Origin of the sequence: Rhizobium sp. 007, assembly GCF_015353075.1 — a bacterium.
GTDB lineage: Bacteria > Pseudomonadota > Alphaproteobacteria > Rhizobiales > Rhizobiaceae > Rhizobium.
Map to the genome: position 1 here is coordinate 1,396,972 of NZ_CP064187.1, position 55,326 is coordinate 1,452,297.

Below are 55,326 nucleotides of genomic sequence, written 5' to 3' on the forward strand. Positions count from 1 at the left end.
CTCGGCGCCGTCAATGCGCTCGATCTCGCACGGCGCAACGGGGCGACGATCGTGCAGTCCTCGACCTCCGAGGTCTACGGCGATCCGGAGCACAGCCCGCAGCGGGAGAGCTATTGCGGCAACGTCAACCCGGTCGGTCCGCGTGCCTGCTATGACGAAGGCAAGCGCAGTGCCGAGACGCTGTTCTTCGACTACCATCGAACCTACGGCGTCGATATCCGGGTCGGGCGGATATTCAACACCTACGGGCCGCGCATGCGTCCGGATGACGGCCGCGTGGTCTCGAATTTCATCGTCCAGGCGCTGCAGAACAAGAACATCACCATTTATGGCGATGGCTCGCAGACCCGTTCCTTCTGCTATGTCGACGATCTGATCGAAGGGTTCCTTCGTTTCTCGAACGCCGGGAAGAAATGCACCGGGCCGATCAATCTCGGCAATCCGGCCGAAATCCCGGTGCGCCAGCTCGCCGAGATGATCCGCGAGATGACGAACTCGCGCTCGCGTATCGTTCATCTGCCTCGGGTCACAGATGACCCGAGACAGCGGCGGCCGGATATCTCGCGGGCCCAGGCAAAACTCGGCTGGCAGCCGCGTGTCGCGCTGGAAACCGGCCTTGGAAAGACGATCGAATATTTCGAGGCACGTCTTTCCGCGGCAAAGGTAGCGGAGGCCGTATGAGATGTCTCCCTACATCATCGTCACGGGTGGTGCCGGCTTCATCGGCAGCCACATCTGCAAGGCGCTGGCCGGCGCGGGGTTCACGCCGGTCGCATATGACAATCTCTCGACCGGCCATCAGGATGCCGTTCGCTGGGGACCGTTGATCGATGCCGACATCGCCGATGTCGGCTCCCTGAAAAAGGCGCTCGGTAGGTTCGAGCCGGTATGCGTCATCCATTGCGCGGCGAATGCCTATGTCGGCGAGTCGGTCGCAGACCCGCGCAAGTACTATCGCAACAATGTTTCCGGCAGCCTTGCGCTTTTGGAAGCATGCCTGGACCAGCAAGTCGATCGCATCGTCTTTTCGAGCAGCTGCGCGACCTATGGCATTCCGGCGGCATTGCCGATCCGCGAGGAGATGGTTCAGCTGCCCGTCAATCCATACGGACGAACGAAACTGATCTTCGAAATGGCGCTGGAGGATTATGCCGCCGCCTATGGCCTTCGTTTCGTGTCGCTGCGTTATTTCAATGCCGCCGGCGCCGATCCGCAGGGCGATCTTGCCGAGCGTCATGAACCTGAAACGCATCTCATCCCGCGGGCGTTGCTGGCGGCTGCACACCGTCTGCCGTGCCTGGAGGTTTTCGGCAATGACTACGAGACCGAGGATGGCACCTGTGTTCGCGATTACATCCATGTCAGCGATCTCGCGCAGGCCCACCTTGCCGCCGTCGACTACCTTGCAAGCGGCGGCGAAACGCTGCGAGTCAATCTCGGCTCCGGCCATGGCACCTCCGTCGGCGAGATACTGAGCGCCATCCATCGCATCACCGGACACGAGGTTCCCGTTCACTACGATATCCGCCGTGCCGGCGACCCGCCGGTGCTTTTTGCCGATACCGCACGGGCGCGGGCGGTTCTCGGCTTCACGCCGCAGTTCTCCGACATCGACACGATCATCCGCACGGCGAGCCCGACCTTCGGTCTGGAGGTACGCGCATGAACGTGGCGCCATTCGTGACCAGACAGAGAAGGTCGACGGCGGCTCGTGCTGCTAGGCAGGACGCGCTCGAGCCCATCTTTGCAGGCTGGAGCTGCGCCGCCTACTGGTTCGGCGTCGCCTGCTGGCTCGCCGCGCTTGCCTATTTCTGGACATGGTGGCTGCAGCCCGCCCATGTGATCTCAACGCCGGCATTCATCATGACGACGGCGACCGTTGCCTGGGTCACGCTGATCCCGGCCTATTTCATCTTCATCTTCGTCAATGCGAAGCGGATGAAGCCTTCGGCAGCCGTCCCCCCGGGCCGCATCGCCATGGTGGTCACCAAGGTGCCGTCCGAGCCCTTCGAGGTGGTGCGGAAGACATTGCTCGCCATGCTGGATCAGAAAGGCGTCGAGTTCGACATCTGGCTCGCCGACGAGGATCCGGCGGAAGAGACGAAGCGCTGGTGCGCCCGGCACGGCATCTTCATTTCGACGCGCAAGGGCGTTGCCGCCTATCACCGGACTGAGTGGCCGCGCCGGACGCGTTGCAAGGAAGGCAACCTTGCTTATTTTTATGATCGCTACGGTTATGACCGCTATGATTTCGTGGCGCAGTTCGATGCCGACCACGTACCGGAGCCGACCTATCTGCAGGAAGTCATGAAGCCCTTCGCCGATCCATGCGTCGGCTATGTCTCGGCTCCCAGCATCTGCGATGCGAATGCCGCCGACAGTTGGGCCGCAAGAGGCAGGCTCTATGCCGAGGCAAGCCTCCATGGTTCGCTTCAGGCGGGTTACAATGGCGGCTGGGCGCCGCTCTGCATCGGCTCGCATTATGCCGTGCGCACCGCAGCGTTGCGTGAGATCGGCGGCCTCGGGCCGGAGCTTGCCGAAGATCACTCGACGACGCTGATGATGAATGCCGGCGGATGGCGCGGCGTGCATGCGCTCGATGCGATCGCCAATGGCGACGGCCCGGCGACGTTTGCCGATCTCGTCGTCCAGGAATTCCAGTGGTCGCGGAGCCTGGTGACGATCCTGCTGCAATATTCGCGCACTTACGTGCCGAAGCTGCCGCTGAAGCTGAAGTTCCAGTTCCTGTTTTCGCAGGTCTGGTATCCGCTGTTTTCGGCGTTCATGGCGCTAATGTTCGCCCTGCCGGTCTTGGCCTTGCTGACAGGTCACGTCTTCGTCGGCGTCACCTATCCGGACTTCCTGCTGCATTTCTCGCCGCTGTCTCTTGTGCTGATTGCGCTTGCTCTCTTCTGGAGGCGCAGCGCAACGTTCCGGCCATATGACGCCAAGCTTTTCGGCTGGGAAGGCATTGCCTTCGTTCTCCTACGCTGGCCGTGGTCGCTTGCCGGAAGCCTGGCTGCGCTGCGCGATCACGTCACCGGCTCCTTTGTCGATTTCCGCATCACGCCGAAGGGCACGCAAGCGCAGAGGACGCTGCCGCCGGTCGTTCTGCTTCCCTATGTGCTGCTGGCTGGTATTTCCCTTGCCGCGATGGTGCTGGCACCTGCCGAAGGCGCTGCCCGCGGCTTTTATATCTTCGCCGGCATCAACGCCGTGATCTATGCCGCGCTGACCATGCTGATCGTCGCGCACCACGCACGCGAGAACGGCTTGCCGTTTATGCCCCGCTCACGCGGTCTAAGGCTCGTGGCGGCCAGCGCGCTGACGCTTCTTGTCGCCGGCAGCGGCGAAATCCGCCTGCACGGCCTGAGCAGCCTCGAAGCGCTGTCGCATGGCCAGGGCATCGTCAGTTTCACGGAAGCAAAATTCGCAGTCGCAGGCGCCGGTCTCGGCGGCGGCAAGACGCGGATCGTCAAATTCCGCTTCAAGTGGAATGGGTTCCGGCAGCAGGCTGCCGCAGGATCAAAGAGAGTGGAGCCGAGCGCGTAGAGTCAAAGCCATGTCGGCGGGTGCGCTTCGGTTGAAGGAGGGTGCAATGAGAATAGGAACAAGAACATATGGCGCGGCGGCTGCCGTCCTTAGCCTGGTACTTTGCTTGCCGGGCTCGGCGGCGGGAGCCGAAGCGAAGAAAGCGCCGATGCCGCTCAGCGCCTACGAACTCTACCAGCTCTATCGCGACAAGACCTGGACCTGGGGCGCCGGCGGCGGCCGCTTCATGGACGAAGGCCGCCGCTTCGTCGCCTGGACGAACGACGGCGGAAAGCAATGGGTGGCCGAGGGCCGGTGGGCCGTCGACGATCTCGGACAGATGTGCATGCGCGCCACCTGGACGAACGAACAGGGCCCGGCCCGCGTCAGCACCTGCTTCGGTCACCGCAAGATCGGCAGGGTGATTTATCAGAAGCGCCAGCCCGACGGCAATTGGTACATCTTCCGCCACGCCTCAGCGCGCGCCGGCGATGAATATCTCAAGCTCGTGCCGGCCGACACCGTCAGCGCCAATGCGGATGCCTACAGGCAGAAGCTGATGGCTCGCAGGTAAGAGGAAAAAGCCATGAAGAAGTTAAGGGAAAGAATAGTCTCGGCCACCGCGATCGCGCTGCTGCTGTCGGTCGCAGCTGACCCAGTAACGCCGAGCCTGGCGCAGGAAGCAGCTGGAGTTCCAGCACCCTTGAACCAGACAATCGTTGACAAGCGTCCCGTTCTGCATGCGGACGGCATCAAGTTCGGCGCCTATGACCCGCACGGCGATTTCACGTCGCAGCAAGGTGTCGCGACCGAACACCTGTTCCTGCCGTGGGAAGACGTCGATCTCGAAACGCTGAAGGCGGCAGACGCCTATGCGCAGGCGAGGGGACGCAACCTGCTGATTTCCGTCGAACCCTGGTCATGGGATGTCGACTGGCGGCTGACCTCCGATGAGCTGCGCCAGAAGGTCCTACGCGGCGATTACGATGTCAACATGCGTGCGATCGCCCAGATGATCACAAAGCTCAAGAGCCCGGTCATCGTCCGCTGGGGGCAGGAAATGGAAGATCAGAACAGCCGGTTCTCCTGGGCTGGCTGGAACCCGCGCGACTATGTCAGCGCATACCGGCGGATGATGGATATCGTGCGTGCCGAGGCGCCTGGGGTGGAAGTGATGTGGTCGCCGAAGGGACTGGACGGACTCGATGCCTACTATCCGGGTGACGATTATGTCGATCTCGTTGGCCTCTCCGTCTTCGGCCTGGAGCCCTACGACACACTCGCTTATGGCGGTCCGCGTGACTTCCGCCAGGCGCTGACGGACGGCTACCGCCGAGTCTCGGGATACGGCAAGCCCATCTGGGTAGCCGAACTGGGCTATGAAGGGAGAGACGCCTACATGCGGCCGTGGATCGATACCGTCACGTTGAAGCACAGCGATTTTCCGAAACTGGAAGAAGTCGTCTATTTCAACGACCGCGACGTCCATGCCTGGCCCTTCAATCTCGGCCGTCCCAACTGGAGGGTCATCAAGGGCGACGAGACGAACTAGGCGTCATCGACCAAGAGCTGTGGATGGCTAGCCCGGTTTCTCACGACTGCACCGGGCTGGCGCAGGCCAGCAGAAGTGGATTATAAGCGAGCTATCGACCCCGATCTGCTGATAGGCACGCCCGACATGACACACTCTGGCTCGGTGATCGACTGGCTTCTCCACTCCGACCCATCGATCCGATGGCAGGTGATGCGCGACCTGATTGACGCCCCGGAGCCGGAGTGGGCGGCGGAGCGGACGAAGGTGGAGACCGAGGGCTGGGGCGCCAGGCTTCTTTCCTACCAGGACGAGGACGGGCAATGGGCGGGCGGCTCCTTCGTCCCAGCCGATTTTGATTCTCGCGAGTGGAAGAAGCACGGTCAGCCGTGGACGGCCACGACCTTTTCGTTGTCGCAGCTGCGGGAGTTTGGTCTCAATCCATCGTCGGATCGGGCCAAACGAACTGTCGAATTGATCGGCGCTAACGCACGTTGGGATGAGGGCGGCCAGCGCTACTGGGAGGGCGAAGTCGAGGAGTGCATCAACGGCCGGACCGTTGCCGATGGCGCCTATTTTGGGGTTGACGTCTCGTCCATTGTCGACAGGCTGGTAGGCGAACGCCTCGCTGACGGCGGCTGGAACTGTGAGAGGCTCAACGGCTCGGTCCGCTCGTCATTCGCCAGCACGATCAACGTGCTGGAAGGGCTCCTTGAGTACGAGAGAGCCACGGGGGGTACGCGTCAATCTCAAGAGGCTCGTAGGTCTGGCGAGGAGTATCTCCTGGAGCGCAACCTCTTCCGCCGTCTCGGCACGGGTGAGCCGGCAGACGAGCGGTTTCTGCGCTTCCTGCATCCGAACCGTTGGCGCCACGACGTCTTGCGTGCGCTCGACTATTTCCGCTTCTCTGCGATGTTGACCGGCGCCGATCCCGACCCGCGACTTGGCGAGGCTATCGGCCACGTCCGTTCCAGACGCCTGGAGAACGGCACCTGGCCGCTCGACTGGAGCCTGACGGGGCGGGTGTGGTTCGAGGTCGACGACGGGCAGGGCGAGCCCTCGCGATGGGTGACCCTCCGGGCGATGCGGGTGCTTAGGTGGTGGGAGGGTTAACCGATCGGGAAATACTCCCACCAGGCCCACGAACGTTTCGCCAACTGAGAGATCGAGGCTGCTCGTTTCGCTGGCGCACAGCGCCTGGGGCTGACAGGGCCTAAAACGAAAACGGCGCCAAAGCGGCGCCGTTTTTGGTGTATCACGCCTGCCGCGATTAGCGGAACGAGCGGGATGCGATGTTGCGGATCTCGTAGCGGCTGATGCCGATGTCGGAGAGCGTCTGGTTCGAAAGGTTGCCCAGCTCATTGAGCGTGCGGCGGTAGCTAATCCAGCTCTTAGCAATGCGGATCGGGTTCATTGTCATCTTCCTTAGAACGTTGCCTCGCGGGCGGCGCCATCGCCGTCTCTGCGGTTGACATTCATATAGTGGTTCCCGGTCATATTGTGCAGTGCAAAGAAAAGGCATCTGCTATGCATTTGTGCAATGTGGTGCACGATAAATACGCAGGAGCCATTTTTTGAGCGGTAAAGAGAAGGCGTTTTTCGCTGCAACTGTTGCGAAAGTTAAATTTGAACAAAAGAAAACGCCCGCTGCCGAAGGCACCGGGCGTTTTGAAGGAGGAGATCAGCTTGGGAGGACGCTGATCGCCTTGAATTAGCGGCCAGAAGCCTCGCGAGCAACGCGATGGATGTCCGAACGGTCGATGCCGAGGTCGTGCAATTCGCGGTTGGTCATGCGGCCGAGTTCGGTAACCGTCTGACGGTATTTGCGCCAGTTGTTGAACGAGCGTGTGAAGTTCATTTTAATCCCCTTTCCGAGGGCTTGCCATCTGCCAGCTGCTGCCCATCAGCGCTGGCTTGCGTTTGATGACCAGAATATATGTTGCGCCGCGAAGAACTAACAGAGACAAGATTTCATTCCACCTATGCATTCGACGCAAGTCTCTGGCGGGAAATTACGTGAATCCGGCGCCTTCTGGTCAACGAATAGGCAGAATGTTTTTTTGGCGGGCATGGCATTAAGTTCGATTGCTCAAATCGCCGTCAGCCGGCATCGCTGCCGCCATGGTCGCTCTCTCAAATTCGAATCAGCACCATCTCGCCCTTTGACACAGTTTTGGTATTGGCAAGAGACCGGCGCGTTTCCCAAACCGTCGGAGCCGGGCGTTTCACGACTTGGCGAGCATCTCGGCGAAATCCTTGCAAACTGGCAGGCTAATCGTTTTATGCCGCGCAACCAAAACGCCCACCGGGGGAGGATCCGGTGGGCGTCATGTTGGTGACTGACAACTGGGAGGAGGAGTGTTGTCAGTCTATCGGAGGGCGCTGGGAGGAGGAGTGCGCTGCTCCGAATTTCGTTGCGGACATCATATCCGCAGGCATCCGGCAAACCGGGCCGGGCTGCCATGCCCGCGCTTCTTGATCGTCAATATAGTATGACTAATGATTATTTTGCAGTGCAATATTTTCATGGTGGCCATGCGTTTCATGCATGCCTTATCTGCAACGACTCTATACTAGCTCGCTGCTGTTAATGCCCGGTAAATTCCGTACCAAGTTCGCACAGTGAAGTATCTTGAACGGCATAGGTTCGGGAGATTGCGAAAGACGCTGCTCCGTCTATAAGATTTGATGGGAAAGCCGCTGGAATCGGCACGGAGGCAGGCATGTATCGGGGACGGTTGGAGCGGGATCTGTCGCTCTGGGTGGAAAAGGGTCTGCTGCCCGAGGCGATGGCGGAATTGCTGCTTGTCGAATATGACAGCCGGCCTGCAAGTTTCAGTCTCGGCAATGTGCTGATGGTGCTTGCCGCGGTCTTGCTTGCGGCGGCAGTCCTGCTGCTCATCGCCTCCAACTGGGAGGCGATCCCGCGGCTGGTCCGCGTCGGCGCGATCCTCGCCCTGATCTGGGCTGTTTATCTCGGCGCCGCACTATTGTTTGCCCGAGGGGCTTCGGCGGTTGCGAGCGGCCTCCTCGTCGTCGGTGCCCTGAGCTTCGGCGGCGCGATCTCCCTCATCGGCCAGATGTATCATCTGTCGGGTGACGAGCAGACTGTCATGTATCTCTGGTTCGCGGTCGCGACCGTGTCTGCCGCGCTCTTCCGCTCAGGTGCCGTGACTGCCATAGCCGGCTTTCTGTCCTGGGCCTCATTCGCTGTCTATCTGACGGACTACGGCGCGCGTTGGGTGGGCTTCGATCCCTGGGCGCCGCCCGTCATGGCCGTGGTCATTGTCGCACTGGTGCGCTTTACCGGCGCCGATCGTGCACGGCATCTTGCCTATCTGCTTGCTGTGGGCTGGCTTGCATGGCTCTACACCTTGCATGAAGATATCCGGATGGCGTTCGCCTTCGTGCTTTGCGGCATGGCCGCGTTCGTGGCCGTCAGCCTGCCGCCGCTGCGTGGCCTTGCATTCATAAGGACTGCGGGTGCTGCGCCGGCCTTTTACGCATTCTTGGTGGCGGCAGTCGGATTGCTGTTGCTCAACATAGAGCACGATGAAAGCGGGCCGCTTGTTGTGGTCGGCATGGCAACGCTCGCAATGGCCGTGCTTGCGATCGCGCTGCAGGGCCGAGACAACGGCGCCGTGCGCTATCTTGCCTACGCCACCTTTGCCGCCGAGGTTTTCTATCTTGCTTCCGTCACAGTCGGTTCGATCCTCGGAACGTCGAGCCTCTTTCTTCTGTCCGGTCTGCTGGTGGCGATCGTCGCCTGGGTGGTGATCCGCCTTGAGAGACGTTTCGGTGCAAGGTCGACGGAGGTGACGGAATGAATGCGTTGTCTTCAAAACGTCAATCGGGCAGGGCTTACCTGATTGCGGCGGTCATTGCTGCCGCCCTCCAGACCATCATTCTGGGATACATAATCGAAAGCCGCGCGGCGATCCTGCGTAGCGGCACCGAAGTCCTGCTGAAGACGACACCTGTCGATCCACGTGATTTCCTGCGTGGCGACTACGTCGTGCTGAATTACGAGATTTCGTCGGTTCCGGCACAGACGGTGGTCGGCGAACTGCCCACCGTACCGGGCGAGCAGACGCTCTGGGTCCGCTTGAAAAAGCAGCCGGACGGCTTTTGGGCAATCGCCGAATCGTCGTTCCAGCCGCTCCCCGAGGCAGCGGAAAGCGCCGTGCTCAAGAGCCGTCCATTTTACAGCTACGGTGTGCGCACGGCCGACACGATCCGCGCCGAATACGGGATCGAACGCTATTATGTGCCGGAAGGCCAAGGCAAGCCGCTGGAGGAGGCCCGGCAGGACGGCAGCGTTTCGATTGCTGCGCGTATTTCAAGCGATGGCACGGCTCAGATCCGCAGCTTGCTCGTAGACGGCAAGCCCGCCTATGAGGAGCCGCTTTACTGACTTTGGCGAAATGCCAGGAGAGGGGCCTTGCAGCCCAAAAAATCCCTGTCATTTGGCCTTCATTTTTCCTTTGCCTCCACCAAATCGGGTGATATAGAGACGCCGCGCTCCGGAAGGCCTCATGTGCAGGCAAATGCATTGCGGTTTTGCGAACGCGGGTATGGTGAAATTGGTAGACACGCCAGATTTAGGTTCTGGTGCCGCAAGGCGTGGGAGTTCAAGTCTCTCTACCCGCACCAAAGCTGGCTTGCAGGTGGGAGGACCGGGATAGGTCGCCCCAATTACCCGGCAGGATGGCGCCGTCCCCCCTTGGGTGGGATGCATTGGAATCTGACAAAAGCCACGCGCGGCAATTTTCCGGCGTCGTGCTCATCGAAACGAACGGCGTCTGGGCACGGCCGCCACGAAATGAAGGTAGGAAGACATGCAGGTTATCGAAACGCTCGCTGAAGGGCTGAAGCGCGAAATCAAGGTCGTTATCCCGGCCAAGGACATGGAAAACAAGATGAACGAGCGCCTTGCCGACGTAAAGGACAAGGTGCGCATCAATGGTTTCCGTCCGGGCAAGGTCCCGGTCGCCCACCTCAAGAAGGTCTACGGCAAGTCGATCATGGCCGATCTCGTCAATGAGATCGTTCGCGAGCAGCCGACCCAGATCCTTTCCAGCCGTGGCGAGAAGTCCGCCACGCAGCCGGAAATCGCAATGACGGAAGACAAGGACGAAGCGGACAAGATCCTCGCCGCTGAGCAGGACTTCGAATTTACGCTCTCCTACGAAGTTCTGCCGCCGATTGAACTGAAGTCCGTCGAGGGCATCAAGATCACTCGCGAAGTCGTTGATATTTCTGACGAAGAAGTCAACGAGCAGGTTCTCAAGGTTGCCGAAAGCGCCCGTTCTTACGAAACCAAGAAGGGCAAGGCCGCCAATGACGACCGCGTCACGATGGATTACGTCGGCAAGGTCGACGGTGAAGCCTTCGAAGGCGGCACCGATCAGGGTGCTGAACTCGTCCTCGGCTCAGGCCGCTTCATCCCGGGTTTCGAAGACCAGCTCGTCGGCGTCAAGGCTGGCGACGAGAAGACCATCACTGTGACCTTCCCGGCCGACTATCCGGCAAAGAACCTCGCCGGCAAGGAAGCCACCTTCGACGTCACCGTCAAGGAAGTTGCCGCTCCGGCCGACGTGGAAATCAATGACGAGCTGGCAAAGAAGCTCGGCCTCGAATCCGCCGATCGCCTGAAGGAAATCGTCCGCGGCCAGATCGAGTCGCAGTATGGCTCGCTGACCCGCCAGAAGGTCAAGCGCCAGATCCTCGACCAGCTCGACGAGATGTACAAATTCGAGACCCCGAAGGCGCTCGTCGAAGCCGAATATAACGGCATCTGGAGCCAGGTGAACAACGATCTCGCTCAGTCCGGCAAGACGTTCGAAGACGAAGACACGACGGAAGAGAAGGCCAAGGAAGAATACAAGACACTCGCCGAACGCCGCGTCCGCCTCGGCCTCGTCCTCTCCGAAATCGGCGAAAAGGCCGGTGTCGAAGTGAGCGAAGACGAAATGCAGCGCGCGATCTACGAGCAGCTGCGCCAGTATCCGGGCCAGGAGAAGCAGATCCTCGAGTTCTTCCGCAGCCAGCCGGGCGCCGCCGCTTCGATCCGCGCGCCGATCTTTGAGGAAAAGGTCATCGATCATCTGCTGACCGAGATCGACGTCACGGACAAGAAGGTCACCAAGGAAGAGCTGCTCGCCGACGAAGATGGCGAAGGTTCAGCCAAGGAAACCAAGAAGGCCGCGCCGAAGAAAAAAGCAGCCGCAAAGGCTGAAGCTTCCGAAGGCGAAGAGGCCGCTGCTCCCAAAAAGAAGGCCGCTCCGAAGAAGAAGGCCTCCGAAGGCGACGCCGAGTAATCGGTTCTTTAAGGACTGAAATTTAAGGCCCTGCCGGGTTCGGCGGGGCCTTTTCTTTGGGCGGCAATGCGAGTGCTGTGCTGGGCAGCGCTTGCCGAATGAGGCGGGCGGCTCAGAGTTCCGACTTGATGTCGCCCATGCGGTTCCAGGCGTCGAGGCCGGCGATTTTGTAGGCTTCCGCAAGCGTCGGATAGTTGAAGGTATTCTCGACGAAATACTCGACGGTGCCCTTGAGGTTGAGCACCGCCTGGCCGATATGCACGAGTTCGGTCGCCCCTTCGCCGACAATGTGAACGCCGAGCAGACGGCGAGTCTTCAGTGAAAAGATCATCTTCAGGAGACCGGTTTCGAGGCCCATGATGTGACCGCGCGAGGTCTCGCGGAACCGGGCGATGCCGCATTCGTAGGGAATGCCGCGCTCCTTGACCTCTTCTTCCGAAAGGCCGCAGGTGGAAATCTCCGGCACGGCATAGATGCCGTAAGGAAAGTATTTCGGAGGCTCCTTGGCGATCGCGCCGATGGCGACGCGGGCGGCGATGCGGCCCTGCTCCATCGAGGTCGAGGCGAGGCTCGGAAAGCCGATGACGTCGCCGGCGGCATAGATGTTCGGCACCGAGGTCTGGAAGGTTTCCGGATTGACCTTCAGTCGGCCGCGGCTGTCTGCCTCGAGGCCTGCGGCGGCAAGGTTGAGCGCGTCCGTCGCCCCCATGCGTCCGGCGGCAAAAAGCACCATGTCTGTCGTCAGGTGGCGACCGTTGTCGAGCGTCAGCGCGACTTTGCCGTTGTCGAGCGTCTCCACCTTGTCCGCCTTCTGGCCGAGCAGCAATTTCATGTTGCGGTCGCGGAGCTGGTAGGTGAAATCCTCAACGATCTCCTTGTCAATGAAATCGAGCATGGTCGACTTGGGATCGAGCAGGGTCACGGCCGTATCGAGGGCGCTGAAGATTGTCGCATATTCGATGCCGATAACGCCTGCGCCGATGACGACCATCGAACGCGGCAGTTCCTTGATATCGAGCAGTTCGTCGCTGTCGATCACGCTCTTGCCGTCGAAGGGGATGTAGTCCGGGCGGAATGGCTTGGTGCCGACGGCAAGCAGGATGCTGGCGCAGCTGACCTGCATGGTCTCCCCGTCATCCTTGATCACCTGCAGCGTCGAGGGATCAACGAAGCTTGCCCTGCCGCGGATATGCTGGACGCGGTTGCGGGCGAACTGGTGCTCGAGCACTTCGACCTCGTGGTCGAGCGTGATCAAGAGGCGGCGGCGCAGATCCTCGGCGCTGATCTCTTCCTTGACGCGATAGGCACGGCCGTAGAAGCCGCGCTCGCGCCAGCCGGAGAGATTGAGAGCCGTCTCCCGCAGCGTCTTGGAAGGGATGGTGCCCGTATGAACCGAAACACCGCCGACACGCTTGCCCTGTTCGATGACCAGGACCTTCTTGCCGAGCTTCGCAGCCTGGATGGCGCCTCGGCGGCCCGCCGGACCGCTGCCCACAACAACAAGATCGTACTGAAACATGGCTCGGCCCCGGAATTGGAATTTGGAATCATATATTGCGACGCAAAATGTCGCTCATCCACGGGTAGCTGGTCAATGTTACAGATTGTCTTTCGGCTACTGTCAGGAATTGCCGAAAACGAAGGTCTCCAATTTCTCGAACGTGCGATCCATCGCGAAAGCGCGGCTGAACGGGAAGGGCAGGTGCCCGTAGAGAAGCGACAACTGGCCCTCGGCCGCCTCTTCGTCCTTGCCGGCGACGGCGGCCAGATAGAGAGCGGAGGCAAGCCCGGTGCGATCGGCACCGGCGCGGCAATGGATCAGCAGCGGTTTCGGCGCGTCCCGCATGATGGCGATGAGGTCCTTGGCCTGTTCCGGGCTCAGTTCCCTTCCGGCGGACATTTTGAAGTTGATATGGACGATGTTCAATGCTTTCGCCTGCTGAACCTCGTCGGCGTACCATTTGGAGCTGTCGGCTTCACCCCTGAGGTTGAGGATCGTCCTGATGCCATACTGTTTTTCAAGCTCTGTGATTGATTGGGCGGACGGCTGCGACGAACGGTAGACTTCGCCGGCAACGACCGTTGCGAAATTGTCCGTTGCCTGCAGATAAAGGAAATAGCCGCCTGCGGTGAGCAGGAATAGGCCGAAGAGCCTTAGCGCTGCCTTCCCGTAGCGTGGCAGGAATTTTATCGTCATCGAATGCCTCTGCCTCGGAACGCTACCTGCGAGGCAGCATGCGCTCATTGCGACCCGAAGCTGACAGACACCTGAATGGTGGCGCTTTTTAAGCGTCTGCCCCTCGATTGGCGGCAGGCCCGTCCTTGCCGATAATGATGTGGTCGTGGTTATTCAAGGGCTTCTGCTGGGATTGGCTTCTGTTCGGCAAAACTTTTTGACCTTGTCAAGGAGGGCAGCGACAACGTGCGCCCAGCTGTTCGCACGCTTTCGAGGCGAAGAAGCTCGGGTCCCGCGCTGCCGCGCTCTTCAGTCTTCAATCAGTTCCCTCGCACCAAAAGGGTGTGGGACGATGGGACCTGCTGAGATGGCGTACGACAACTCATCTTCTGCGACGCAGCATCGCCGATGTGAAGGAAGACGCCCTTCGACCGCGGCGCGGAAGATCGTACCAAAACCAGATCTGTGCTGCGCCACTATCGTTTCGAGACGGAGGGGTCTGCGATACGATCCGTAACGCGGCGCAAAACCATACCGCCGTGGTGCAAGGTATTTGCGTCGACGAAGTCGCCATCGGCGGTGAAGCCGGTGTCGTCCCAATATTCGATATGTGTGCCGGTCACTTCGTAACGCCCTTCATAGGCGCGTTCGCGTTTGCCGCGTGCCTCGACATAACGCCCGCTCGGCAGGAGTTCGTGGCGGACATGGCCGTCGCCGGTGACCCACATGCCGGTATACGGATGGCTAGCCTGCAATTTGGATTCCTCGGCTTGTACGGATTCACTCAAGAGTGTGGCGGTCAACACGATTGCAAATGCATGCCGCATGATCGGGCTCCTAAACATTTATTGTATATCTTGGCTGCCAGAGCCGAATTAGGTTCTGCATGGGCCTGGGGTCCGGCTGTCTTGGCGGCTGACGATGCGAGAGGCCGGCCCACAGGCGAACTCATGACCGCCGGCTATTGCGCACGCGGCTCGTTGTTCTCGACAACCTGCTGGTAGGCGACGAGATCCAGAAAGGCCTCGGCCTCGACGACAGAGCCGTCCTTCATCCGGAATATCCAAACGAACTGATTGCGATAAGGTGCTCCCGAGGTTGTCGTGGCCGTGCCGTCGAAGCGGATGATGACCATGTCTCCATCGGCCATGATGTCATGCACCTCCGGCAACACAGGGGTCGTGAGACGGCTGAGCAGGGGGCAGAGGCTCGCTCGACGAAATCCTGGAGACTACGGTAGGTGCCGGCTACGGGGCCGGAGCCATGGATTGTCCAGACGACGTCGGGCGCGAGAAGCTCTGCAAAGACGGAACCGCCTGCACGCCATTTCTCAAACGCCTTGCGGACGATGGCCTTGTTCTGCCTCTCGATATTGGTCTCCTGGATCTCGACACGGGCGTCCGGCGCGCTGGTCTCGGCATGCGCCGGTCCGATGATGGCCAAGAATGCTGAGGCGACCAGCAGTTTGCGGCCCGCGGCGGTGAGGCGATCGGTCAGTGAGGAAAGGGTCATGGAATCATTCCTTTGGGTTGCCGAAAGGCCGCTGTCTGGGCAACCGCCTTCACGCATGTTGGTCTTCTTCGTCTGAGTTCAGATGCGGCGAGCCACGGAAGCTCCGCCGAAGATGAGTTGCTGAACCAATGGGCGATTTACGAACCGGGCAGGGAATATCGGACCTGGGTCGCTTACCCGGTTCAGGCGATCGAGCTGCTCCGGCGACAGCGCCACTTCCAGAGCGCCCAGATTTTCCTCCGCCTGGGCGACGGTGCGGGCGCCCATGATGGGCGACACGACCGTGGGATTGGCCAGGGTCCATGCAAGCGCTACCCGAGACGATGTCGAGCCCATTTCCTGGGCAACGGTGCGAACCTCGTGCGCGATCTCGATCGAGCGCTCGTTGAGATGCCCCGACGAGGCGATGACGCCCTTGCGGCTGGGAGACACGGCCGCTTCTCGGGAATCCTGAACGTCCGCTCGGGAGTATTTGCCGGCCAGCACGCCGCCGCCTAGCGGCGACCACGGGAGCACGCCGAGTCCTAAGGATGCGGCCATCGGCATGAGCTCATGCTCGACGGTGCGTTCCACGAGACTGTATTCGATTTGAAGCGCGACGAAGGGGGACCAGCCGCGCATGTCGGCGAGCGTCTGCATTTCGGCAATCCGCCATGCCGGCGTATTGCAGATGCCGATATAGAGAACCTTTCCCGACCGAACGAGATCGTCGAGGGCGCGCATCACCTCGTCTGGCTGGGTCGTCATGTCCCATCCGTGCAGATAGAAGAGATCGATGCGATCAGTGCCAAGCTGCCTGAGGCTTTGCTCGACAGAGCGCATCATGTTGAGGCGATGATTGCCGCCCGAATTGGGGTTGCCAGGCTCGCGGGCCATCGTGAACTTCGTCGCGAGGACGAGCCGCTCACGCTTGTCGCCGACGAATTCCCCGAGGAAGCGTTCGGCGGCGCCGTCGGTGTAGTTCACCGAGGTATCGATGAAATTGCCGCCTCGATCGACATAGAGATCGAAGATGCGGCGGGCTTCGACACTGTCGGCGCCCCAACCCCAATCCGACCCGAAGGTCATGGTGCCCAGGCTTATGGGCGAAACACGCAATCCTGAGCGTCCTAGCAGTTTGTAGTTCTCGAGCATCATCTTGGTTAGCCATCTCCAATTCACCGAGCCAAAAGTAGCGGCTGCTAGAGGAGCAGGCAACTTGCCCAATCGTGACCAGGCTGGTAAGTTCGACTAACCAATGGCTGTGGATCTGAATGGCATCTCTGTTTTTCTGGCCGTCGCGGAGGCACGAAGCTTTCGCGCGGCCGCCGAGCACTTAGGTGTCACGCGGCCAGCGGTGAGCCAGACGATCCGTCGCCTCGAGGATCGGCTTGGCGTCGCGCTCGTTCAGCGAACAACCCGAAGCGTCAGCCTGACAGAGGCTGGCGAGCAGCTTTACCAGCGCGTGGCGCCAGCCATTGCAGAGGTCGGCCTGGCCCTGAACGCCACCGCGGATCGAGACATCGCTCCGAGCGGCCTTTTGCGGCTGGCAGTGTCCTCGATCGCAGAACGGTTCATCTCAGGACCGCTGCTGTCGAGCTTTGCGGACGCCTATCCCGCCGTTCAGATCGATCTGTCCGTCACGGACGAAGAATTCGACATTGTGGCGGAGGGGTATGACGCGGGGGTGCGGCTTGGCGAGGTGATAGACCAGGATATGATCGCTATCCCGGTGTCCGGCGAGCAACGTCAAAGCGCGGTTGCCGCGCCTTCCTATATCGAGCGCTTCGGGAAGCCGTCGCATCCCTCGGAACTGGCCCAGCATCGCTGTATTGGCTGGCGTCCCGCACCGCACACCGCGCCTTACCGCTGGGAGTTTGGCGAAAGTGGACGTGAGTTCGACGTGGCGGTCAATCCTCAGATCACCACCAATGATATGTGGCTGATGATCCGCACGGCCTGCGCGGGGGGAGGCATAACGTTTGGCATGGAGGAGACCTTCAGACCCTTCGTCTCATCCGGCAAACTGGTGCCTCTCCTCCAAGAGTACTGCCCGCCGTTCGCGGGCTTTTTCCTCTATTTTCCCAACCGGCGGAATCTCGCCCCGAAGCTACGCGCCTTGGTTGAGCATGTAAGGCGGTGGCGATAGCGCCGACGGTCTGCGGTTCGAGTGAACCTTAGCAAGCGGATGTCGCGTCGATGCCAGGACCGAGCGGAAGCCGCGATGTGGTGACTCGGACAAGGCTGAAGGACCCCGGCTCGGGCTCGCGCAAGCCGGCCGAAACCGTTGCCGTCAGGCTTGCAGGCGATCGCGCGGGACTGACAACCGAATGACGAGGCCTTCCGGCTTCCAGTCTCGCTGGATTTCGCCGCCGAGCTGGCTACGGACCGTGGCGCGGCCGAGAGTCGTGCCGAAGCCGTCCCCGTCAGCGGCCTGCATTACGGGCGGGCCGTCTCGCTCGGTCCAGGTGAGGATGAAGGTGTCGCCTTCCTCTTCGCACGCGATTTCGACGCAGCCCTTGTCGGTCGACAGCGCCCCATATTTCGCGGCATTGGTCGCAAACTCGTGCAGCAGGAGCGCGAAGCTCGTGAGAGACCCCCCGGAGATCGTCGCGTCGGGGCCACTTACGACCGCATGGGGTGTGGTTGCGTCCGCGCCGCGATCATATGGCGCAAGGATCGTCCGCAACAGGGTATGGAGCGTGGTCGCCTGCACGATGCGGTCCGACGCCTGGGACGTCCGCGTCACCGTCAAGGCGTGAGCCTGGGCGAGCGCTCCCAGCCTCTGAGACACTGCTGTGGCGAGCTCGCGCGGTGTCGTCGCCCTTTTCGCGCTCAGCGACACGACGCTGCTCGCCAGCGCGAAAAGGTTCTTGACGCGGTGATCCATCTCTCGGAGGAGAAGGTGCTGCTGCTCTTCCGCGCGCCTGCGTTCGGTGATGTCACGCGCGATCTTGGATGCGCCGATCACTTGGCCTGCGCGATTTCGGATCGGCGATACCGACAAGGATATCTCGACAAGGCTCCCGTCCTTGCGCCGACGGATGGTCTCGTAGTGGTCGATCTTTTCGCCCCGTCGAAGCCGGGCGAGGATGTTGGGCTCCTCATCGGCTCGATCCAGCGGGATGAGCATGGTGACCGAACGGCCGATGGCTTCTTCGGCGGTATAGCCGAAAAGCCGCTCGGCGCCGCGGTTCCAGTCGGTGATTGTGCCGTTGAGATCCTTTGCCAGGATGGCGTCGTCGGATGATTCGACTATAGCTGCGACCCGCTGTGTGGCTTCGTCGGCGACAGCAGCGTCCGATTGATCGACGAGCATGTTGACCGCACCGACCAGCGTGCCCTCGGCGTCGAAGATCGGTGTAGGAAAGGCCCGGAACAGGACCCGGCGGCCATCCGGTCGCTCGGCAAATGCTTCGAGCCCTCGCACCGGGCGTTTTTCGCGCAGCGCCATGGCCATAGGGCATTCGTCATGTGGCAGAGGCGTGCCGTCCGGCCAATATAGCTTCCAGGAGCCGCAGAATTCGCTCCTCCCGAGCTCCGGCCTCACTCCCCACAGCTCGGCGGCCGCGTCGTTGTAGAAGGTTATCAGCCCTGAGGCATCGGTCGTATAGACGGCTTCCGGTAGAGCCTGAAGGATGTGCTCGATCGCCATGTTCGCGGGGATCGCGACGATTGCTGAGTGCGGTTCCGCCTCGTGACGGGACTTAGTGAAGGGCGTCTCGCTCTGGCTCAGGGGCTTGTTCATGCGATACTCCTTGCGGACTTCGTGACGGTCACATTGCTATTGGCTCTTCCCCGGATGTCCGCACGATCTGGCCGCTGGTGCGGCTGAAGGTAAAGGCCCGTAAGGCGAAGGCCTAAACCTACCGGATGCAGCGGAGGTTTGATAGGGCCTGTCGTCACAACAGCAGTCTGGATTTGACGACATTAGCGGAAATCCCGCGTCTTCACCTTAATCGTGTCCAGATAAAGGTCGGGAATGTAGATGTCGCGCGTGCGCAGTCCTTTGGGCGGCAAACCGGTTCAGTTCACCGTTCGGGTGGAACACAGGACCTTTCGCGATCTGCGTTCACCCGTTGAGCGGCAGGCCTGGCCGGTCGAGGCCGCCGGGCGAAAGCGTGAAGATCTCGCAGCCGCCGGCCGTGACACCGACGGTGTGTTCGTATTGCGCAGAAAGCGACCGGTCGCGGGTGACCGCCGTCCAGCCATCGGCAAGCACCTTCACATGCGGACGCCCGAGATTGATCATTGGCTCGATCGTGAAGATCATGCCTTCGCGCAGCTCCGGACCCTCGTTGGCCCGGCCGTAATGCAGGATGTTCGGCGAATCGTGGAAGAGGCGGCCGACGCCATGGCCGCAGAAATCGCGGACGACCGAGCAGCGTTCGCTTTCTGCGTAGGTCTGGATCGCCTCGCCGATCGCGCCGGTGCGCGCGCCGGGGCGGACGGCGGCAATGCCGCGCATCAGCGCTTCATGCGTGACTTCGAGGAGACGTTCGGCGGCACGCTTGATCTGCCCGACCGGATACATGCGGCTGGAATCTCCGTGCCAGCCGTCGAGCACGAAGGTGACGTCGATATTGACGATATCGCCTTCGCGAAGCGGTTTTGCGTCCGGAATGCCGTGGCAGACGACATGGTTGATCGAGGTGCAGGTGGATTTGGTATAGCCGCGATAATTGAGCGTCGCCGGATGGGCGCCGTTGTCCATACCAAATTCGAAGACAAACCGATCGATCGCGTCGGTCGGAAGCCCCGGCCTGACGATCGCCGCGAGTTCGTCGAGGCAGCGGGCGGTCAACTGGCACGCCTTGCGCATGCTCTCGAAGGCCTCGGGACCATAGAGCCGGATGGCACCGGTATTCTTCGGCGGCGCGGAGGAGGCTTCGATATAATTCACCATTGCAGGGCCTTAGCGGAGATTGTCCTCATCGTACATAATGCAGCTATGCCGCGTTCGTCCATCGCGATCAACCGCAACCACGAGATTTGTACCACTTCGATACGGTGCATCGGTATGCCTTTCCAGTCACGCGGTGGGCTTCACCCGTATCTTGCGCCTTGCGTTCCACTCAAACGGCGCGCTGGAAATTGCCGCGTTGAAGTGAAATATATGACGATTGCCGGCGCCCCGTTCGGCGGTTTTTTTCCGCAACTCGGCCTCTCTGCTCGGATGCCGCGCCTTATTGGGGCGCGGGGCTTTGGGATGAGCGGCTACCCAGTCCCGGTCTTTGCGGGAGGAAGGGTGTAAAGCCGGACCAGCCGAGCACGTGCGGAAACACCGGCCAAGCACTGCTGCCCGACCGCCTCCCGAATGCCAGGTCTTGCGGATTTCCCTTCGCACCCGGCGCCGGTCCCGTCTCGGCGCGACGCCTCGCGGTGCATTCGTGACGGGAAAGCGGCAGTATCGCATGGGTGCCAAGTGTGCCGATGAAATGGTGGCAGTGGCGCGCAATTCTCACGAACATCAAATCGGACTTGGAGGAACTGGCAGCGCGCTCGAATATCGCATCCAGCTGACCTTCTTTGTTAAGGGGCCGGTTCCCGATGGCGGCGTTCTGAGTTCTCCCAATTTTCGCCAGGACGTAATGGACGAGTTCTTTGCCGAGCATTGCCCGAAGCACTGCAGCCATAACGCCCCGCCGCGCTCGGAGGTGATCGGGGTTGCAGCTCTTGCACAATCCACGATCGTTGTTGAGATCGTTGCAGTCGCGGCGCTGCCGGATTAAGCCGAGATAATAGCGTATGCCCGCTCGAATGCTTCTAACGGCAGCCAAAATACTTTTCGCAGCGAAACGGACATTGCGCAAATCGCGCTTACAGAACCGGATTTATTGACGACTTGCCCTAGCTTTGCTGATTGGACACTAGGAGACGCGGCGGGACATCATGAGCGAAACGCGACGCAAGCTGACCACCATCTTCTGCGCCGACGTGCAGGATTATACGCGCCTGATGGGTGCGGATGAGGAGGGCACGCTGGCGATGCTGAAGCGGTATCGCGATGCGATGTCGCGGCTCATCGCGTTGCACGGAGGGCGGGTGATCAATACCTGGGGCGACGGATTGATCGCCGATTTTCCGAGCGTCGTCGAGGCGGTGCGTGCGGCAGTCGACGTTCAGAACGAGCTCGCGGGCATGAACGCTACGCGGCCGGCGGACGGTCGCATGCTGTTCCGGATCGGCATCAATCTCGGGGATGTGATCGTCGAAGGCGCCGATCTCTATGGCGACGGCGTCAATATTGCCGCGCGGCTGCAGGCGTCTGCCACCGCCGGCGGGATCGTGATATCGAATACCGTCTACGACCAGGTCCGCAACAAGGTGGCCGTCGGTTTCGATTTTCTCGGGCCTTTGGTGGTGAAGAATGTCACGGAGCCCGTGCCGAGCTACGCCGTGCGCATCGGCGAAGGCATAAGGAGCGCCCCGCAGCCGGAGGCTGCAGCAAACCGACCGAAGGCTCCGGCAGTGACCAATTGGCCGCTTGGCGCAAAGGCTCGCAAGATGTTTGGTCTGCTCGCCTTGTTGAGCGCTGTGCTGGTTGTCATTAATCTTCTCTCCTGGCGGGGCGTCTTCTGGGCGGCATGGCCGCTTCTGGCCTTTGCTGTCCTGACGGCAATGATATGGGTGCGGAACCAGAACCGCGTCGATCGAGGCATTGCCGCCCTCGGCGTCGCCGGGCTTGGCATGATCGCGATCAACCTTCTGTCGTGGCACGGGATATTCTGGGCGATATGGCCAGTTCTGGGGCTGGCCGCCGCTGCCGGCGTTCGGTGGGTGATGCGAAACTGACCCAAGAGTGCATTGGCTGTGATTACGAGGCGGCGTTGCCAGTGCTTTCGAATTGCATACCTTGCAGCGCGGCTCGATGATCGACGAAAGCCACCATGACAACGGAAAAGTTAGATCAGTTCCGGGACATCATTCTCAGCGAGTATCCGGACTTGGCGGCATCGACGTTCGAGCTCGCCCCGGTAGGCTGGGATTCGATCGCCGTTGACGTGGATGACCGGCTGATCTTCAAGTTTCCCCGCAATGAGGTCGCACAAAAGGCGCTTGTGAGGGAGGCCGCACTGCTTGCAGTCGTCCGGCCCAGGGTCTCAATGGCCGTCCCGGAGCTGCGCATTTTCGAGAGAGGCCGGCACCTGTTTTCTCTTCATGAGAAGCTGAGGGGCGAACATCTGCTTACGGCCGAATATGACAGGCTTCCGGAGGATGCGCGCCAGTGCCTTGGCGAGGCATTGGGGCAGTTTTACACCGAGCTTCACCGGCTCGACAAGGAGCAAATGGCGGATGCCGGCGCCGCGCCAATCGGCGCATGGCAAAGCCCTGCAACACTTCGCGTCAAAGCCGTACCGGCCCTTCCGGTCGAACTTCGTGGCGTGGCAGAGGATATCATCGCAGGATTCGAGCGGCTTCCGCCCGATCCCCACGGACAGACCTATGGCTTTTTCGACGGCCATGGATGGAACATGGCTTTCGACCGTGTGCGGGGCCGCCTCAACGGCATCTACGATTTTGCTGATTCCGGCTTTGGTCCGGTCCACCAGGAGTTCATCTATTCGAACTTCATATCGCCGGATCTCACCGAGCGGATCGCTGCGGCTTATGAAAAGGCGTCGGGCCGGACGCTCGACCGGCGCCGTATCGCGATCCTCACCGGTATTCATAGGCTGTCGGAACTGGCAGAGCTACCGGACGATTCCCGCCATACTCCGGCAATGACCCGCCATACCGTGATATGGCTCGAGACGATGTCGGACCGCGGTTTCGCTGCGAGCTAATGGCGAAAGAGGCGGCGGAGACGATTTTCAGACGACGGAACCAAAGAACCGAGCCGCGATGCTGGCGACTTCGTCGTGAATAGACCGCCGATCGATGCCGTCGGCATCCGTGAAAATGTCCGGTGCCAGTTTCCTGCCTTGAGGCGTCGGTTCCGGCACAAAAACGTAATGGTCAACTCCGCCTTTGAGAATATCCAGCCCAGCGCCCGGCAGATGGCTGTGCAGCCAGCTGCAGCACTCCTGCGCAGGCGCGATGGTATCCGCATCACCGCCGACAATTCGAACCGGCTTTGCGATCCGCTTCAAGCTCTCGGCCGAAAAACCCAACACCGAGCGGCCAGGCGCAAGGACGAGGGCAGCATCAAATCGAGGGTCGCTATAGTCCTTTGATCTGCGGCTCCACGACGCGCGAAAAACGGCGCTGCGCTCCAGCAGGGGAGATATGTGGTCCGCCAGGTCGGGAAACTCCCGCGGTCCACGGTGCGGGCTCTTGATCGGGTTTGCAGATTCAAACTGGGAATAGGCCACGCGTGCGCCCATGAGCAACATAGCCGTGTAGGCACCGGCGGAAAAACCAGCGACGCAGGAGTGAGCGCTGATCATTCCGCCCAGTTGCCTTCGCCAGCTGCGATCGTCGAGCATTGCACTTATGTCGCTTGCCCGTTCCCAGAGGCAGAGGAAGCCTTCCGGTCTATGGGGTTCGGCACCGGTGTGGCCGTGATGATTGACGGCAAGGGCGACGAAGCCCCGCTGCGCCAGGCGATGGGCCAGCCATTCGAGACCGGCGGCAACTCCACCGGTGCCATGAGAGAGCAGCACGAGGGGATGGGGCCTCGCTGCCGGTTTAAGAGCCGCGTCACGCGCAACAGGCTTCAAACAAAACCAAGATGCGTCAGATACGGGCGTCTCGACTGCGCCGTCATCCGCAGGATACCAGGCCGCCCAGGAAAGAGGCCGGGGGCCGCTACCCTCCCAATTCGTCCTGTTCGCATCAAGGCAGAGGCCTTTTGCAAAGCCCACCGGCATCTCATTGCTCCAATTCGCCAGCTATCCCGTCGCGTCCTACTTTCGCAAGAAGATGGATCAAAGGCCATCCAGCCAGGCGAGGCGCTGCTTAGCTTCGTTTCGAAAACAGCGATGCGAGACTTGGACGTGGAGAGGGCGGGTTTTTCAGGCGCGGCACGACCACGAGGCGTTTGACTTCGCCGCGCTTGAAGGCGGCAAGGAAGCGGCGGTAGTCCTTGAACGAAACGCATCCGTTGGAATCGCCACGCTTGCCGAGCATGTAGGTGTGGGCGAGCAGGCCGACGCGACCGTGGATCTTCTGCGGGCCGCCGACGGGATGGAGGCGGATCGCCTCGACGCCATGGAACAGCGCTTCGCGCATGGCGAGATCATAGGTGTGCGGCGGGGTGGGGCCGCGCATTTTCTTGTCGGCGTAGCGCGGCTTGTCGCGCATGGCGCCGAGGCCGGAATGGGCTTCGAGCTTGTCGCCGTTCGGCAGATAGACGATGCTGGCCTCGATATCGTAGATCGCCACCCCATTGCGGGCGCTCGGCATCAAGGTCGGCTTGGCGAATGCCGGCATCTCCTCGTCGTCATCTTCCGTTCGCGCATAGGCAAGAGCCGGTCCAGCTTCGGGCGCGTCGATCTTCGGCTTGCCGGGGCGTGCCATCGGCAGCGGAATATCGGTGCCAGGGCCCAGAACGAGGCCGAAAGGCTCGTCGGACGTTGCCGTTTCGGCGGAGGCGGTTTCGACAGGAGCGACGGCGGGTATCGGCTGGGCGGAAGGAAGCGTCGCCGCAAGCGCGAGGCTTGACGCCGGTTCAACCGGCTTGGCGGAGACGGTCCGGATCGAATAATCAGGTGCCGGAAGGGCCGCAGGCGCGGTGACCGCCGGAACAGGTGCGGCGCTTGCAAGCACCTGCGCCTGCTGCTTCAGCGCTGCGGCCATCGCCGCGCTGTTGTTGCGCATGGCAAGCAGCGACAGGCCGCGGCGCTGCAAGAGGGCGACCATATCCTTGGAGGATTTCGGCGAGGGTTCGGCAACCATGCGGTCCGAAACCGTCGTCTTGCCCGGAAGGCGCGAGAACTTGCTGACGCGGATCAGCGGATGCGCAGGCGTGGCAACGTGCGGAGCCGGCTTTCGGGCGATCGCGACATCGGCGATCGTCGCAGCTGCGGGTTGCGGCATGGCGGAGGTGTGCATGGCCGCGATAGAGGCAATCGTCCAGGCGGACAGAGTGACCGCGATGCCAATTGCAGCAGTTCCGGATATGAGCCGGAGGGGTCTGGCTGAGCGAAAAAAAGCCCAGCCGAAAGGGTTGACGCTTTCATGCGCCTCAACAGCAAACGCCATACTACTCGGTTTCCCAACGCGTCACATTACCGGCGGCTTACGCGGAACGCCCCCGCCGGAGCCGGTAATGAAGCAAGAGGGCCAAAATGAGGCCCCGATGCGACTTGCCGACTACCGAGAAGCATGACGCACTATGGTAACTAATTCCTTTACGGGATTATCTGGCTGGCCGAAATGGCCCGGTTTGCCGGTTTTCGCGATGCGGGAACAAAGGAGCTGGCGCCGTCGCCGGCGAGCCTCATCGCCCTTCAATGAACGCGTTTGCCTTGCGAGGCGTGCCGTTATGTCCGCTCCATGACGTAGCTGCCCGGTGCTTCCTCGATGGCGTTGAGCGCCGTGCCGCCGGGTTTGCGCGCGGGCACGCGTTTAGCGTCCTTGGCTTCGATCCAGGCGTGCCAGTGCGGCCACCAGGAGCCGGGGTTTTCCTCGGCTTTGGCAAGCCAGGTATCGTAATCGCCCCTGGTCGGGCCGCCGGTCCAGAACTGGTATTTCTTCTTGTCGGGCGGGTTGACGACGCCGGCGATATGGCCGGAGCCGGCCAGCACGAAATCGACTTTTCCGCCGAAGAACCGGCTGCCGAGGAAGACGGAATTCGCAGGAGCGATATGGTCTTCGCGCGTCGCCAGATTGTAGACCGGGATCTTCACGTCCTTCAGCGATACGGTCTTGCCGCCAAGCATCATTTCGCCGGCGGTGAGCGCGTTCCTGAGATAGCAGTTGCGCAGGTAGAAGGCGTGGTTGGCGGCCGCCATGCGGGTGGAATCGGCATTCCAGAAGAGGAGGTCGAAGGGCATCGGCATTTCGCCCTTCAGGTAGTTGTTGACGAAATAGGGCCAGATCAGCTCGGAGGCACGCAGCATGTTGAAGGCGGTTGCCATCTTCGAGCCGTCGAGATAGCCGGTCGCCTGCATATGCGCCTCGAGTGCTTCCAGCTGCTCCTCGTCGACGAAGACCTTGAGGTCGCCCGCATGGGTGAAGTCGACCTGGGTGGTGAACAGCGTCGCCGTCTTGATGCGCTTGTTTTTCTCCTTGGCGTGCAGCGCCAGTGTTGCCGCAAGCAGCGTGCCGCCGACGCAATAACCGACGCTATTCACATCCTTTTCATCGGTGGCCTTCTCGATCGTTTCCAGCGCGAAATCGATGCCCTCGCGGGCATAGGCCGTCCAATCCTTCCCGGCATGGCGGGCATCAGGGTTCACCCATGAGATGACGAAGACGGTATGGCCCTGGTCGACGCACCATTTAATGAAGGATTTCTGCGGGTTGAGGTCGAGAATATAGAATTTGTTGATCCACGGCGGGCAGATGAGGAGAGGGCGTTTCAGCACCGTATCCGTGGACGACTCGTACTGGATGATCTGGCAGATGTCGTTCTGCGCGATCACCTTGCCGGGGGTCAGCGCCATGTCCCGGCCGACGGCGAATTTGGTCATGTCGGTTTGGCGCAGTTTCAGGTCGCCGCGGCCGGCCGCGATGTCCTCTGCCAGCATCTTCATGCCGCGCACCAGGTTTTCGCCGCTGGTCGCGATCGTTTCGCGGTAGAGCTGCGGGTTGGTGGCGACAAAATTGCTCGGCGAAAGGGCAGCGGTGATCTGCTTCACGTAGAAGCTCGCCTTATGCCTCGTATGCTCGTCGAGCCCCTCGGTCTGGGCGACGATTTTCTCTGCCCAGTCGGCGGTGATGAAATAGACCTGACGCAGGAAATCGAAGAAGGGGTTCTTCTGCCAGTCGGCGTCGGAAAAGCGCTTGTCCTTGCGCTCCGGCTCGGGTTCGCCAGCCTCGCCCTGCAACCGTTGCATCGAGCGCATCCAGACGCCGAAATAGCTGCTCATCAGCTGTGTTTGCGCCTCGAAAGTCCGGCGCGGATCGGACATCCAGTATTCGGTGACCTTGGAGAGCGTCTTGACCATGTCGGTCATCGGCGCGGCGAGCCGGTCGTTGATTTCCCCGCTCTTGCGCGGCGCAAGCCAGACGGACGCCGCCTTGCCGAGGTTTTCCAGGGCGCGGGCAATGTTCACCGCCATCGCCTCCGGATCCTTCAACACGTAAGGATCGAGATTCGGTTCGAAACCCGGGGTTTTCGTCTTCCCGCCATTTTCCTTCTTGCTGTCGGTCACGCGTCTCCTCCGGAGGCAGCAATCCTCTTGCAAATCGAGTTGTACATCGTCCCGGATCGAGAAAACAAGTTCAACGCAAGCGCACTCGTGCTATTGCTTTGTTGCTGCGACAAATTTAACAGTCGCTGAGGCTTCAGGATTTGGAAGATCTGGCATGACGACGAACGGCATCTTAGGCATCGCACTCGCAACCCGCATGGCACTCGCTGCCGCGGCCGCAGCGATGACGCTTGCTGGATGCGCATACACGCCGGAGCAGAAGGCGGCCGCCGCGGCGCGCCGCGCGCCTCCGACGGCCGTCGTCATGACGCCGACCAAGGGCGAGGAGCCGGCCCAAAGCGGCCTTGCCCATTATCCGGACGGCTATCCGAGCTTCGGCGCGCCGCTGACGGCAGCAAACGCCCAGATGAGCAACGAGGAAGCCGCAAGCTTGGGGCAGAAGCTTTCGGGACTCCGCGTCCAGCGCAAGGCAGGCACGATTTCGGAAGCCGAATATCAGCGGCGGGTGGCCGAATATCGCAAGCTTGCCGCCGAGCACGGCACAGACGCGCTCTCTGCAATCGGCAATTAAGCCTTGCCTTTCAGGCGATTTGGACGCAAAGCCTTCCGCAGCTGGCGGGAGACGCAATTTTCCCGATAATACGCGTCTGTCGCGGCCTTTCGTCAAAGATTCGCCGCGGGACGAAAGTCTGATGAATACGGCGTTTGCGATTGTGAAGTTCGTGTCGCAGGCAGCCGGGAACAAACGAGCTTCGAGCGCGGTCATGGTGGCCGCATTTCCATGGGGAAAGAGATGGAAGAATTTCACAAAGTCCGGCGTTTGCCGCCTTACGTTTTCGAACAGGTCAACCGTTTGAAAGCGAGCGCGCGAGCGGGCGGCGCCGATATCATCGATCTCGGCATGGGAAATCCGGATCTCCCCACTCCAAAGGCGATCGTCGACAAACTGTGCGAGGTCGTCCAGGATCCGCGCACGCACCGCTATTCCTCCTCCAAGGGCATTCCCGGCCTTCGCCGGGCACAGGCCGCCTACTACGCCCGCCGTTTCGGCGTGAAGCTCAATCCGGATACGCAGGTCGTCGCGACCCTCGGCTCGAAGGAAGGCTTCGCCAACATGGCGCAGGCGATCACCGCGCCGGGCGACGTCATTCTCTGCCCGAACCCGACCTATCCAATCCATGCCTTCGGCTTCTTGATGGCGGGCGGTGTGATCCGTTCGATCCCGGTCGAGCCGGACGAGAACTTCTTCCAGCCGTTGGAGCGGGCCGTGCGCCACTCGATCCCGAAGCCCTTAGCGCTGGTCCTCAACTATCCGTCCAACCCGACGGCCCTTGTCGCGACGCTGGATTTCTACAAGGATGTCGTTGCCTTCGCGAAGAAGCACGACCTCATCGTGCTGTCGGACCTCGCCTATTCGGAAATCTACTTCGATGGCGAGCCGCCGCCGTCCGTCCTGCAGGTTTCTGGCGCCATGGATGTCACCGTCGAGTTCACCTCGATGTCGAAGACCTTCTCGATGCCCGGCTGGCGCATGGGTTTTGCGGTTGGCAACGAGCGGCTGATCGCGGCCCTGACGCGCGTCAAGTCCTACCTCGACTATGGCGCCTTCACGCCGATCCAGGTAGCGGCGACGCATGCGCTGAATGGCGACGGTTCCGACATCGCGGAAGTCCGCAACGTCTACAAGCGCCGCCGCGACGTGATGGTCGAGAGCTTCGGCAAGGCCGGTTTCGACGTGCCGCCGCCGGCAGCCACGATGTTTGCCTGGGCCAAGATCCCGGAAAAGTTCCGTCATCTCGGTTCGCTGGAATTCTCCAAGCTGCTCGTCGAAAAGGCCGATGTCGCGGTCGCACCGGGCGTCGGCTTCGGCGAGCAGGGCGATGATTACGTGCGTCTGGCGCTCGTGGAGAACGAGCATCGCATCCGCCAGGCCGCCCGCAACATCAAGAAGTTCCTGTCGACGGCCGACGAGACGATGCACAACGTCATCTCGCTCAACGCGCACCGCTGATATCTTCACATTTCAACGGCAGCCGCTTTTTGGCGGCTGCCTCTCATAAAACACGCAGGATCGTTCCATGACAGACGCCCTCAAAATCGGCATTGCGGGCCTTGGCACCGTTGGTGCTTCGCTCGTCCGTATCATTCAGAACCGCAGCAACGAGCTTGCTGCCACGTGCGGGCGGCCGATCCTGATTACGGGCGTTTCGGCTCGCGACAAGACCAAGGACCGCGGCCTTCATCTTGCCGGCATCGAGTGGTTCGACCGGCCGGAAGACCTGGCTGAAAAAGGAGACATCGACCTTTTCGTCGAGCTCATCGGCGGCGCCAACGGCCCGGCCAACAGTTCGGTGCGCGCCGCTCTCGAACGTGGTCTCCATGTGGTGACGGCCAACAAGGCGCTGCTTGCCTATCACGGCGTCGAACTGGCGATGATCGCGGAAGAAAAGGGCACGCTGCTGAATTTCGAAGCGGCCGTGGCCGGCGGTATTCCCGTCATCAAGGCGCTGCGTGAATCGCTGACAGGCAACACGATTTCGCGCATCTACGGCATCATGAACGGAACCTGCAACTACATCTTGACCAAGATGGAGAAGGAAGGCCTCTCCTTTGCAGATTGCCTGAAGGAAGCACAGCGTCTCGGCTACGCTGAAGCCGATCCGGCCTTCGACATCGAGGGCAATGATACGGCGCACAAGCTCTCGATCCTGACGACGCTTGCCTTCGGCAACCAGATCGCGGCTGACGACATCTACCTCGAAGGCATAACGAATATTTCGATCGAGGATATCCATGCGGCGGCCGAGCTCGGCTATCGCATCAAGCTGCTCGGCGTCGCACAGCGCACCGATACCGGCATCGAACAGCGCGTGCACCCGACCATGGTGCCTGTCGATTCGGTCATCGCCCAGGTGGACGGCGTCACCAATGCTGTGGCGATCGAGTCCGATATTCTCGGCGAACTGCTGATGGTTGGCCCGGGTGCCGGCGGCAATGCGACTGCATCCTCGGTGCTTGGCGATATTGCCGACATCGCCAAGAGCCAGCCTGGCGCGCAGCGTGTACCGGTTCTCGGCCATCCGGCAAAGGCGTTGGAGTCCTACCGCAAGGCCCGGATGAAGAGCCATGAAGGCGGCTACTTCATCCGCCTGACGGTGCTTGACCGCACCGGCGTTTTTGCAAGCGTCGCGACGCGCATGGCGGAAAACCACATTTCACTGGAATCCATTGTGCAGCGGTCGCAGCAGCACCTGGCGCCGTCGCACCACCAGACGATCATCCTCGTCACCCATGCGACGATGGAGGATTCCGTGCGCAAGGCTGTTGCTGCTATCAAGGGCGAAGGCTACCTCGTCGGCGAACCGCAGGTGATCCGCATCGAGCGTCCCAAAGAAGATTGAGAACCCGTCTTCCTTAAAAGAACCGATGAGCGAGGCGGCCGGGGCATTCTCGTCCACAGCTAACATGCGCCTTGGCGTCCAAAATCGTTGTGTGCTCCACCAAAGCCACATAAATCTGCCGACAGCGCCCCGGTCCCGGGGCGGTGACAAGCGATGGGCGATCAGAGGGGCGTTGTGGATATAGCCGCCGATCCGGTACAGCGGGCATTCCTGGGGGTGGAGAAATCCGTCCTCGATAACCGTTGGGTGTCGCGCCTGGATCAGGCGGGACAGAACCGCGCGCTTGCCATATCCCAGGTGCACGGCCTGCCGGATTTGATTGCGCGCGTGCTTGCCGGGCGGGGCGTCGGGGTCGACGAGGCCCTGGAATTTCTCGATCCGACGATCCGCAGCCTAATGCCTGATCCCTATACGCTGACGGATTGCGAGAAGGCGGCCAGACGCCTGGTCGAGGCAATCCGGCGCGGCGAGAACGTTGCGATCTTCGGCGACTATGACGTCGATGGCGCGGCTTCCTCGGCGCTGATGTACCGTTTCCTCACGCATTTGGGCGTGAAGGCCAATATCTATATTCCCGATCGCATCTTCGAAGGCTACGGACCCAATCCGGCGGCGATCGATCAGCTGATCGACAACGGCGCGCAGCTGATCGTGACGGTCGATTGTGGCTCGACCAGCCACGAAGCTCTGGGGGCTGCCGAAAAGCGGAATATCGACGTCGTCGTCATCGATCACCACCAGGTGACACATGATCTGCCGCACTGCCATGCTCTGGTGAACCCGAACCGTGAGGACGATCTTTCGGGGCAGGGGCATCTCTGCGCTGCGGGTGTCGTTTTCCTGGTACTAGTCGCGGCGCTGAGGCTGCTGCGCGAGGCGGGCGACAAGCGAATTCCGGCGATCGACTTGCTGCCTTGGCTGGACATCGTGGCGCTGGCGACGGTCTGCGATGTCGTGCCGCTCAAGGGGCTGAACCGGGCCTATGTCGTCAAGGGCCTGGTCGCCGCGCGCCACCAGAGCAATGCCGGGCTAACGGCACTTTTTCGCAAGGCGGGCCTTTCCGGGCCGGTGACGCCCTATCATTTCGGCTTCCTCATCGGTCCGCGCATCAATGCGGGCGGCCGCATCGGCGACGCGGCACTCGGCAGCAGGCTTCTGACGCTGGACGATACCGGCGAGGCGGAGGTCATCGCCCAGCGGCTGGACGAGCTCAACCGCGAGCGCCAGGCGATGGAAGCGGCGATGCTGCAGGAGGCCGAGGCGGAGGCGCTTGCCGAGTATGGAGACGGCGAGGGCGCTTCGGTGATCGTCACCGCACGGGACAAGTGGCATCCGGGCATCGTCGGCCTGCTGGCTGCGCGGCTGAAGGAGAAATTCAAGCGTCCGGCCTTCGCCATCGCCTTCGACCCGTCGGGCCGCGGAACGGGCTCCGGCCGCTCGATCAACGGTTTCGACATGGGCAGGATCGTGCGCGCGGCGGTCGACGAAGGCCTGCTCCTCAAGGGCGGCGGACATGCGATGGCTGCGGGCTTGACCGTCGAGCGCGAAAAGCTCGGAGCCTTGCGCAACTTCTTTACAGAACGTGCCGAAAAAACCGTGGCGGCGCTGGTCGCCAACGAAACGCTGAAGATCGACGGCGCGATCGGCGCCAGCGGTGCCACGATCGAATTGATCGACCGGCTGGAAACGGCCGGGCCCTACGGCTCGGGGCATTCGCAGCCGATCTTCGCAGTGCCCGCGCATCGCCTGCGCGACGCGCGGATGGTCGGCGAGAAACATGTGAAGGTAACGCTTGAGGCGATGGACGGCTCCCGCCTCGACGGCATCGCTTTCCGGGCCGCGGACACCTCGCTTGGCAACCTCCTGCTCAATTCCCGCGGGGCCAACCTGCATGTCGCGGGAATGCTGGGCGCCGATCATTATCAGGGCGCGCGACGCATCCAGCTGCGTGTCTGCGACGCGGCGCCAGCGCGGTAGTCACCGAGCGGCTCACCAGTCGGAGGAGAGCTTCGTCAGATATTGACCGTAGGCGCTCTTGCCGAGCCTTTCGGCGAGCTTGGCGAGGTCATCCTGCGAGATGTATCCCATGCGCCAGGCGACTTCCTCGGGACAGGCGATCTTGAAGCCCTGGCGTTTCTCCAGCGTGCTGACGAAACCTGCGGCGTCGAGCAGGCTGTCCGGTGTGCCGGTGTCGAGCCAGGCATAGCCTCGGCCCATCAGTTCCACGAAGAGCTGTCCGCGCTCGAGATAGGTGCGGTTGACATCGGTGATCTCCAATTCACCGCGCGGTGACGGCTTCAGATTGGCGGCGATATCGACCACCTGCTGGTCGTAGAAATAGAGGCCGGTCACCGCCCAGTTCGATTTCGGCTCATTGGGCTTCTCCTCGATCGACAGCGCATTCATGTTCGCATCGAAGCCCACGACGCCGTAGCGTTGCGGATCGGTGACGTGATAGGCGAAGACCGTCGCGCCTTGAAGGCGGCTCGTGCCGGATTTCATGATTTCCGGCAGGCCGTGGCCATAGAAGATGTTGTCGCCGAGGACGAGTGCCGAGGTGTCGCCATGCACGAAGTCGGCGCCGATGATGAAAGCCTGGGCGAGGCCGTCCGGGCTTGGCTGCACGGCATAGGTCAGCGAAATGCCCCATTGCGATCCGTCGCCGAGAAGGCGCTTGAAGGCTTCGACGTCATGCGGCGTGGTGATGATCATGAGGTCCCGGATGCCGGCGAGCATCAGCGTCGTCAGCGGATAGTAGATCATCGGCTTGTCGTAGACCGGCATCAGCTGTTTCGAGACGGCCTGGGTGATCGGGTGCAAACGAGTTCCGGTACCCCCCGCCAGAATAATCCCCTTCATCCATATCTCCCTAAAAGCCTTTGTTAAAAATGACTTGCATGACAATCCTCATGGATTGCTTCCAGTCCGGTAGGCGGATTCCGTATATGCTGGCGAGCTTGTCGCCACTGAGGCGCGAATTGGCGGGACGCTTCGCCGGGGTCGGATAGTCCGCCGTCGTGATGCGTTCGACGCGAATGCTCTTGCCGCCGGATTTGTGAAGTTCGGCGAATATTCCCTCGGCGAAATCCGCCCAGCTCGCTTCGCCGCTGCCGGTCAAGTGAAAGGTGCCGCGGAGCGATGGTGCCGGATCCGTGACGAGGCGGGATGCGATCGCAAGGATCGCCTCGGCGATGTCGAGCGCAGACGTCGGGCATCCGGTCTGGTCGGCGACGACGCTGAGATGATCGCGCGTCTCGGAAAGCCGCAGCATCGTTTTCAGGAAATTGGCACCGAAGGGCGAATAGACCCAGGCGGTACGCAGGATCACGTGATTTGGGTTTGCCGCCGCCACGGCCCGTTCACCCGCAAGCTTCGACTGCCCGTAGACGGAGATCGGCCCGGTCATATCCTCTTCAGTATAGGCTGACGGCTTGTCGCCACTGAACACATAGTCGGTCGAAATGTGGATGACGGGCACACCGATCCGTGCGGCAGCTTCGGCAACCGCCGCAGCACCTGCCGCGTTGACGGCAAAAGCGAGGTCGGGCTCGCTCTCGGCCCTGTCGACCGCCGTATAGGCTGCAGCCGAGACGATGACATCGGGATGCACGAGCGAAAAGGCGGCTGCAACGCTGGCGGGGTCGGCAAGGTCCATTTCCGGACGCCCGACTGCGATGATTTCGACGCCCTTCTCGGCGCCGCGTCTCATCAGCGACTGGACGGCCTGGCCCTGTTTGCCGGTGACGGCAATGCGCATCGCTATCGCCCCTTGAAGACGCCGAGGCGTTCGCCGGAATAGACGTTTTCGCGCAGCGGCCGCCACCACCATTCATTTTGGAGATACCAGTGTACGGTCTTCTCGATGCCGGTTTCGAAGGTCTCTTCGGCCTTCCAGCCGAGTTCGCCTTCGAGCTTGGAGGCATCGATCGCGTAGCGTGCGTCGTGTCCGGGGCGGTCGGTGACGTTGGTGATCAGCTGCGCATGCGGGCCATTGTCCTTGTAGACGCCGTCGAGGATGGCGCAGATGCGCTGAACAACATCGATGTTCCGGCGCTCATTGCGGCCGCCGACATTGTATTTTTCGCCCGGGCGGCCTCGGGAGGCGATGGTGTAGAGCGCGCGGGCGTGGTCTTCGACGTAGAGCCAGTCGCGGACATTGGCGCCGTTGCCGTAGACCGGCAGCGGCTTGCCTTCCAGCGCATTCAGGATCATCAGCGGAATGAGCTTTTCCGGGAAGTGGTAGGGACCGTAGTTGTTGGAGCAGTTGGAGACGACGACCGGCAGGCCGTAGGTGCGGTGCCAGGCGATCGCCAGATGGTCGCTTGCCGCCTTGGAGGCGGAGTAGGGCGAGGACGGATCGTAGGGCGTCGCCTCCTCGAAAAGACCCTCGTCGCCGAGCGAGCCGTAGACTTCGTCCGTCGAGACATGCAGGAAGCGGAAGGCACTCTTTCCACGGGCGTCAAGGCCCTCCCAATAATGCCGCGCGATATCCAGCAGGCTGAACGTCCCGACGATGTTGGTCTGGATGAAATCGGCAGCGCCCGAGATCGAGCGGTCGACATGGCTTTCGGCGGCGAGATGCATGACGATGTCCGGGCGGAAGGAGGCGAATGCTTCCTGGATCTTGGCGCGGTCGCAGATGTCGGCGCGCAGGAATTGGTAGTTCGGCGCCGATTCGACGGACGTCAGTGATTCCAGATTGCCGGCATAGGTCAGCTTGTCGACATTCAGCACCTCGGCGCCGATATCGCCGACGAGATGGCGCACCAGTGCCGATCCGATGAAGCCCGCTCCGCCCGTGACCAGTATGCGCATCGTCGATCAATCCTTGGTTTGTTTTGCTGAATAAGAAAAGTGGTTAGGCAAGTCGGCGAGCCTCGGCAGCGTCCTGTCCTTGTCGGACAGCACCATGGCTTTCTCGTCGACCGGCCAGCGGATGCCGATCGCCGGGTCGTTCCATGCAATGCCGCGATCATGCTGCGGGTTGTAGGGAGCGGTCACCTTGTAGTTGATGACGCTGTTGGGCTCGAGCGTGGCAAATCCATGCGCGAAGCCGGGCGGCACCCAGAGCTGCGTGCCGTTTTCCGGCGAGAGCTCCTGAGAGAGCCAGTTGCCGAAGCTCGGTGAGCCGGTGCGGATATCGACGACGACATCCATGATCCGGCCGGCAAGGCAGCGCACCAGCTTGCCCTGTGCGAAGGGCGGTATCTGGAAATGCAGTCCCCTGACGGTGCCGGGCTCAGCCGAAAGCGATTCATTGTCCTGGATGAAGGTGACGTCGGCCACATTTTCTCGGAACCAGGCATCCTTGAACACCTCGGAAAAGTAGCCGCGGTGATCGCCGAAGCGTGGCGGCGTGATCGCGACGATGCCCTCGATGGCCGTGGTCTCAATAAGCATGACGCACCTTTTCTGCGGTTTTCATCGAGCGTCGGCCTTCATGACGCTCATCAGCATGTCCGCCTGCGAGCGGCTTTGCATTGCCGCAAAACCCTTTGCGGCAATGGTATCGCGCTCATCGGCATCTGCGATCAGCTTGTGGCAGCGCTCGATCAAGGCGTCATAGGGCTCGATCGCCAGACCGCCGATGAACGGCTGGAGGTCCGGATCGCGGATGTCGCCTTCGGTCAGCACGCAGACGCAGTTGGCGAGCAGATAGGAAATGCGTACGATCTCGAACACGCCGCTCGCATAATGATGGATGTTGATGACGATCTTGGCGCGGGCAATGGCCGCATCGCGTTCCGCACCATAGATGTTGAAGAGATGTGCGACCTTCAGCCCGCCCTGTTCCAGAGTCTTCAGGATATGGTGGCGGCGCTCGTTCATTGAGCCGTAAAACAGCACGTCGATGTCCTTGACGGGGGCGTGCTTTATCTGGCTGAGGCAGCGGCTGTAACCGATTTCGAGCACGCCGGCGTGTTCAATGCCCTTGGCGGCGAGGTTTTCCCGGTTGCGCGGGCTGTAGTCGAGAACCGGCAGCGACTTCAGGATCGAGGTGTAGCGCGAATTGATCCAGATGCTTTCTTCGGAGACCTGCTCGAGATTGATGACGACGCTGTCCTTCGGTAGGTGTCCAACGATTTCGGCAGAAAGAAGATTGCCCCCGTAGATGATCGGCGCACGACCCGCGAAAGCGTTAATGTCGCGGACGATCGGTGCGGAGCCACCGAGTTCCTCGAAGGCGCCCTGCAGGCCGAGCGCGACCTCGTCGAAGGCGTGGCTATGGTTGTAATTGGCGGGTGTCACGATCCAGATGCAATGACGGTCCTTGTGCGCCTGCCATCCGCCGGCAAAGGGCTGTATTGCGTTGCGGAGTGGCTGCTCGATCTTCGGTGCGGCAGGCGCCACGGGCATTTCGGCATGTCCCGCTTGCTGCTTCGCCGGGGCGGTGCCAGAAGGCTGCGGAGCATCGGCGCGCATCAATTCGCGGCCACCGATGAACTGGCCGCGCGGCATCCAGGCCGGCGGGTCGTCGGCGCCCCAGATGAGATGCGGCTGCTTGATCAGCGGCTGGCGGCCCTCTTGCCAGGAAGTCAGGAGAGCTTGGTCGCGGCTTTGCAGAAAGGCTTCCTTGGCGGCGAAGAGGCTATGCAGCATGTGGCCGAGGCGGACGCCGAACTTCCACTCGAAATCGGCGACTGTCGGTACGAAGGCGGTGATCTTCAATCCGGAGGCGGCAGCCTCCTGGACATAAAGTCCGAGCAGACGCTCGATCACGAAGGGACGCATATTCGCATTGGCATCGCGTGAATAGTGGGCCGCACCTGCATAGGCGGTGCCCGCCGCCGTGCCGAGACGCGCTTCGTTTTCCAGCGATTCGAGAATGCGTTCGCAAAAGGCGAAATACCCGGACCAGAATTTCCGGTTGCCGCAGAAATAGTTGCAGAACATGAAGGCCGTCTTGTCCTGCGGCGGCGCGATTGGATGACCGAGCTTCTGGATATGCAGGAAGATCGGCTCCATGCCGGGATGACCGCCGAGCAGAGAATGTTCCCAGACATTGCTGTAGATTGCCGCATGGCCGATCAGCGGATTGTAGAGATAGGCATCCGCACCTTCCGCCCTGGCCCTTTCCGCCTCGGTGACGAAGGAGGGGAAGCTGGTGACGGACTTCATCTCGAATTTGCTGGAAAGGAGCCCCCAGAACACGTCGTCGCCAAGGCCGATCGCCTCGTGATGGTGATGCAGGATGCGGAAGAGCTCGTATTCGCGGGTCGAAGCCTGCGTATTGAATGAGATGTCGAGCGGCACTGCGGCTTTGTCAAGCTGGCCGCGCTGCGAAGGATCGAGATAAGGCTGATAGATAATGACCGATCCGGTGCTGGCAGCTTTTTCCGTGAGAAACGCCAGATCAGGAAGGCCGGCCGGCAGAGCGGAAATGGGCTGATTGATCGTCAAGGCATCGTCCTTCGCGCATGGCTGCCGTCTCCGTGATTCACGAAACGGCATTCGGGCTTGTTTGGGTGCCGACTATTGGACGTGAAGCTTGCGCCACACTGTTCGCGCGGACTTTCGCTGGTCAGCCTGGGAACAGGTTGAAGCATGATGTTGGACCAAGCCCACTTTGCGCGATATGCCCAACCTCTGGACGGCGGTCATGAAAAACGAGAAGATCTTTGTAACGAGGCCCAGTCTGCCGCCGCTCGAGGAATTCATTCCATCGCTGGAAGCGATCTGGAACAACCGCATCCTGACCAATGGCGGACCATTTCATCAGCAATTGGAGCAGGAACTCTGCAGCCATCTCGGTGTGAAGCATATCAGTCTGTTCTCCAACGCCACCGTTGCGTTGCTGACTGCACTTCAGGCACTCCGCATCACCGGCGAGGTCATCACCACGCCTTATTCCTTCGTGGCCACCTCGCATTCGCTTCTCTGGAACGGCGTGAAACCCGTCTTCGTCGATATCGACCCGGTGACGCTCAATCTCGATCCGGCAAAGATCGAGGCGGCGATCACGCAACAGACGACGGCGATCATGCCGGTGCATTGCTACGGCCACCCTTGCGACGTCGACGCGATCCAGAAGATCGCCGATCTCTACAATCTCAAGGTCATCTATGACGCCGCCCATGCCTTCGGCGTGGAAGACGAGCGGGGAAGCGTTCTCAACCACGGCGACCTTTCCGTCCTGAGCTTCCATGCGACGAAGGTCTTCAACACATTCGAAGGCGGGGCGATCATCTGCCCGGACGCGAAGACGAAGACCCGGATCGACCAGCTGAAGAACTTCGGTTACGTCGATGAAGTGACCGTGGTGGCGCCGGGCACGAACGGCAAGATGAGCGAATTCAACGCCGCGCTCGGCCTGCTGCAACTGAAATACATCAAACTCGCGCTCGAACGCCGCGAGGTGATCGACCGCGCCTATCGCGAGCGGCTTCGCGGCGTTGCAGGCATCGAATGCCTGGACCGTTCCGGCGAGACCGTCTCCAACTTCTCCTATTTCCCGATCCTCGTACGCCCTGGCTATCCCATCTCGCGCGACGGACTGTATGAAAGGTTGAAGGAGAACGGCATTCACCCGCGCCGCTACTTCTATCCGCTGATTTCGAGCTTCTCGATGTATCGCAGTCTGCCGTCCGCGCAGCCATCGAACCTGCCGGTCGCAACCGAATCCGCCCAGCAGGTGCTCTGCCTTCCCATTTATCCGGACATGGAGATGGAGATCGTCGACAAGGTCTGCGCGCTCATTGCTTCATTGAGCACAGGTGCTTTCACCGCAAGTAGGGATATATGAGATGAAACTGGCTATCATGCAGCCATATTTCTTCCCCTATATTGGCTACTTTCAGCTAATCCACGCGGTCGACAAATTTGTTGTCTACGACAACATAAAATATACAAAAAAGGGTTGGATTAATCGTAACCGCATACTGCGGAATGGAGTAGATTTCACATTTTCTCTACCAATCAAGGCCGCGTCGGACAGCTTAGATATATGCGACCGCACGCTGTCGACAGAGTTTGATCGCAATAAGCTAGTGAATCAAATTCAAGGCGCCTATCGACGTGCACCATTTTTTTCACATGCTTTTCCAATGATAGAACAGGCAATTCGCTTCCAAGACAGCAACCTCTATTCCTACATATTCAATTCAATCACGAAAATCTGCGATTATCTCGACATCAAGACAGAATTCATCGTCTCTTCCAAAATGACAATAGATCACGGTCTTAGGGCAGAGACAAAGGTTTTGGCTCTATGTGAAGAGGCCGGTGCAAGCGTCTATATAAACGCAATCGGGGGAGTGGAACTTTATTCGCGCGAAACGTTCAATGCGCGTGACATCGACCTGAAATTCATCAAATCGAAGCCTTTCGAATATCCCCAGTTTGGAGCGGAATTCATGCCTTGGTTATCGATCATCGACGTGATCATGTTCAACTCAGCCGAGAGTATCCAGACGAAGATACTCAACGAATATGAGCTTATTTAGCCGTAGTCGCGGCGAGGGTGCCTCACTCGGCAGTCCGGACTCCATCAAGAAATCCAGTCGGTGACGTAGATGTTTAAATGGCAAAAGCTGGGCAAGGTGTTCACGCCGCAAGATGTGACGGATCGCCCGTGGCTCAAGGAGTTTGCTCAGGCGCCAGCAACCCTGATTTTCGATGATTTTGTGCGCGTATACTTTTCCTGCCGGCCACCGGCAGACGAAGCCGGGCAATATGTGTCGCATTCCGCTTATATCGACGTGGACAGAGCTGATTTGTTCAAAGTCAGGCACATCAGCGAACGTCCCGTCCTGGAATTAGGTGGCCTTGGTGAATTTGACCAATTTGGTACCTATCCGATTTCCGTAGCAAGAGATGGCGATATCGTTCGGGCTTACTATGCCGGCTGGACTCGTTGCGAGTCCGTGCCTTTCAACGTCGGTATAGGCCTGGCATTAAGTACCGATGAAGGTCGAACCTTCGTGAAGGCAGGTCGTGGACCAGTGCTGCCATATTCGCCCGATGAGCCGTTTGTTTTGAGCGGTCCCAAAATCCGGCGCTTTAACAATACCTGGTACCTCTTTTACATCGCTGGCTCCAAGTGGAAGATAGCCGACGGGCGCGCTGAGCCTGTCTACAAAATAAGGCTCGCTACATCGGAAGACGGCATCCGTTGGACAAAGCTAAATAGAAACCTGATCAACAGCGTTGTCGAAGCTGACGAAGCACAGGCCAGCCCCGATGTGATTTTTGCCGGGGGGAAATACCACATGTTCTTCTGTTACCGGTATAGCACGAATTATAGAGGTAAAGAAAAAGGCTATCGAATCGGCTATGCGTCGAGCGTTGATCTGATCAACTGGCATCGCGACGATGCCAAGGCCGGCCTAACTGTATCGGATACGGGATGGGACAACGAGATGGTCAGCTATCCGCACGTCTTTGAGTTCGATGGCAAGACCTACATGGCTTATCTCGGCAATCAGGTCGGTCGCAATGGCTTCGGTCTTGCTATTCTCGACGGAAAGCTGGGTGACGTATGACGAAGATGCGCTGGAAGAAGTTAGGCAAGATCTTCGATCCCACCCGCCATCAGCTACCGGCAGGATGTGTCGAATATGCGCAGTCACCTCAAGCACTCGTTTTCGACGACTTTATCCGAATATACTTCTCAACTCGCGCCGTTGACACGAATGGCAAATACCTCAGCCATATCGCTTTCGTTGATATGGATAAGACAATGGATCGGATTGTTCGAGTTTCCGACCGGCCCGTTATAGAGCTTGGGAAACTAGGCTGTTTCGACGAGCACGGCATCTTTCCCATGAACGTGATACGACATGAAGGAAAGATCTACGGCTACTCGTGCGGTTGGAATCGAAGGGTTGCGGTATCGGTTGATACTGCAATCGGCCTCACCGTCAGTGATGACGACGGGTTGTCGTTCAAGAGGATCGGCGACGGGCCAGTTTTGTCTGCGTCGCTCGGCGAGCCTTGCTTGGTCGGCGATGGCTTCGTAAAGCTCATCAACGGCGCCTTCCACATGTGGTACATTTTCGGAACTGGATGGAAAGTATATTCCTCCGAAGCCGCGCCAGACCGCACCTATAAAATCGGTCACGCAACATCCCGGGATGGCATCAATTGGCAGAAGGAAGAAGCCCGACAGATTATCGCTGATCGGCTTGGTCCAGATGAAAGCCAGGCTTTACCTACGGTCATCGAGATCGAGGGGCGCCATCATATGTTCTTTTGCTACCGGCAATCGTCAGATTTTCGCACGAATAAAAGCCGTGGCTATCAAATCGGCCACGCCTGTTCGGACGACCTGATTAACTGGTCGCGCGATGACGTCGAACTAGCAATCGAAGGAACATGCGGCGAGTGGGATTCTGACATGCTTTGCTATCCGCATGTATTTGAGTCAGACGGTGCTATTTACCTTTTGTACAATGGAAACCAGTTCGGCCGGTATGGATTCGGCGCCGCGATCTTGGAGCGGACCGCTTGACCCCAAATTGGAGCCGCAACTTCGCTTCGGTAGGCGAGATAGCCCGACACTTGAATGAGTGTGGCGGGAATTTTGCAACTGGGCTCAGTGCAAGAATCGACATTGAGATCTATGCGCAGAAAATTCTTCTAAATGCCGAGCGCTTCGAGGCATGGTCGAACGGCATTTTAGTCGGATTCTTGGCTATGTATTGCAACGACGACAAGCAGAAGTCGGCATTCATTACGAATGTGAGCGTGCTTGAGGATTGGCGAGGCCGTGGAATAGCGGGGACGTTGCTTGAGCAATGCATCACTCACGCAGACGAAAAAGGCTTCGACACAATACGCCTTGAAGTAGAGGCAGCGAATGTGGCCGCAGTCGCAGTCTACGGAAAATTTGGGTTTGTGCCGTTGGGTGGCGGGCAGTCAACACTCATGATGAAGCTGGATTTGGGGGCAAAAAAGTGACCGACAGGCGTGACTATAACAATGAAATAAAAGACACGAGTGATCATCGTTATGCTTACAATTTCGATTTCGATGTAATGCATCATTATATGCTGAAGTCCTTTATTCCATTCTTTCGTCGGGGGAGTTTACTTGAGCTTGGAAGTTTTCGAGGCGATTTCACAAAACGAGTGATGCCGCATTTTGACGACATCACCTGCGTCGAAGCATCCGACGAGGCGATAGCCATAGCGAAACGCGATCTAGGCGACGGGCTGATATTTATCAACGACGTATTCGAAGGCGTGACGTTGCCCAAGCGCTATGACAATATTCTGCTGACGCACGTTCTCGAGCATCTGGATGATCCTGTAAGAGTGCTTAGACGCGTCAACGAGGAATGGTTGTCGGAAGGTGGTAGGCTCTTCTTGGTTTGCCCAAATGCGAACGCTCCATCACGTCAGATCGCGGTCAAAATGGGTTTGATACGTCACAATTCGGCTATAACGCGAGCGGAGTTGGAACACGGTCACCGGATCACATACTCGTTGGACACCTTGGAGCGTGATGCTAAATTGGCGGGACTAAATGTGGTGCATCGCTCTGGCATTTTCTTCAAAGCGTTGGCCAATTTTCAGTGGGATCGGCTGTTGCAGACCGACATTATCTCCAGCGAATATCTCGAGGGATGCTATCAACTGGGACAAATCTATCCCGATCTTTGCGCCAGTATTTTCCTTATGTGCGAAGCTGGCGGGACGCGGTAATTGCGTCCAACTCCAATCTTCTTAAGTCCGGAGGGTATCGATGCCGCGTGTATCGATCTGTATTCCCGCATATAACCCTGATTATTTCGAGTTATGCCTTCGAAGTGCGCTGGCCCAAAGCTTTGTCGATGTTGAAATTCTTGTGTCCGACGACTGCCCGACCGATGCAATCAAGGTAATATGTGAGAAATATGACCCGTTTGTTCAATATAGCCGTAATGCGAATCCCGGGCCGGAGAGCAACGTGCGTCGACTGGTGGAGATTGCGAACGGCGAATACATAAAATTCCTGTTCGATGATGACGTGCTCCATCCTTTTTGCGTACAATTCCTGTTGGAGGCACTCGATGTGACAAAGGATAGAAATACGCGCCTTGCGTTTTCTCCACGCCATCTGATCGACGAGCGAAATCATACGACTGGTTTCGTCAACCATTTCAACGCTTCCGGAGACGGCCTAAAAATGGTTTCCGGCCGTGATTTCCTAAGATTGACGGCCCTCAATCATGCGAATCTTGTTGGGGAGTACACAACGGCGTTATTTCGGAAGGCGGACGCATTTGATAGCGATGGACAATTCCGATTGTATCGCATGGAAGGTGATCTCTTCCGAGGCTTGATTGACCTGTCGGCGTGGGTTGAATTGGCTCAACTCGGCGATTTCGTCATCCATCCCACGCCGCTCTCGTACTTTAGGCGCCATGAGAAAGCCACGTCGAACCCGCAGATCAACTGGAAGTTCATCTATGCGATCACCTATTATGAGGACGTGCTTAATCTTGCCTTTGAAAAAGGCTATTTGCCAGCAAGCGATTTGCCTGCGTCATATCGCAACCTGCTGAATACCTACCGTTATTGGCAGAATTCATTCCCGCAGCTTAATGCAAGAATTGCACAGATCGAAGATGCATTGACATAGAGCTAGAATGGCACGCCCTAGGGGAGTCGAACCCCTCTTCCCAGAATGAAAATCTGGTGTCCTAACCGATAGACGAAGGGCGCTTCCTTCGCGGTGGCGCTCTTATAGTCAGCACATTTGTGCACCGCAAGCGGCAAAATGCGAAAATGCAGATTTTTTCGAGGCTTGTGGAAAAGCCGGTGTTCGCGCCGGCGTTCCGTGTGCCACCCGATTTTGAATTGATATAAATCAGCGCGATAGCCGCGTTGCGGCAGGCCGATCCGGAAATCATCCTGCATCTGGCCGCGCAACCCTTGGTCCGCACTGGAATGACGTCTCCGCGGGCGACAGGCCGCGCGAAATGCCCCCCGGCTCGGCCTCGATCCGTCGCGGGCGGCTGCGCTTCTCGGCTGTAGCCCCGGTTCAGCCAGCCCGAAGAAGTGCCGCGAGACCCCCTGGTGTGACGGCTGGCGGAACGGTGGAACGCTTTGGAGCTTACCCGCAGCCGGATCAATGCTTTCGTGAACGGCCTGTAATTCCGATGACGTATCATTGCCGTTTCTGCCGCGCGTCCCTTGCGACGGTCGTTGCCGATCTTGGGCAGACGCCATAGTCGAATCCCTTTCTGCCGTGGAATCTCGAAAGCAAGATCACCTCGGCGCGGGGCGGACGTTTCGTCGTCGCCATCCCGCCAGGAAGGTTCAGAAACCGCTTGTTGACGGGACCCGCCAGGCTCAAGAGGCTGGCGCGCTGCACGCGCGTGGTACGCCCTAGGGGAATCGAACCCCTCTTTACAGAATGAGAATCTGTCGTCCTAACCGATAGACGAAGGGCGCGTTGCGTCGGCTGCAAATAGGAACGCGCAGCCGCTTTCGCAAGCGTACTGATAAATAGACAAAATGGAAATAAAAAGTGGCACGCCCTAGGGGAGTCGAACCCCTCTTCCCAGAATGAAAATCTGGTGTCCTAACCGATAGACGAAGGGCGCTTCCTTCGTGGTGGCGCCCTTATAGTCAGGCGCTTTGGATCCCGCAAGCGGGAATTTCGGATTTCTTTCAAAAAAATGACAGGAAATCAGAGCCTGTGTGGGAGGCCGATTATCCGAGCTGAATCAATAGGCTGCCGACTATTCCTATAACGGGATGCTGCGGCGTTGCCGCAACTTGATGCGGGAAGCCGCGCTGCCGTCAGATGGCTCTTGCGTTCGGTGTCCTGGTACGTCCGGCGCCACAGCTCCAGTTCCAGTCACGGCTTTTACCAGTGTCGAGATGGACCGATTCGGTGTGGCAATAGGTGCCGACGCCGCCGCGGTTCGGCAGCGATCGGATAAAGGCGGCGATATCCCATTTGGACACGCCGTCGATCTTGATATCGGCGGCATCGCAGGTCTTGTGCATCGATTCTTCGGCGCCGCCGACCATGCGGTTACGCCCCGCGTCGCGATATCCGGAGGTGACGATGACCGGCTTGCCGAAATGGGTTTCGACCGCCTTGATGACATTGAGCATCCCGGGCTTAAAGCAGCCGACTTCGACATTGCCATTCTGGATGTGCAGGCCGTTCGGTGCCACGCGCGTCATGCCCGGCAGAGACGCCTTCTCAAGGAGCCCGGCGAGGCCGCCGACGAGGTTCTGCTTCGGAGCGGCATAGAGCGCATTCATCGACCCGCCTTGCAGGTTACCCGTCGCGAGCGATGTCGTCTGATAGGCAGGTGCAAGCCTTGTGCTGGTTTTTTCGGAGGATTGCTGCGGCAGAAGCATCTCGCCGCCCTGTGCCGGCTGGGCGGGCGGCGGCGCGCTGAAGACGCTGCTGCGCGCGGCATCGATGCCCTGAACGGGTGCATAGGCGTTGGCGTCCGCCGGCTGTATGATCGTTGAGGTCGTGTTGTTCTGCGGCCTCGCCGGTTGGGCGGAAAAGATGCTCATGGCGTTCGCATTGATGCGGCTTGGCTGCATCGCCAAGCCGCCGATATTGGCGGGCTGCGTGGCCGGGCCGGCGGACATGGTGGCGGCGTCGGTATCCTGCGCTGCCGCCGTCTGCTGCGCGTTCGACACATTCGTGACCATCGGATCACGATAGGCGCCGTTGGCGGTTTTGCCCGGCGTGTTCCCGGCAAGCTGCTCGGCTGAAGGATCGGCAGCCACGGCAGCTGCGGAATCGAGGGCCTTCTGGTTCGAGACGCAGCCCGACAGCGCAACCGCGGCAACAGCGATGAGAAGCGCGCCCGTGGCGGGCATCCGCTTTTGGAGAATGAGCAAGCGACGGTCTCCGTTGGTGCGGAGAACGATTCAACCGTGTCGTCTTCCGCTTCGAGTCGGCCGGAGAGTGCCTACCGGGCGGGCTTGCGGCAAGCGCGAAGCGGGCGCGGCGGCCCGAAATCGCAAAAACCACAAGCCTCGCAAAAGCCTCAGCTTACCAGGCGCCGGTATTGCCCATCGAAAGCCACGGCTCGGCCTCCGGAAGGCTGCCGTTCTTCTGCAGGATTTCGACGGAAATCCCATCCGGCGAACGAACGAAGGCCATGCGGCCGTCGCGTGGTGGACGGTTGATGGTGATGTCATTGTCCATCAGATGCCGGCAGGTCGCATAGATGTCGTCGACCTCGTAGGCGAGGTGGCCGAAGTTGCGTCCGCCGGTATATTCCTCGGGATCCCAATTGTAGGTAAGTTCGAGGCAGGGGGCGCCATTTTTCTCTGCATTTGTGATATCCTCGTTTGCGGCGAGGAAAACCAGGGTAAAACGGCCGCTTTCGTTTTCGGAGCGCCGGATTTCCTTCAGGCCGAACAGCGTGCAGTAGAAATGCAGGGAGGCATCCAGATCCTTCACGCGGATCATAGTGTGGAGATAACGCATTCTATTTCCTCTCTAAAATGTGGGAGCTGCTTCGTTATGTGGCGGGGGGTCAGCTTCGGGCAAGGCATGCGACTAAAATGAGCAGTTGGGAATAACCGAAAACAGGACTTGCGCTTATCCGTTACCAAGATGTTAATCTTGATTTCAAGAATCAGTTAACCGTAACAGTGTGACGCGTATTGAGGGGCTGGCGACATGGCTGACAGGATTTCATCGAAGGAATTCACCGATATCGACGAGCTGTCCGGGGATGCCGTCGACCTCGTTGAAATCACCGGTGTCGTCAAGTGGTTCGATGTCGCCAAGGGCTTCGGCTTCATTGTCCCGGACAACGGCATGCAGGATGTCCTGTTGCACGTAACCTGCCTTCGCCGCGACGGTTACCAGACGATCCTCGAGGGCACGCGCATCGTCGCGCTGATCCAACGCCGCGAGCGCGGCTATCAGGCCTTCAAGATTCTCTCCATGGACCAGTCGACCGCCGTCCATCCGTCACAGCTGCCGCCGGTGCGCACCCACGTACAGGTCACCCCGACGAGCGGCCTCGAGCGGGCACTGGTGAAGTGGTTCAACCGCACGAAGGGCTTCGGCTTCTTGACGCGCGGCGAGGGTACGGAAGATATCTTCGTGCATATGGAAACGCTTCGCCGCTTTGGCCTGACGGAGCTTCGCCCCGGCCAGGTCGTCCTCGTCCGCTACGGCGATGGCGACAAGGGCCTGATGGCAGCCGAAATCCACCCGGATATGCCAAGCCCGGCAAGCCGGTCGCACTGATGCCTCGCGGCATGGCAATGCAGGCCATCAAAGGCGCCTTTCTGGCGCTTTTTTTCATCCTGGCCGTCTCCGCCTTTGCCCAGCAGCAACCGCATTTCGACAAGGAGCCGTTGGTGATCCAGACTGCCTCCGGCAGGATGCTGAATTTCACGGTGGAGATTGCCGCCAGCAATGAGCAGCGGCAGTACGGCCTGATGTTCCGCAAGGAAATGGCCGAGGATGCCGGAATGATCTTCGACTTCGGCCAGCCGCGGCGGGTGACCATGTGGATGGAGAACACCATCTTGCCGCTCGACATGCTCTTCATCGATAGCGGCGGCACCATCCGCCACATCAAGGAAAATGCCGTGCCCTATTCGAGGGCGATCATTGATTCGATGGGTGAGGTGAAATACGTCGTCGAGCTGAATGCCGGCATCGTCAGGAAATTCGAAATCAAGGTCGGCGACAAGGTCGCAAGCGCCACGGTGACGAGGAAAAAGTAGCGGCGCGCCGAAGCGTCCGCCCGATCTCTCTTAGAATTACTGCTTTCTCACCGGTTTGGCCTTGGCCTGGATCAGTCGCTCCATGAACAGCGCCATCTTGCGCTTGATGGTGCCGTAGGTGCCGAGTTCGAAGTCGCAGTGATAGCAGGTGATGATGTCGCTATCGAGCGGCTGCGGGCGCGGAAAGTTCATCCGGGTCTTGCCGCACTTGGGGCAGGGGACTTCAACTTGCATTTACGGCTCCTGCGCAGGGCCATTGGCCGTCTGCGAAGACAACATTTTTTGAAAGGATGGTCGGAGTGGAGAGATTCGAACTCCCGACCCTCTGGTCCCAAACCAGATGCGCTACCAGACTGCGCTACACTCCGTGAGAGGGGGCAATACACGCTTCACCCCGGCCCCGCAATATCTAATTCGCGTCTTCCCCGTCTTCAACACGGCATTGTCGTTTCAATCACCAAGCCCTCCGGCGGGCTGGATCCTGGCTTGCGGCGCAAGCATTCCCCTCAGTTGGCTTTTTTCTTGAAAGTGGAGGGATTCGCGGCTAAGCAAAATTCATCTCTTCGCGTTATAGAGGCGATGAAGACCATTCCGGAGACGGGGTGGAAGGGTAAGTTACAGCGGGTCAGGCCCGCATATCCGGAGGCGTGCAGCTGATGTCTGCCAAGATCTACCGTCCAGCCAAGACCGCCATGCAGTCCGGCAAGGCGAAGACGCATCTTTGGGTGCTTGAATTCGATCAGGAGCAGCCGCGCAAGATCGATCCCATTATGGGCTACACGTCCTCCGGCGATATGCGCCAGCAGGTGAGGCTGACCTTCGAGACGCAGGAACTGGCGGAAGCCTATGCCAAGCGCAACGGCATCGAATACCGCGTGATCGCGCCGAAGGAACCTGCTCGCCAGACAGTCGCTTATCCTGATAATTTCCGCTATACCCGCACGCAGCCCTGGACGCATTGAGCGCTCAGGCATGCCGCTTCTCGCCGCTGCACGGACGCAGAGGCCGGATGGCCCCTTAGCTCAGCTGGATAGAGCACCTGCCTTCTAAGCAGGTTGTCGCAGGTTCGAGTCCTGCAGGGGTCGCCAAACCATATTTGTCCATACCGGAGACATAGGTAACAAAACGTACCTAACACATGGGTGACAACCTCGTGCCGAACGGGTTGTCGATGGTTTGCAAGGTCCTCTGCTCCAGGTCGATATATCCCAGATCATAATGCATGAAGCTGACGAGCCAAATGCCGTCGTCGACTTCCTTGAGCCCCAGTTTCTGGCCGGCCAGCACGGTCGATATGTTGATCTTCTTGCGATAGATGCAGATGCGGCCGCAATTGGTCACCAGCGCATCCCGATCATGGAAGGGGTAGTCGATCTCCGGCAGGCCCTGATAGAGGCGTGACGAAGCGGCGTAGAGATCTGCCGGCACCTTCATGTTGAGCGCCTCGTGCGGCCGCTCCTGATTGAATTCGCTGACGAAAGCATCGAAGCGGGCCTGCTGCTGGAGGATGTTTTTGCCGGGTGGTCTGGTCGCCTCTTTCTTCAGCGTCAGGTGCATGCGCTCATGCCGGCCGTTTTGTTGGGGACGGCCCGGCCTGATGCGCTCCAGCGTGATCCCGAGCCTCAGCCACCACACCGACAGTTTAGACAGATTGTAGAGCCCGTTTGGACTGGCGAAAGGCAAGCCGTTGTCGCTGCGGATCGCGATGGGCAAGCCGTATTCTGCAAAGAGCCGGCCGAACGCGTCGAAGACAGCCCGTTCTCGCGTCGACTCAAAGGCTTCGCAGGCGAGAAGATAACGTGACGCCTGGTCGGTGATCGTCAATGGGTAACAGTATTGACCATTGCCAAGTTTGAACTCGCCCTTGAAGTCGGCACACCAAAGATCGTTCGGCAGTAATGCCTGTGACAAGGCTGTCCCTTCGGCTCGATGTCGTTGCCGCTTGCGGGCATGGGCGACCAGACCATGTCGATCGAGAACGGCATGCACCGTACTCTTCGACGGCACGCGCACATCGCCGGCCAGGCGCTTCACCAAAAGCTCCCTGATCTTCCTGGCACCCCAATGCGGCTTGTCTTCTTGCACGAGACGATCATCGCCTCGACCGGCTCAGGCAGCTGGTTGGCATAACGCACCGGCCGTCGAGACCGATCCGTCAGCGCCTCCAGGCCGTCGTCCTTATAGCGATTGAAGATTTTGTAGCCGGTCTTGCGCGAGATGCCGAATGCACGGCACACATCGCTCATGCCTTCGCCCTCCAGTAGCCGGGCGACAAATCGTAGACGTTCCTCCATCACGAAGTCTCTTTCCACGGCATCAACACCTCCCGCCAAAAAGCGAAAAGTGTTACCCATGTCTCCGGTACGAAACGTCACCTATCTCTCAGGCCGGGCAATTCCAAGTTATTGATTTTATTATAGGTGCGACCACGTAGGGCCAAAGCTGCGACCTACATTCTGTTCGACAGGCGTTCCGACGCGCCTCGCGCCAACTTCTTCTTGTCGGCTTCCTTCGTATAGATTTCGGCCATCGCCAAGCGCGACCAGCCAAACATTGCCATCAGCTCGTGAGCCGTTGCGCCTTCGTCGGCGGCTATCGTTGCTCCCGCCTTGCGCAACCCATGCGTTCTGCACTCTACCGGCAATCCCGCTGCCGATAGCCGGAATGGATGCAGCGTTCAATGGCTGCTTCGGGTGCTGCCTGACGCCCGCAACTCCACCGTCACCTTCTCCCGGCATCCGTTACCTCCTAGTTTGGCGCGGCGGCTGCGGTTTCGCCCGGCGGCAAGATCCGGAACATAAAGGTCGAAACCTTCTCCCCTGGCTTGAAAGGACCAGGTACCTGATGGCTTACCGGTTTCAGGCTTTGAAGGAATGCTGCAATCGATGTCACGTCTTCTTTGGTGAGCTGCGCGAATGCATGCCACGGCATGATTGGCGCCAGGGCGCGACCGTCGGGCCGTTGCCCGGTCTGAATCGCAGTCACGATCTGATCCCTGGTCCAGCTGCCGATGCCGGTCTCCTTATCAGACGTAATGTTGGGGCTGACGAAAACACCTTCCCCCGGGATTTCAAAACCGACATCCGAGCCGCCCAGAAATCGCGAGCTGTCCGGTTTTCCGAAGAAATATCCCGGTGTGTGGCAGTCGTTGCAGCCGCCGATCGTGACGAGATATTCGCCGCGCGCAATGTGCGTATCGTCGGCAGCCGCTGCCATGGACGGCTGAAGACCCAATGCAGAGGCGGCTAAAAACGCGAACCGAGCGCTCAATCGAAACATCTTACCCTCCGTGACTTACCTCACAACTGGAAACGAACTGAATAACACGACGAACCTGCTCTATATATTAGCCATTTGGAATTATCGATTGCGCAGAAGAGGTCCGCTATTTCAGGCAGCGTCACGACCATTCAGGAGGATCTTCCGGAAATGCGAAAGGTCACCGATGATGTTCAGCGTTGGAAGCTGATGGGGATCGGCGCGCTTGCCGACATCGGCATCGGCGGCGCAGACGCGATCCGGCGGATAGGGCGATTATTCTTGGACGGTAGTGCCATACGACGAAGGCCTACCTCGTCGCCACTAGCGTTTACTAGTCAACAAGAGACCTAGGATACTCGGGGGCGGGCGGCGCGCAAACCTCATCGAGCCTCCCCACGATGGCACCCGGCGAACTCATGCCGGAACTGACGAGGGCGATGGCCTGCGTTAGCGCAGCCTGGCCGTGTTCGCTTTTGACATCGACATGATTTCTCTCTGACCAACGGCCGACTACGGACGTTATCAGTTCAATCTCATCATCGGTAAAGGAAATTAATTCGAAAAGAGACATAGCAGCTCTCCTATTTCAGGCAAGAGCAGATCGTCTCTCAAGCGGCCCGGGGCACCCGGTTGAAATTGTCGGACCGATAAATAAGAATACGCTTAAATGCCCCATAAGGCAAACGAAGCCATCTTTTTGTTTGTCCAGCGCCGGCCGCATGGGAGTCTTCGAAGGTCAACCGGACTGCCGAACGTGTAAGTTGCCGGCACAGCCGGCGCTCCTTCGCCTTCACATTCGCTCCTTCATTAAAAAAGAGCCCCGCCGAAGCGGGGCTAGTTGTTGACGTCGGAGAGGAACGTCGGATGACGTGACGTTCAAAAGATGAACGCCTGATAGGGATCATGGTTTCGGTACGCAAACAGACCGATGCGCGAAGAATTGAGGCGGACCGCACGGCCACGTGCAAGGGGCTAAAGCACGGTTACAGGAGATTTGGCAGCGCGATCCATTCCGCCGAACATCCGAGGCGGTTGAATGTTCCTACTCGTCCGCTTCAAACTCCCGATCAGCAATTTCATCATCAAGGACCTGTGCCGAATTCATCGTGAACCTCGCGGGATACCCCGGCGTTCAGGCCGGGGGGAACGCGAGAGCGGCCTTGGGCCGCTTCCCGCTGGGATTTGACATATTCGGCGATCACCGAGAGCGGTGCGCCGCCACAGCTTGCCGCAAAGGAGGACGGCGACCACAAAACGCCCTTGTGGTAGCGCCCGGTGATTTCCGGGCGGCTCTCGCGCAAACGTCGGCTGGATACGCCGTTTAGGCTGTTGACCAGCTTCGACAGGGCGATCTTCGGAGGGTCATGCACCCGCAGGGGAACATGATCGTCCTCGCCGTCGCATTCGATCAATTCGGCCTCGACGTCGCGACACAGCTTGGCGAAGATGCGCCGCAGGTCGCGGATTGCCGGTTCTGACAGAACGTCACGGCGGTATTCGTGACAAAGACCAAATGACCATGGAGCATGTAGACGACATGCCTGCCGGTGCGATCCACGGTTGCGCTCCTTGGAGCAATTGATAGAATCGTAACATGATCCACCGCGCTTTCCGCTACAAGCTCGCTCCGACCGCCGAACAGGAAGTCCTGTTGCGGCAGTTCGCGGGGGTTGTGCGGCTGGTCTATAATCTGGCGCTGGAGCAGCGCAGGGACTGGTGGCGGCATTACCGGCGGCAGACCGGGAACCGCTTGAACGACATCGCCCAGGCGCGGGAATTGACCGCACTGCGGGCCGCGTTCGACTGGATTACCGCCGTGCATGTGACGCCCCAGCAGCAGGCCCTGCGCGATCTGGATAAGGCGTATGCCAACTTCTTGGCCGGGCGCGCAGGATATCCCTCGCGGCCCGCAAGAAGGGCGTGAACGGCGCCTTCCGCTTTCAGGGGCGGGAGATCGAGGTCAAGCGCCTGAACGGCAAGTGGTCCGCCGCGCGCCTTCCCAAGATCGGCTGGGTGAAGTTCCGCGACACGCGGCGCCTGCGTGGCAAGACCATGAATGTGACGGTGAGCCTGGCGGCGAACGGCTGGCACATCGCCTTCGCCTGCGAAATCGACCATGCCGTCCCGCAAAACGATTTGCCCGCCGTGGGGATCGACCGGGGCGTGGCGAACACGCTGACGCTTTCGACCGGGGAGCATTGGTGGATGCCTGCCGGCCTTGCGGAGATCGAGCGCAGGAAGCGCAGGGCACAGCGCGTTCTGGCGCGGCGCAAGCGCGGGTCGAGCCGCCACGCCAAGGCCCGCCGCCGCGTTGCAGCCTTGCAGGCCGGTGCTGCCCGCATCCGGCAGGATTGGCGGCACAAGGCCAGTCTTGATATCGCCCGTCGCTTCGCAACGGTCGTGCTGGAAGACCTCGCCACGCGCGAAACGCGGCCATTGGGAGCCAAGGGAGGGAAACGTGTGCAATCTCTACGAGATGCTGAGCAACCAAGAGGCAATCCGCTCGATCGCCCGGCGATGATCGACAGCACCGGCTCACTAATGGAAAGGACCGGAGGCGACTGGTCCAAGACGGCTCAAGATCTGACGCGCGACCTGACGCGCGCTGGGTTTAGCTGCAATCCAAGGACGAAGGCTTTTAATTGCGTTCGCCTCGGATGCAAGAAAAGGCTCCTTGGACAGGCTCTTCTTCAATGGCAAGTTGGAGTGAAGCCGGATCGCGAGCGAGGCGTAACATACGCGCCTTCCTTCATAGACTACGGATGGCTGCTGAAATGCGTGCCCGACAAAGATCTAAATATGGCTGAACAGCGATTCTACGCGGAGAACCGGTCGATTAACATCTTCCCCCGCTTGAAAGCGGGGGATTTCCAGCGTGTTTGAAATTCTGAGGCAGCTCGCGAGCCGAGAAGCAAAAGACAAGATAGGTGTCGCGCGGCGGACGACGAGCTTGCCGAAATCGGACCATTGGCATGATGCACATGTATGGCACGATCCTGGCCACGTCCTGGCGCGTCATGTTCTTCGGTCGTGCTTCCCGCCAACACTCGACGCCAAAGGCAAGAAGAACTGGAAGGCTTGCAGTCGTGGCTGAATGCGAGTGCCGGGCATCACCTTGCCGCCGCAGAAGACAATCGCCCACAACCCGCCGAGGCCTTTGCATTGGCCATCTGCTGGCGCGGCACAAAGCTCCATGTACGGCGGTACGAAGCCGCGTTCATGGCGCTCCTGCAGCAGCGGAACGAGAGGAGCGCGGCATAAGGGAGCGCTTGAACTCACTTCATCGTCGGCGGAAACTCTTTTGGAGGCGGGGTTGGATTCGGAATTTCTTCCGGCGGCAAATCCGGAATGGGCTCTTCGATGGGCGGTTCGGGAACATCGGGCGGCCGATCCGGAACCGGCCTAGGCTTTGGGCTTGGCGTCGGCTCAGGCGGAATGGTCGTCATGGAGGGCTCCTTCTATGGTCCCAAACCATTCCAGCGTTGATTTGTTCCTGCGACCGTCAGTGAACGACAGTGATCACCGGAATGCCAGCTTCCTCGGCCGCTCGGATGAGTGCAGATCTCGCCTCTGCCGGCGACGTCGTTCCGTGCAACGCCTCCAAACACGTCTTAACGGCCACGAGGTATTCCTCGCCATCGTCGAGGGGCCAAGACGCGAACAGGGCGTCTGCAGCGTCTCCCAGCGACTTCACCAAC

At 59.8% G+C, this 55,326-nt stretch carries 54 protein-coding genes, 6 tRNA genes and 3 pseudogenes (2 of these 63 cut by a window edge); 33 read left to right on the forward strand and 30 right to left on the reverse strand.

The genetic code is table 11. The annotated features are described in order from the left end of the window. The 6 genes from ISN39_RS07025 to ISN39_RS07050 form a co-directional block, all read left to right on the forward strand. Positions 1 to 681: the 3' portion of a UDP-glucuronic acid decarboxylase family protein gene (locus tag ISN39_RS07025; protein WP_194729578.1), read on the forward strand. 339 nt of this gene lie to the left of the window's left edge; only the last 681 of its 1,020 coding nucleotides appear in the window; the start codon falls outside the window, past its left edge; the stop codon is at positions 679 to 681. Between the two features lies 1 nt (position 682). Beyond that, positions 683 to 1,666: a UDP-glucose 4-epimerase GalE gene (galE, locus tag ISN39_RS07030; RefSeq protein WP_074067814.1), complete on the forward strand. Its 984-nt coding sequence runs from the start codon at positions 683 to 685 to the stop codon at positions 1,664 to 1,666. Further along, positions 1,663 to 3,552 (forward strand): glycosyltransferase family 2 protein, encoded by a 1,890-nt coding sequence (locus ISN39_RS07035; protein ID WP_194729579.1) that lies wholly within the window; start codon positions 1,663 to 1,665, stop codon positions 3,550 to 3,552. The genes galE and ISN39_RS07035 overlap by 4 nt, the downstream gene beginning before the upstream one ends. Positions 3,553 to 3,598: 46 nt before the next feature. Further along, complete coding sequence (locus ISN39_RS07040) at positions 3,599 to 4,105, forward strand: DUF995 domain-containing protein (protein ID WP_194729580.1); 507 nt, start codon at positions 3,599 to 3,601, stop codon at positions 4,103 to 4,105. Between the two features lie 12 nt (positions 4,106 to 4,117). Further along, positions 4,118 to 5,083 (forward strand): glycosyl hydrolase, encoded by a 966-nt coding sequence (locus ISN39_RS07045; protein ID WP_194729581.1) that lies wholly within the window; start codon positions 4,118 to 4,120, stop codon positions 5,081 to 5,083. 126 nt (positions 5,084 to 5,209) lie between these two features. Beyond that, positions 5,210 to 6,175: a squalene cyclase gene (locus ISN39_RS07050; RefSeq protein ID WP_194729582.1), complete on the forward strand. Its 966-nt coding sequence runs from the start codon at positions 5,210 to 5,212 to the stop codon at positions 6,173 to 6,175. A 157-nt stretch (positions 6,176 to 6,332) separates the two neighbouring features. Here the strand turns inward: ISN39_RS07050 and ISN39_RS07055 are convergent, their stop codons facing one another. After that, positions 6,333 to 6,476, reverse strand: a complete 144-nt coding sequence (locus tag ISN39_RS07055; protein ID WP_074061123.1) for a DUF1127 domain-containing protein — start codon at positions 6,474 to 6,476, stop codon at positions 6,333 to 6,335. Positions 6,477 to 6,636: 160 nt separating this feature from the next. Between ISN39_RS07055 and ISN39_RS07060 the strand changes: the two genes are divergently transcribed. Beyond that, a complete protein-coding gene (locus ISN39_RS07060) occupies positions 6,637 to 6,777 on the forward strand; it encodes a hypothetical protein (protein ID WP_194729583.1) in 141 nt (46 codons plus the stop codon). Here the strand turns inward: ISN39_RS07060 and ISN39_RS07065 are convergent. Further along, positions 6,774 to 6,920: a DUF1127 domain-containing protein gene (locus tag ISN39_RS07065; RefSeq protein WP_022715389.1), complete on the reverse strand. Its 147-nt coding sequence runs from the start codon at positions 6,918 to 6,920 to the stop codon at positions 6,774 to 6,776. The two genes, ISN39_RS07060 and ISN39_RS07065, sit on opposite strands and share 4 nt — an antisense overlap. An 865-nt stretch (positions 6,921 to 7,785) precedes the next feature. Between ISN39_RS07065 and ISN39_RS07070 the strand changes: the two genes are divergently transcribed. The 4 genes from ISN39_RS07070 (at position 7,786) to tig (ending at position 11,382) form a co-directional block, all read left to right on the forward strand. Then, positions 7,786 to 8,889 carry a DUF2157 domain-containing protein gene (locus ISN39_RS07070; RefSeq protein WP_194729584.1) on the forward strand — a complete coding sequence of 368 codons (1,104 nt, stop codon included), beginning with the start codon at positions 7,786 to 7,788 and terminating at the stop codon, positions 8,887 to 8,889. Next, complete coding sequence (locus ISN39_RS07075) at positions 8,886 to 9,476, forward strand: GDYXXLXY domain-containing protein (RefSeq protein ID WP_194729585.1); 591 nt, start codon at positions 8,886 to 8,888, stop codon at positions 9,474 to 9,476. Before ISN39_RS07070 ends, ISN39_RS07075 begins: the two co-directional genes overlap by 4 nt. Before the next feature lie 154 nt (positions 9,477 to 9,630). Next, positions 9,631 to 9,715, forward strand: a tRNA-Leu gene (locus ISN39_RS07080). Positions 9,716 to 9,900: 185 nt separating this feature from the next. Next, positions 9,901 to 11,382 carry a trigger factor gene (gene tig, locus ISN39_RS07085; RefSeq protein WP_194729586.1) on the forward strand — a complete coding sequence of 494 codons (1,482 nt, stop codon included), beginning with the start codon at positions 9,901 to 9,903 and terminating at the stop codon, positions 11,380 to 11,382. Between the two features lie 112 nt (positions 11,383 to 11,494). On the opposite strand, the gene sthA is transcribed toward tig, so the two are convergent. The 5 genes and pseudogenes from sthA to ISN39_RS07110 all read right to left on the reverse strand — a co-directional run bounded on the left by sthA (position 11,495) and on the right by ISN39_RS07110 (position 16,207). Then, positions 11,495 to 12,901: a Si-specific NAD(P)(+) transhydrogenase gene (sthA, locus tag ISN39_RS07090; RefSeq protein WP_074067827.1), complete on the reverse strand. Its 1,407-nt coding sequence runs from the start codon at positions 12,899 to 12,901 to the stop codon at positions 11,495 to 11,497. A 102-nt stretch (positions 12,902 to 13,003) separates the two neighbouring features. Next, positions 13,004 to 13,579 carry a dual specificity protein phosphatase family protein gene (locus ISN39_RS07095; protein ID WP_074067828.1) on the reverse strand — a complete coding sequence of 192 codons (576 nt, stop codon included), beginning with the start codon at positions 13,577 to 13,579 and terminating at the stop codon, positions 13,004 to 13,006. A 455-nt stretch (positions 13,580 to 14,034) separates the two neighbouring features. Then, on the reverse strand, positions 14,035 to 14,385 hold the full coding sequence (locus ISN39_RS07100) for an Atu4866 domain-containing protein (protein WP_194729587.1): 351 nt from the start codon (positions 14,383 to 14,385) through the stop codon (positions 14,035 to 14,037). A 134-nt stretch (positions 14,386 to 14,519) separates the two neighbouring features. Next, positions 14,520 to 15,070, reverse strand: a pseudogene (locus tag ISN39_RS37850) (nuclear transport factor 2 family protein). Between the two features lie 78 nt (positions 15,071 to 15,148). Beyond that, positions 15,149 to 16,207, reverse strand: a complete 1,059-nt coding sequence (locus ISN39_RS07110) for an aldo/keto reductase (RefSeq protein ID WP_194729588.1) — start codon at positions 16,205 to 16,207, stop codon at positions 15,149 to 15,151. Positions 16,208 to 16,307: 100 nt separating this feature from the next. On the opposite strand from ISN39_RS07110, the gene ISN39_RS07115 reads away from it, so the two are divergent. Beyond that, positions 16,308 to 17,198, forward strand: a complete 891-nt coding sequence (locus ISN39_RS07115) for a LysR family transcriptional regulator (protein WP_194729589.1) — start codon at positions 16,308 to 16,310, stop codon at positions 17,196 to 17,198. Positions 17,199 to 17,342: 144 nt separating this feature from the next. On the opposite strand, the gene ISN39_RS07120 is transcribed toward ISN39_RS07115, so the two are convergent. Both ISN39_RS07120 and map read right to left on the reverse strand, forming a co-directional pair. Then, positions 17,343 to 18,797, reverse strand: a complete 1,455-nt coding sequence (locus tag ISN39_RS07120) for a PAS domain S-box protein (RefSeq protein ID WP_210388707.1) — start codon at positions 18,795 to 18,797, stop codon at positions 17,343 to 17,345. A gap of 324 nt (positions 18,798 to 19,121) precedes the next feature. Beyond that, the gene (map, locus tag ISN39_RS07125) at positions 19,122 to 19,955 is read right to left on the reverse strand and encodes a type I methionyl aminopeptidase (protein WP_194729590.1); all 834 of its coding nucleotides are present in this window, start codon (positions 19,953 to 19,955) and stop codon (positions 19,122 to 19,124) included. 508 nt (positions 19,956 to 20,463) lie between these two features. Between map and ISN39_RS07130 the strand changes: the two genes are divergently transcribed. The 3 genes from ISN39_RS07130 (at position 20,464) to ISN39_RS07140 (ending at position 22,836) form a co-directional block, all read left to right on the forward strand. Beyond that, positions 20,464 to 20,781 carry a hypothetical protein gene (locus ISN39_RS07130; RefSeq protein WP_246763300.1) on the forward strand — a complete coding sequence of 106 codons (318 nt, stop codon included), beginning with the start codon at positions 20,464 to 20,466 and terminating at the stop codon, positions 20,779 to 20,781. 160 nt (positions 20,782 to 20,941) lie between these two features. Further along, the gene (locus ISN39_RS07135) at positions 20,942 to 21,844 is read left to right on the forward strand and encodes an adenylate/guanylate cyclase domain-containing protein (RefSeq protein ID WP_194729591.1); all 903 of its coding nucleotides are present in this window, start codon (positions 20,942 to 20,944) and stop codon (positions 21,842 to 21,844) included. A 95-nt stretch (positions 21,845 to 21,939) separates the two neighbouring features. Continuing rightward, the gene (locus ISN39_RS07140; RefSeq protein WP_194729592.1) at positions 21,940 to 22,836 is read left to right on the forward strand and encodes an aminoglycoside phosphotransferase family protein; all 897 of its coding nucleotides are present in this window, start codon (positions 21,940 to 21,942) and stop codon (positions 22,834 to 22,836) included. Between the two features lie 27 nt (positions 22,837 to 22,863). Here ISN39_RS07140 and ISN39_RS37855 read toward each other — a convergent pair whose 3' ends face one another. The 3 genes from ISN39_RS37855 to phaC form a co-directional block, all read right to left on the reverse strand. Next, positions 22,864 to 23,478, reverse strand: a complete 615-nt coding sequence (locus tag ISN39_RS37855) for a hypothetical protein (RefSeq protein ID WP_348651968.1) — start codon at positions 23,476 to 23,478, stop codon at positions 22,864 to 22,866. Between the two features lie 472 nt (positions 23,479 to 23,950). Then, positions 23,951 to 25,195: a DUF2778 domain-containing protein gene (locus ISN39_RS07150; RefSeq protein WP_194729594.1), complete on the reverse strand. Its 1,245-nt coding sequence runs from the start codon at positions 25,193 to 25,195 to the stop codon at positions 23,951 to 23,953. A 281-nt stretch (positions 25,196 to 25,476) separates the two neighbouring features. Continuing rightward, positions 25,477 to 27,312: a class I poly(R)-hydroxyalkanoic acid synthase gene (gene phaC, locus ISN39_RS07155; protein ID WP_194729595.1), complete on the reverse strand. Its 1,836-nt coding sequence runs from the start codon at positions 27,310 to 27,312 to the stop codon at positions 25,477 to 25,479. Positions 27,313 to 27,466: 154 nt separating this feature from the next. Here phaC and ISN39_RS07160 point away from each other — a divergent pair, with 154 nt between their 5' ends. The 4 genes from ISN39_RS07160 to recJ all read left to right on the forward strand — a co-directional run bounded on the left by ISN39_RS07160 (position 27,467) and on the right by recJ (position 32,690). Further along, complete coding sequence (locus ISN39_RS07160; RefSeq protein ID WP_074067843.1) at positions 27,467 to 27,883, forward strand: hypothetical protein; 417 nt, start codon at positions 27,467 to 27,469, stop codon at positions 27,881 to 27,883. A gap of 222 nt (positions 27,884 to 28,105) precedes the next feature. Next, complete coding sequence (locus tag ISN39_RS07165; protein ID WP_194729596.1) at positions 28,106 to 29,323, forward strand: LL-diaminopimelate aminotransferase; 1,218 nt, start codon at positions 28,106 to 28,108, stop codon at positions 29,321 to 29,323. Positions 29,324 to 29,390: 67 nt separating this feature from the next. Beyond that, positions 29,391 to 30,713 carry a homoserine dehydrogenase gene (locus ISN39_RS07170; RefSeq protein ID WP_074067846.1) on the forward strand — a complete coding sequence of 441 codons (1,323 nt, stop codon included), beginning with the start codon at positions 29,391 to 29,393 and terminating at the stop codon, positions 30,711 to 30,713. Between the two features lie 153 nt (positions 30,714 to 30,866). After that, complete coding sequence (gene recJ / locus ISN39_RS07175) at positions 30,867 to 32,690, forward strand: single-stranded-DNA-specific exonuclease RecJ (RefSeq protein WP_194729597.1); 1,824 nt, start codon at positions 30,867 to 30,869, stop codon at positions 32,688 to 32,690. A 12-nt stretch (positions 32,691 to 32,702) separates the two neighbouring features. Here recJ and rfbA read toward each other — a convergent pair whose 3' ends face one another. Genes rfbA through ISN39_RS07200 form a run of 5 tightly spaced genes read right to left on the reverse strand, consistent with a single transcriptional unit; the run spans position 32,703 to position 38,114 of the window. Further along, positions 32,703 to 33,572 (reverse strand): glucose-1-phosphate thymidylyltransferase RfbA, encoded by an 870-nt coding sequence (gene rfbA / locus ISN39_RS07180; RefSeq protein ID WP_194729598.1) that lies wholly within the window; start codon positions 33,570 to 33,572, stop codon positions 32,703 to 32,705. Positions 33,573 to 33,582: 10 nt separating this feature from the next. Next, positions 33,583 to 34,470 carry a dTDP-4-dehydrorhamnose reductase gene (rfbD, locus tag ISN39_RS07185; protein ID WP_194729599.1) on the reverse strand — a complete coding sequence of 296 codons (888 nt, stop codon included), beginning with the start codon at positions 34,468 to 34,470 and terminating at the stop codon, positions 33,583 to 33,585. Between the two features lie 2 nt (positions 34,471 to 34,472). After that, the gene (gene rfbB, locus ISN39_RS07190; RefSeq protein ID WP_194729600.1) at positions 34,473 to 35,528 is read right to left on the reverse strand and encodes a dTDP-glucose 4,6-dehydratase; all 1,056 of its coding nucleotides are present in this window, start codon (positions 35,526 to 35,528) and stop codon (positions 34,473 to 34,475) included. 6 nt (positions 35,529 to 35,534) lie between these two features. Continuing rightward, positions 35,535 to 36,113 (reverse strand): dTDP-4-dehydrorhamnose 3,5-epimerase, encoded by a 579-nt coding sequence (gene rfbC, locus ISN39_RS07195; RefSeq protein WP_194729601.1) that lies wholly within the window; start codon positions 36,111 to 36,113, stop codon positions 35,535 to 35,537. 21 nt (positions 36,114 to 36,134) lie between these two features. Beyond that, positions 36,135 to 38,114 (reverse strand): glycosyltransferase family 1 protein, encoded by a 1,980-nt coding sequence (locus ISN39_RS07200; protein ID WP_194729602.1) that lies wholly within the window; start codon positions 38,112 to 38,114, stop codon positions 36,135 to 36,137. A gap of 199 nt (positions 38,115 to 38,313) precedes the next feature. Here ISN39_RS07200 and ISN39_RS07205 point away from each other — a divergent pair, with 199 nt between their 5' ends. From ISN39_RS07205 to ISN39_RS07235, 7 genes are all read left to right on the forward strand, one after another. Continuing rightward, on the forward strand, positions 38,314 to 39,456 hold the full coding sequence (locus ISN39_RS07205) for a DegT/DnrJ/EryC1/StrS family aminotransferase (protein ID WP_194729603.1): 1,143 nt from the start codon (positions 38,314 to 38,316) through the stop codon (positions 39,454 to 39,456). 1 nt (position 39,457) lies between these two features. Then, complete coding sequence (locus ISN39_RS07210) at positions 39,458 to 40,156, forward strand: WbqC family protein (protein ID WP_194729604.1); 699 nt, start codon at positions 39,458 to 39,460, stop codon at positions 40,154 to 40,156. A 69-nt stretch (positions 40,157 to 40,225) separates the two neighbouring features. Beyond that, positions 40,226 to 41,194: a glycosylase gene (locus tag ISN39_RS07215; RefSeq protein WP_194729605.1), complete on the forward strand. Its 969-nt coding sequence runs from the start codon at positions 40,226 to 40,228 to the stop codon at positions 41,192 to 41,194. Further along, positions 41,191 to 42,162: a hypothetical protein gene (locus ISN39_RS07220; RefSeq protein WP_194729606.1), complete on the forward strand. Its 972-nt coding sequence runs from the start codon at positions 41,191 to 41,193 to the stop codon at positions 42,160 to 42,162. The genes ISN39_RS07215 and ISN39_RS07220 overlap by 4 nt, the downstream gene beginning before the upstream one ends. Then, positions 42,159 to 42,611 carry a GNAT family N-acetyltransferase gene (locus ISN39_RS07225; RefSeq protein WP_194729607.1) on the forward strand — a complete coding sequence of 151 codons (453 nt, stop codon included), beginning with the start codon at positions 42,159 to 42,161 and terminating at the stop codon, positions 42,609 to 42,611. Before ISN39_RS07220 ends, ISN39_RS07225 begins: the two co-directional genes overlap by 4 nt. Then, positions 42,608 to 43,357, forward strand: coding sequence for a class I SAM-dependent methyltransferase (locus tag ISN39_RS07230; RefSeq protein ID WP_194729608.1), 750 nt, complete (start codon positions 42,608 to 42,610; stop codon positions 43,355 to 43,357). The genes ISN39_RS07225 and ISN39_RS07230 overlap by 4 nt, the downstream gene beginning before the upstream one ends. Positions 43,358 to 43,397: 40 nt before the next feature. Continuing rightward, positions 43,398 to 44,276 carry a glycosyltransferase family 2 protein gene (locus ISN39_RS07235; protein WP_194729609.1) on the forward strand — a complete coding sequence of 293 codons (879 nt, stop codon included), beginning with the start codon at positions 43,398 to 43,400 and terminating at the stop codon, positions 44,274 to 44,276. An 8-nt stretch (positions 44,277 to 44,284) separates the two neighbouring features. Here ISN39_RS07235 and ISN39_RS07240 read toward each other — a convergent pair. The 5 genes from ISN39_RS07240 to ISN39_RS07260 form a co-directional block, all read right to left on the reverse strand. Next, positions 44,285 to 44,359, reverse strand: a tRNA-Glu gene (locus ISN39_RS07240). Between the two features lie 657 nt (positions 44,360 to 45,016). Further along, positions 45,017 to 45,091 (reverse strand) — tRNA-Glu (locus tag ISN39_RS07245). Between the two features lie 77 nt (positions 45,092 to 45,168). Then, positions 45,169 to 45,243, reverse strand: a tRNA-Glu gene (locus ISN39_RS07250). 199 nt (positions 45,244 to 45,442) lie between these two features. Continuing rightward, positions 45,443 to 46,513 (reverse strand): D-Ala-D-Ala carboxypeptidase family metallohydrolase, encoded by a 1,071-nt coding sequence (locus tag ISN39_RS07255; RefSeq protein WP_194729610.1) that lies wholly within the window; start codon positions 46,511 to 46,513, stop codon positions 45,443 to 45,445. Positions 46,514 to 46,667: 154 nt separating this feature from the next. Then, positions 46,668 to 47,108 carry a VOC family protein gene (locus tag ISN39_RS07260; protein ID WP_194729611.1) on the reverse strand — a complete coding sequence of 147 codons (441 nt, stop codon included), beginning with the start codon at positions 47,106 to 47,108 and terminating at the stop codon, positions 46,668 to 46,670. A gap of 195 nt (positions 47,109 to 47,303) precedes the next feature. Between ISN39_RS07260 and ISN39_RS07265 the strand changes: the two genes are divergently transcribed. Beyond that, positions 47,304 to 47,882: a cold-shock protein gene (locus ISN39_RS07265; protein ID WP_022715433.1), complete on the forward strand. Its 579-nt coding sequence runs from the start codon at positions 47,304 to 47,306 to the stop codon at positions 47,880 to 47,882. 11 nt (positions 47,883 to 47,893) lie between these two features. Further along, positions 47,894 to 48,367 (forward strand): DUF192 domain-containing protein, encoded by a 474-nt coding sequence (locus ISN39_RS07270; protein WP_156886409.1) that lies wholly within the window; start codon positions 47,894 to 47,896, stop codon positions 48,365 to 48,367. A 36-nt stretch (positions 48,368 to 48,403) separates the two neighbouring features. Here ISN39_RS07270 and ISN39_RS07275 read toward each other — a convergent pair whose 3' ends face one another. Both ISN39_RS07275 and ISN39_RS07280 read right to left on the reverse strand, forming a co-directional pair. After that, positions 48,404 to 48,601: a hypothetical protein gene (locus ISN39_RS07275; protein ID WP_132552593.1), complete on the reverse strand. Its 198-nt coding sequence runs from the start codon at positions 48,599 to 48,601 to the stop codon at positions 48,404 to 48,406. Positions 48,602 to 48,658: 57 nt separating this feature from the next. Then, positions 48,659 to 48,735 (reverse strand) — tRNA-Pro (locus ISN39_RS07280). A gap of 288 nt (positions 48,736 to 49,023) precedes the next feature. Between ISN39_RS07280 and ISN39_RS07285 the strand changes: the two genes are divergently transcribed. Beyond that, entirely contained in the window at positions 49,024 to 49,329 is a 306-nt protein-coding gene (locus tag ISN39_RS07285) for an ETC complex I subunit (protein WP_194729612.1), read from the forward strand. 49 nt (positions 49,330 to 49,378) lie between these two features. Continuing rightward, positions 49,379 to 49,455: transfer RNA gene (locus tag ISN39_RS07290), tRNA-Arg, on the forward strand. A 43-nt stretch (positions 49,456 to 49,498) separates the two neighbouring features. Here ISN39_RS07290 and ISN39_RS07295 read toward each other — a convergent pair. The 3 genes and pseudogenes from ISN39_RS07295 to ISN39_RS07305 all read right to left on the reverse strand — a co-directional run bounded on the left by ISN39_RS07295 (position 49,499) and on the right by ISN39_RS07305 (position 51,646). Then, a pseudogene (locus ISN39_RS07295) lies at positions 49,499 to 50,684 on the reverse strand (IS481 family transposase). A 132-nt stretch (positions 50,685 to 50,816) separates the two neighbouring features. Beyond that, complete coding sequence (locus tag ISN39_RS07300) at positions 50,817 to 51,011, reverse strand: tyrosine-type recombinase/integrase (protein WP_348651969.1); 195 nt, start codon at positions 51,009 to 51,011, stop codon at positions 50,817 to 50,819. A gap of 104 nt (positions 51,012 to 51,115) precedes the next feature. Further along, a complete protein-coding gene (locus tag ISN39_RS07305) occupies positions 51,116 to 51,646 on the reverse strand; it encodes a cytochrome c (RefSeq protein WP_194729613.1) in 531 nt (176 codons plus the stop codon). Between the two features lie 75 nt (positions 51,647 to 51,721). Between ISN39_RS07305 and ISN39_RS07310 the strand changes: the two genes are divergently transcribed. Next, positions 51,722 to 51,979: a DUF1515 family protein gene (locus ISN39_RS07310; protein WP_281438309.1), complete on the forward strand. Its 258-nt coding sequence runs from the start codon at positions 51,722 to 51,724 to the stop codon at positions 51,977 to 51,979. On the opposite strand, the gene ISN39_RS07315 is transcribed toward ISN39_RS07310, so the two are convergent. Then, the gene (locus ISN39_RS07315; protein ID WP_194729614.1) at positions 51,960 to 52,199 is read right to left on the reverse strand and encodes a hypothetical protein; all 240 of its coding nucleotides are present in this window, start codon (positions 52,197 to 52,199) and stop codon (positions 51,960 to 51,962) included. The two genes, ISN39_RS07310 and ISN39_RS07315, sit on opposite strands and share 20 nt — an antisense overlap. Positions 52,200 to 52,800: 601 nt before the next feature. After that, positions 52,801 to 53,156 (reverse strand): annotated as a pseudogene (tnpA, locus tag ISN39_RS07320) (IS200/IS605 family transposase); the annotation flags it as partial. A 66-nt stretch (positions 53,157 to 53,222) separates the two neighbouring features. Between tnpA and ISN39_RS07325 the strand changes: the two are divergent. Further along, on the forward strand, positions 53,223 to 53,552 hold the full coding sequence (locus tag ISN39_RS07325) for a helix-turn-helix domain-containing protein (protein ID WP_194729615.1): 330 nt from the start codon (positions 53,223 to 53,225) through the stop codon (positions 53,550 to 53,552). Further along, on the forward strand, positions 53,549 to 54,511 hold the full coding sequence (locus ISN39_RS07330; protein WP_194729616.1) for a transposase: 963 nt from the start codon (positions 53,549 to 53,551) through the stop codon (positions 54,509 to 54,511). Before ISN39_RS07325 ends, ISN39_RS07330 begins: the two co-directional genes overlap by 4 nt. Before the next feature lie 619 nt (positions 54,512 to 55,130). Here ISN39_RS07330 and ISN39_RS07335 read toward each other — a convergent pair. After that, positions 55,131 to 55,326: the 3' portion of a DUF982 domain-containing protein gene (locus tag ISN39_RS07335; protein WP_074067933.1), read on the reverse strand. 68 nt of this gene lie beyond the right edge of the window; the window shows 196 of its 264 coding nt (coding positions 69-264); its start codon lies beyond the right edge, outside the window — the gene reads right to left on this strand; the stop codon is at positions 55,131 to 55,133.

Excerpts from the sequence above, each read along its gene's own strand:
- ISN39_RS07315 (WP_194729614.1), bottom strand. The coding sequence starts at position 52,199 with ATGTCTCTTTTCGAATTAATTTCCTTTACCGATGATGAGATTGAACTG.
- ISN39_RS07150 (WP_194729594.1), bottom strand. The coding sequence starts at position 25,195 with ATGGCGTTTGCTGTTGAGGCGCATGAAAGCGTCAACCCTTTCGGCTGG.
- ISN39_RS07210 (WP_194729604.1), top strand. The coding sequence starts at position 39,458 with ATGAAACTGGCTATCATGCAGCCATATTTCTTCCCCTATATTGGCTAC.
- ISN39_RS07260 (WP_194729611.1), bottom strand. The coding sequence starts at position 47,108 with ATGCGTTATCTCCACACTATGATCCGCGTGAAGGATCTGGATGCCTCC.
- ISN39_RS07075 (WP_194729585.1), top strand. The coding sequence starts at position 8,886 with ATGAATGCGTTGTCTTCAAAACGTCAATCGGGCAGGGCTTACCTGATT.
- ISN39_RS07305 (WP_194729613.1), bottom strand. The coding sequence starts at position 51,646 with ATGTTTCGATTGAGCGCTCGGTTCGCGTTTTTAGCCGCCTCTGCATTG.
- ISN39_RS07110 (WP_194729588.1), bottom strand. The coding sequence starts at position 16,207 with ATGATGCTCGAGAACTACAAACTGCTAGGACGCTCAGGATTGCGTGTT.
- ISN39_RS07140 (WP_194729592.1), top strand. The coding sequence starts at position 21,940 with ATGACAACGGAAAAGTTAGATCAGTTCCGGGACATCATTCTCAGCGAG.
- ISN39_RS07285 (WP_194729612.1), top strand. The coding sequence starts at position 49,024 with ATGTCTGCCAAGATCTACCGTCCAGCCAAGACCGCCATGCAGTCCGGC.
- ISN39_RS07160 (WP_074067843.1), top strand. The coding sequence starts at position 27,467 with ATGACGACGAACGGCATCTTAGGCATCGCACTCGCAACCCGCATGGCA.
- ISN39_RS07270 (WP_156886409.1), top strand. The coding sequence starts at position 47,894 with ATGGCAATGCAGGCCATCAAAGGCGCCTTTCTGGCGCTTTTTTTCATC.
- ISN39_RS37855 (WP_348651968.1), bottom strand. The coding sequence starts at position 23,478 with ATGCTCGACGATCGCAGCTGGCGAAGGCAACTGGGCGGAATGATCAGC.
- ISN39_RS07165 (WP_194729596.1), top strand. The coding sequence starts at position 28,106 with ATGGAAGAATTTCACAAAGTCCGGCGTTTGCCGCCTTACGTTTTCGAA.
- ISN39_RS07275 (WP_132552593.1), bottom strand. The coding sequence starts at position 48,601 with ATGCAAGTTGAAGTCCCCTGCCCCAAGTGCGGCAAGACCCGGATGAAC.
- ISN39_RS07070 (WP_194729584.1), top strand. The coding sequence starts at position 7,786 with ATGTATCGGGGACGGTTGGAGCGGGATCTGTCGCTCTGGGTGGAAAAG.
- ISN39_RS07100 (WP_194729587.1), bottom strand. The coding sequence starts at position 14,385 with ATGCGGCATGCATTTGCAATCGTGTTGACCGCCACACTCTTGAGTGAA.
- sthA (WP_074067827.1), bottom strand. The coding sequence starts at position 12,901 with ATGTTTCAGTACGATCTTGTTGTTGTGGGCAGCGGTCCGGCGGGCCGC.
- galE (WP_074067814.1), top strand. The coding sequence starts at position 683 with ATGTCTCCCTACATCATCGTCACGGGTGGTGCCGGCTTCATCGGCAGC.
- ISN39_RS07205 (WP_194729603.1), top strand. The coding sequence starts at position 38,314 with ATGAAAAACGAGAAGATCTTTGTAACGAGGCCCAGTCTGCCGCCGCTC.
- ISN39_RS07170 (WP_074067846.1), top strand. The coding sequence starts at position 29,391 with ATGACAGACGCCCTCAAAATCGGCATTGCGGGCCTTGGCACCGTTGGT.
- rfbD (WP_194729599.1), bottom strand. The coding sequence starts at position 34,470 with ATGCGCATTGCCGTCACCGGCAAACAGGGCCAGGCCGTCCAGTCGCTG.
- rfbA (WP_194729598.1), bottom strand. The coding sequence starts at position 33,572 with ATGAAGGGGATTATTCTGGCGGGGGGTACCGGAACTCGTTTGCACCCG.
- recJ (WP_194729597.1), top strand. The coding sequence starts at position 30,867 with ATGGGCGATCAGAGGGGCGTTGTGGATATAGCCGCCGATCCGGTACAG.
- ISN39_RS07235 (WP_194729609.1), top strand. The coding sequence starts at position 43,398 with ATGCCGCGTGTATCGATCTGTATTCCCGCATATAACCCTGATTATTTC.
- ISN39_RS07055 (WP_074061123.1), bottom strand. The coding sequence starts at position 6,476 with ATGAACCCGATCCGCATTGCTAAGAGCTGGATTAGCTACCGCCGCACG.
- ISN39_RS07035 (WP_194729579.1), top strand. The coding sequence starts at position 1,663 with ATGAACGTGGCGCCATTCGTGACCAGACAGAGAAGGTCGACGGCGGCT.
- ISN39_RS07265 (WP_022715433.1), top strand. The coding sequence starts at position 47,304 with ATGGCTGACAGGATTTCATCGAAGGAATTCACCGATATCGACGAGCTG.
- rfbB (WP_194729600.1), bottom strand. The coding sequence starts at position 35,528 with ATGCGCATACTGGTCACGGGCGGAGCGGGCTTCATCGGATCGGCACTG.
- rfbC (WP_194729601.1), bottom strand. The coding sequence starts at position 36,113 with ATGCTTATTGAGACCACGGCCATCGAGGGCATCGTCGCGATCACGCCG.
- ISN39_RS07325 (WP_194729615.1), top strand. The coding sequence starts at position 53,223 with ATGATCCACCGCGCTTTCCGCTACAAGCTCGCTCCGACCGCCGAACAG.
- ISN39_RS07130 (WP_246763300.1), top strand. The coding sequence starts at position 20,464 with ATGGGTGCCAAGTGTGCCGATGAAATGGTGGCAGTGGCGCGCAATTCT.
- map (WP_194729590.1), bottom strand. The coding sequence starts at position 19,955 with ATGGTGAATTATATCGAAGCCTCCTCCGCGCCGCCGAAGAATACCGGT.
- ISN39_RS07115 (WP_194729589.1), top strand. The coding sequence starts at position 16,308 with ATGGCTGTGGATCTGAATGGCATCTCTGTTTTTCTGGCCGTCGCGGAG.
- ISN39_RS07095 (WP_074067828.1), bottom strand. The coding sequence starts at position 13,579 with ATGACGATAAAATTCCTGCCACGCTACGGGAAGGCAGCGCTAAGGCTC.
- ISN39_RS07120 (WP_210388707.1), bottom strand. The coding sequence starts at position 18,797 with ATGAACAAGCCCCTGAGCCAGAGCGAGACGCCCTTCACTAAGTCCCGT.
- ISN39_RS07215 (WP_194729605.1), top strand. The coding sequence starts at position 40,226 with ATGTTTAAATGGCAAAAGCTGGGCAAGGTGTTCACGCCGCAAGATGTG.
- ISN39_RS07040 (WP_194729580.1), top strand. The coding sequence starts at position 3,599 with ATGAGAATAGGAACAAGAACATATGGCGCGGCGGCTGCCGTCCTTAGC.
- ISN39_RS07045 (WP_194729581.1), top strand. The coding sequence starts at position 4,118 with ATGAAGAAGTTAAGGGAAAGAATAGTCTCGGCCACCGCGATCGCGCTG.
- ISN39_RS07135 (WP_194729591.1), top strand. The coding sequence starts at position 20,942 with ATGAGCGAAACGCGACGCAAGCTGACCACCATCTTCTGCGCCGACGTG.
- ISN39_RS07220 (WP_194729606.1), top strand. The coding sequence starts at position 41,191 with ATGACGAAGATGCGCTGGAAGAAGTTAGGCAAGATCTTCGATCCCACC.
- ISN39_RS07050 (WP_194729582.1), top strand. The coding sequence starts at position 5,210 with ATGACACACTCTGGCTCGGTGATCGACTGGCTTCTCCACTCCGACCCA.
- ISN39_RS07065 (WP_022715389.1), bottom strand. The coding sequence starts at position 6,920 with ATGAACTTCACACGCTCGTTCAACAACTGGCGCAAATACCGTCAGACG.
- tig (WP_194729586.1), top strand. The coding sequence starts at position 9,901 with ATGCAGGTTATCGAAACGCTCGCTGAAGGGCTGAAGCGCGAAATCAAG.